Origin of the sequence: Enterovibrio coralii, assembly GCF_001559595.1 — a bacterium.
Classification (GTDB): Bacteria; Pseudomonadota; Gammaproteobacteria; order Enterobacterales; family Vibrionaceae; genus Enterovibrio; species Enterovibrio coralii.
Window position 1 is genome coordinate 1 of sequence record NZ_LNTY01000056.1, and the last position, 57,671, is coordinate 57,671.

49 protein-coding genes, 1 other RNA gene and 10 pseudogenes (1 of these 60 running past the window's edge) are annotated in these 57,671 nt (G+C 50.1%); 41 read left to right on the plus strand and 19 right to left on the minus strand.

The window, feature by feature from the left end:
* Positions 1–260 precede the first annotated feature (260 nt).
* The 7 genes from ATN88_RS21270 (at position 261) to gcvH (ending at position 8,128) form a co-directional block, all read left to right on the plus strand.
* Positions 261–1,532, plus strand: a complete 1,272-nt coding sequence (locus ATN88_RS21270) for an NRAMP family divalent metal transporter (RefSeq protein WP_067419599.1) — start codon at positions 261–263, stop codon at positions 1,530–1,532.
* A gap of 265 nt (positions 1,533–1,797) precedes the next feature.
* Positions 1,798–2,826 carry an erythrose-4-phosphate dehydrogenase gene (gene epd, locus ATN88_RS21275; protein WP_067419600.1) on the plus strand — a complete coding sequence of 343 codons (1,029 nt, stop codon included), beginning with the start codon at positions 1,798–1,800 and terminating at the stop codon, positions 2,824–2,826.
* A 69-nt stretch (positions 2,827–2,895) separates the two neighbouring features.
* Entirely contained in the window at positions 2,896–4,059 is a 1,164-nt protein-coding gene (locus ATN88_RS21280; protein WP_067419601.1) for a phosphoglycerate kinase, read from the plus strand.
* Positions 4,060–4,280: 221 nt separating this feature from the next.
* Positions 4,281–5,357 (plus strand): class II fructose-bisphosphate aldolase, encoded by a 1,077-nt coding sequence (gene fbaA / locus ATN88_RS21285; RefSeq protein WP_067419602.1) that lies wholly within the window; start codon positions 4,281–4,283, stop codon positions 5,355–5,357.
* A gap of 177 nt (positions 5,358–5,534) precedes the next feature.
* A complete protein-coding gene (gene mscS, locus ATN88_RS21290; RefSeq protein ID WP_067419603.1) occupies positions 5,535–6,428 on the plus strand; it encodes a small-conductance mechanosensitive channel MscS in 894 nt (297 codons plus the stop codon).
* Between the two features lie 239 nt (positions 6,429–6,667).
* Positions 6,668–7,501, plus strand: a complete 834-nt coding sequence (mscS, locus tag ATN88_RS21295; protein ID WP_067419604.1) for a small-conductance mechanosensitive channel MscS — start codon at positions 6,668–6,670, stop codon at positions 7,499–7,501.
* Positions 7,502–7,735: 234 nt separating this feature from the next.
* Complete coding sequence (gcvH, locus tag ATN88_RS21300) at positions 7,736–8,128, plus strand: glycine cleavage system protein GcvH (RefSeq protein ID WP_067419605.1); 393 nt, start codon at positions 7,736–7,738, stop codon at positions 8,126–8,128.
* Positions 8,129–8,221: 93 nt separating this feature from the next.
* Here the strand turns inward: gcvH and ATN88_RS21305 are convergent, their stop codons facing one another.
* From ATN88_RS21305 to ygfZ, 4 genes are all read right to left on the minus strand, one after another.
* Positions 8,222–8,422, minus strand: a complete 201-nt coding sequence (locus ATN88_RS21305) for a DUF1107 domain-containing protein (protein WP_067419606.1) — start codon at positions 8,420–8,422, stop codon at positions 8,222–8,224.
* A gap of 196 nt (positions 8,423–8,618) precedes the next feature.
* Positions 8,619–9,554: a LysR family transcriptional regulator gene (locus tag ATN88_RS21310; RefSeq protein ID WP_067419607.1), complete on the minus strand. Its 936-nt coding sequence runs from the start codon at positions 9,552–9,554 to the stop codon at positions 8,619–8,621.
* A 3-nt stretch (positions 9,555–9,557) separates the two neighbouring features.
* Positions 9,558–10,043 (minus strand): aminoacyl-tRNA deacylase, encoded by a 486-nt coding sequence (locus tag ATN88_RS21315; RefSeq protein ID WP_067419650.1) that lies wholly within the window; start codon positions 10,041–10,043, stop codon positions 9,558–9,560.
* Between the two features lie 8 nt (positions 10,044–10,051).
* Positions 10,052–11,029 (minus strand): tRNA-modifying protein YgfZ, encoded by a 978-nt coding sequence (gene ygfZ, locus ATN88_RS21320; RefSeq protein ID WP_067419608.1) that lies wholly within the window; start codon positions 11,027–11,029, stop codon positions 10,052–10,054.
* Between the two features lie 204 nt (positions 11,030–11,233).
* Here ygfZ and ATN88_RS21325 point away from each other — a divergent pair, with 204 nt between their 5' ends.
* The 3 genes from ATN88_RS21325 to ATN88_RS21330 all read left to right on the plus strand — a co-directional run bounded on the left by ATN88_RS21325 (position 11,234) and on the right by ATN88_RS21330 (position 13,777).
* The gene (locus ATN88_RS21325) at positions 11,234–11,494 is read left to right on the plus strand and encodes an FAD assembly factor SdhE (RefSeq protein ID WP_067419609.1); all 261 of its coding nucleotides are present in this window, start codon (positions 11,234–11,236) and stop codon (positions 11,492–11,494) included.
* A gap of 52 nt (positions 11,495–11,546) precedes the next feature.
* Positions 11,547–11,873 (plus strand): protein YgfX, encoded by a 327-nt coding sequence (locus ATN88_RS25685; RefSeq protein WP_232313463.1) that lies wholly within the window; start codon positions 11,547–11,549, stop codon positions 11,871–11,873.
* 101 nt (positions 11,874–11,974) lie between these two features.
* On the plus strand, positions 11,975–13,777 hold the full coding sequence (locus ATN88_RS21330) for a methyl-accepting chemotaxis protein (protein ID WP_067419610.1): 1,803 nt from the start codon (positions 11,975–11,977) through the stop codon (positions 13,775–13,777).
* A gap of 67 nt (positions 13,778–13,844) precedes the next feature.
* On the opposite strand, the gene nadB is transcribed toward ATN88_RS21330, so the two are convergent.
* Positions 13,845–15,461, minus strand: coding sequence for an L-aspartate oxidase (nadB, locus tag ATN88_RS21335; protein ID WP_067419611.1), 1,617 nt, complete (start codon positions 15,459–15,461; stop codon positions 13,845–13,847).
* Positions 15,462–15,873: 412 nt separating this feature from the next.
* Between nadB and rpoE the strand changes: the two are divergent.
* The 11 genes and pseudogenes from rpoE (at position 15,874) to acpS (ending at position 24,949) form a co-directional block, all read left to right on the plus strand.
* A pseudogene (gene rpoE, locus ATN88_RS21345) lies at positions 15,874–16,450 on the plus strand (RNA polymerase sigma factor RpoE).
* Between the two features lie 30 nt (positions 16,451–16,480).
* Complete coding sequence (locus tag ATN88_RS21350; RefSeq protein ID WP_067419613.1) at positions 16,481–17,107, plus strand: RseA family anti-sigma factor; 627 nt, start codon at positions 16,481–16,483, stop codon at positions 17,105–17,107.
* Positions 17,107–18,114, plus strand: coding sequence for a sigma-E factor regulatory protein RseB (gene rseB, locus ATN88_RS21355; RefSeq protein WP_067419614.1), 1,008 nt, complete (start codon positions 17,107–17,109; stop codon positions 18,112–18,114). Before ATN88_RS21350 ends, rseB begins: the two co-directional genes overlap by 1 nt.
* Positions 18,111–18,605 (plus strand): SoxR reducing system RseC family protein, encoded by a 495-nt coding sequence (locus ATN88_RS21360; protein WP_067419615.1) that lies wholly within the window; start codon positions 18,111–18,113, stop codon positions 18,603–18,605. The genes rseB and ATN88_RS21360 overlap by 4 nt, the downstream gene beginning before the upstream one ends.
* A gap of 76 nt (positions 18,606–18,681) precedes the next feature.
* Positions 18,682–20,477, plus strand: a pseudogene (gene lepA / locus ATN88_RS21365) (translation elongation factor 4).
* A gap of 115 nt (positions 20,478–20,592) precedes the next feature.
* Positions 20,593–21,491: pseudogene (lepB, locus tag ATN88_RS21370) on the plus strand (signal peptidase I).
* Positions 21,492–21,502: 11 nt separating this feature from the next.
* Positions 21,503–22,177 (plus strand): ribonuclease III, encoded by a 675-nt coding sequence (gene rnc / locus ATN88_RS21375; protein WP_067419616.1) that lies wholly within the window; start codon positions 21,503–21,505, stop codon positions 22,175–22,177.
* Positions 22,174–23,088, plus strand: coding sequence for a GTPase Era (gene era, locus ATN88_RS21380; RefSeq protein ID WP_067419617.1), 915 nt, complete (start codon positions 22,174–22,176; stop codon positions 23,086–23,088). Before rnc ends, era begins: the two co-directional genes overlap by 4 nt.
* Before the next feature lie 32 nt (positions 23,089–23,120).
* A pseudogene (gene recO, locus ATN88_RS21385) lies at positions 23,121–23,832 on the plus strand (DNA repair protein RecO).
* Positions 23,829–24,560, plus strand: coding sequence for a pyridoxine 5'-phosphate synthase (gene pdxJ, locus ATN88_RS21390; protein ID WP_067419618.1), 732 nt, complete (start codon positions 23,829–23,831; stop codon positions 24,558–24,560). The pseudogene recO and the gene pdxJ overlap by 4 nt, the downstream one beginning before the upstream one ends.
* On the plus strand, positions 24,560–24,949 hold the full coding sequence (gene acpS / locus ATN88_RS21395; RefSeq protein WP_067419619.1) for a holo-ACP synthase: 390 nt from the start codon (positions 24,560–24,562) through the stop codon (positions 24,947–24,949). The genes pdxJ and acpS overlap by 1 nt, the downstream gene beginning before the upstream one ends.
* Positions 24,950–24,993: 44 nt before the next feature.
* Here the strand turns inward: acpS and ATN88_RS21400 are convergent, their stop codons facing one another.
* The 8 genes and pseudogenes from ATN88_RS21400 to barA all read right to left on the minus strand — a co-directional run bounded on the left by ATN88_RS21400 (position 24,994) and on the right by barA (position 34,723).
* Positions 24,994–26,226 (minus strand): beta-ketoacyl-ACP synthase, encoded by a 1,233-nt coding sequence (locus ATN88_RS21400; protein ID WP_067419620.1) that lies wholly within the window; start codon positions 26,224–26,226, stop codon positions 24,994–24,996.
* Positions 26,223–26,948: a 3-ketoacyl-ACP reductase FabG2 gene (locus ATN88_RS21405; protein ID WP_067419621.1), complete on the minus strand. Its 726-nt coding sequence runs from the start codon at positions 26,946–26,948 to the stop codon at positions 26,223–26,225. The genes ATN88_RS21400 and ATN88_RS21405 overlap by 4 nt, the downstream gene beginning before the upstream one ends.
* Positions 26,945–27,421 carry an ApeP family dehydratase gene (locus ATN88_RS21410; RefSeq protein WP_067419622.1) on the minus strand — a complete coding sequence of 159 codons (477 nt, stop codon included), beginning with the start codon at positions 27,419–27,421 and terminating at the stop codon, positions 26,945–26,947. The genes ATN88_RS21405 and ATN88_RS21410 overlap by 4 nt, the downstream gene beginning before the upstream one ends.
* On the minus strand, positions 27,414–27,869 hold the full coding sequence (locus ATN88_RS21415; RefSeq protein ID WP_067419623.1) for an acyl-CoA thioesterase: 456 nt from the start codon (positions 27,867–27,869) through the stop codon (positions 27,414–27,416). The genes ATN88_RS21410 and ATN88_RS21415 overlap by 8 nt, the downstream gene beginning before the upstream one ends.
* Positions 27,866–29,410: pseudogene (locus ATN88_RS21420) on the minus strand (HAL/PAL/TAL family ammonia-lyase). Before ATN88_RS21420 ends, ATN88_RS21415 begins: the two are co-directional and overlap by 4 nt.
* A gap of 71 nt (positions 29,411–29,481) precedes the next feature.
* The gene (locus ATN88_RS21425) at positions 29,482–31,182 is read right to left on the minus strand and encodes an ApeI family dehydratase (protein WP_067419624.1); all 1,701 of its coding nucleotides are present in this window, start codon (positions 31,180–31,182) and stop codon (positions 29,482–29,484) included.
* Between the two features lie 223 nt (positions 31,183–31,405).
* Positions 31,406–31,660, minus strand: a complete 255-nt coding sequence (locus ATN88_RS21430) for an acyl carrier protein (RefSeq protein WP_067419625.1) — start codon at positions 31,658–31,660, stop codon at positions 31,406–31,408.
* Between the two features lie 326 nt (positions 31,661–31,986).
* Positions 31,987–34,723, minus strand: a pseudogene (barA, locus tag ATN88_RS21435) (two-component sensor histidine kinase BarA).
* A 191-nt stretch (positions 34,724–34,914) separates the two neighbouring features.
* On the opposite strand from barA, the gene rlmD reads away from it, so the two are divergent.
* From rlmD to ATN88_RS21470, 7 genes and pseudogenes are all read left to right on the plus strand, one after another.
* Positions 34,915–36,231, plus strand: a complete 1,317-nt coding sequence (gene rlmD / locus ATN88_RS21440; protein WP_067419651.1) for a 23S rRNA (uracil(1939)-C(5))-methyltransferase RlmD — start codon at positions 34,915–34,917, stop codon at positions 36,229–36,231.
* 60 nt (positions 36,232–36,291) lie between these two features.
* Positions 36,292–38,502, plus strand: coding sequence for a GTP diphosphokinase (relA, locus tag ATN88_RS21445; RefSeq protein ID WP_067419626.1), 2,211 nt, complete (start codon positions 36,292–36,294; stop codon positions 38,500–38,502).
* Positions 38,503–38,565: 63 nt separating this feature from the next.
* Positions 38,566–39,384: a nucleoside triphosphate pyrophosphohydrolase gene (gene mazG / locus ATN88_RS21450; protein ID WP_067419627.1), complete on the plus strand. Its 819-nt coding sequence runs from the start codon at positions 38,566–38,568 to the stop codon at positions 39,382–39,384.
* A gap of 139 nt (positions 39,385–39,523) precedes the next feature.
* Complete coding sequence (locus tag ATN88_RS21455; RefSeq protein WP_067419628.1) at positions 39,524–41,158, plus strand: CTP synthase; 1,635 nt, start codon at positions 39,524–39,526, stop codon at positions 41,156–41,158.
* Between the two features lie 79 nt (positions 41,159–41,237).
* Positions 41,238–42,538, plus strand: a pseudogene (gene eno / locus ATN88_RS21460) (phosphopyruvate hydratase).
* Between the two features lie 184 nt (positions 42,539–42,722).
* Positions 42,723–43,043, plus strand: a complete 321-nt coding sequence (locus ATN88_RS21465) for a hypothetical protein (protein ID WP_067419629.1) — start codon at positions 42,723–42,725, stop codon at positions 43,041–43,043.
* Between the two features lie 22 nt (positions 43,044–43,065).
* Complete coding sequence (locus tag ATN88_RS21470) at positions 43,066–43,479, plus strand: hypothetical protein (protein ID WP_157490785.1); 414 nt, start codon at positions 43,066–43,068, stop codon at positions 43,477–43,479.
* Here the strand turns inward: ATN88_RS21470 and ATN88_RS25925 are convergent.
* The 4 genes and pseudogenes from ATN88_RS25925 to ATN88_RS21485 form a co-directional block, all read right to left on the minus strand.
* Entirely contained in the window at positions 43,459–43,755 is a 297-nt protein-coding gene (locus ATN88_RS25925) for a hypothetical protein (protein ID WP_157490786.1), read from the minus strand. The two genes, ATN88_RS21470 and ATN88_RS25925, sit on opposite strands and share 21 nt — an antisense overlap.
* A 27-nt stretch (positions 43,756–43,782) precedes the next feature.
* Entirely contained in the window at positions 43,783–44,994 is a 1,212-nt protein-coding gene (locus tag ATN88_RS21475; protein WP_067419631.1) for an FAD-dependent 2-octaprenylphenol hydroxylase, read from the minus strand.
* Positions 44,994–46,198 (minus strand): annotated as a pseudogene (gene ubiH, locus ATN88_RS21480) (2-octaprenyl-6-methoxyphenyl hydroxylase). The gene ATN88_RS21475 and the pseudogene ubiH overlap by 1 nt, the downstream one beginning before the upstream one ends.
* A 32-nt stretch (positions 46,199–46,230) precedes the next feature.
* Positions 46,231–46,803: a YecA/YgfB family protein gene (locus tag ATN88_RS21485; RefSeq protein WP_067419632.1), complete on the minus strand. Its 573-nt coding sequence runs from the start codon at positions 46,801–46,803 to the stop codon at positions 46,231–46,233.
* A 280-nt stretch (positions 46,804–47,083) separates the two neighbouring features.
* Between ATN88_RS21485 and zapA the strand changes: the two genes are divergently transcribed.
* From zapA to serA, 5 genes are all read left to right on the plus strand, one after another.
* The gene (gene zapA / locus ATN88_RS21490; RefSeq protein WP_067419633.1) at positions 47,084–47,395 is read left to right on the plus strand and encodes a cell division protein ZapA; all 312 of its coding nucleotides are present in this window, start codon (positions 47,084–47,086) and stop codon (positions 47,393–47,395) included.
* Positions 47,396–47,409: 14 nt separating this feature from the next.
* A non-coding RNA gene (gene ssrS, locus ATN88_RS21495) (6S RNA) lies at positions 47,410–47,592 on the plus strand.
* Positions 47,593–47,629: 37 nt separating this feature from the next.
* A complete protein-coding gene (locus ATN88_RS21500; RefSeq protein WP_067419634.1) occupies positions 47,630–48,235 on the plus strand; it encodes a 5-formyltetrahydrofolate cyclo-ligase in 606 nt (201 codons plus the stop codon).
* 113 nt (positions 48,236–48,348) lie between these two features.
* Positions 48,349–49,002 (plus strand): ribose-5-phosphate isomerase RpiA, encoded by a 654-nt coding sequence (rpiA, locus tag ATN88_RS21505; protein WP_067419635.1) that lies wholly within the window; start codon positions 48,349–48,351, stop codon positions 49,000–49,002.
* A 241-nt stretch (positions 49,003–49,243) separates the two neighbouring features.
* Positions 49,244–50,473 carry a phosphoglycerate dehydrogenase gene (serA, locus tag ATN88_RS21510; RefSeq protein ID WP_067419636.1) on the plus strand — a complete coding sequence of 410 codons (1,230 nt, stop codon included), beginning with the start codon at positions 49,244–49,246 and terminating at the stop codon, positions 50,471–50,473.
* Positions 50,474–50,585: 112 nt separating this feature from the next.
* Here serA and ATN88_RS21515 read toward each other — a convergent pair whose 3' ends face one another.
* Together ATN88_RS21515 and ATN88_RS21520 are read right to left on the minus strand one after the other, a co-directional pair.
* Entirely contained in the window at positions 50,586–51,284 is a 699-nt protein-coding gene (locus ATN88_RS21515) for an oxidative stress defense protein (RefSeq protein WP_067419637.1), read from the minus strand.
* Positions 51,285–51,360: 76 nt separating this feature from the next.
* Positions 51,361–52,254 (minus strand): LysR family transcriptional regulator ArgP, encoded by an 894-nt coding sequence (locus ATN88_RS21520; RefSeq protein WP_067419638.1) that lies wholly within the window; start codon positions 52,252–52,254, stop codon positions 51,361–51,363.
* A gap of 108 nt (positions 52,255–52,362) precedes the next feature.
* On the opposite strand from ATN88_RS21520, the gene ATN88_RS21525 reads away from it, so the two are divergent.
* The 8 genes and pseudogenes from ATN88_RS21525 to ATN88_RS21560 all read left to right on the plus strand — a co-directional run.
* Positions 52,363–52,992 carry a LysE/ArgO family amino acid transporter gene (locus tag ATN88_RS21525; RefSeq protein ID WP_067419639.1) on the plus strand — a complete coding sequence of 210 codons (630 nt, stop codon included), beginning with the start codon at positions 52,363–52,365 and terminating at the stop codon, positions 52,990–52,992.
* A 37-nt stretch (positions 52,993–53,029) separates the two neighbouring features.
* A complete protein-coding gene (locus ATN88_RS21530; RefSeq protein WP_067419640.1) occupies positions 53,030–53,521 on the plus strand; it encodes a YbaK/EbsC family protein in 492 nt (163 codons plus the stop codon).
* A gap of 197 nt (positions 53,522–53,718) precedes the next feature.
* Entirely contained in the window at positions 53,719–53,991 is a 273-nt protein-coding gene (gene ftsB, locus ATN88_RS21535; RefSeq protein WP_067419641.1) for a cell division protein FtsB, read from the plus strand.
* A 31-nt stretch (positions 53,992–54,022) separates the two neighbouring features.
* Positions 54,023–54,756, plus strand: a pseudogene (ispD, locus tag ATN88_RS21540) (2-C-methyl-D-erythritol 4-phosphate cytidylyltransferase).
* Positions 54,757–54,776: 20 nt separating this feature from the next.
* Complete coding sequence (gene ispF / locus ATN88_RS21545) at positions 54,777–55,259, plus strand: 2-C-methyl-D-erythritol 2,4-cyclodiphosphate synthase (RefSeq protein ID WP_269748226.1); 483 nt, start codon at positions 54,777–54,779, stop codon at positions 55,257–55,259.
* Complete coding sequence (truD, locus tag ATN88_RS21550; protein ID WP_067419643.1) at positions 55,252–56,310, plus strand: tRNA pseudouridine(13) synthase TruD; 1,059 nt, start codon at positions 55,252–55,254, stop codon at positions 56,308–56,310. Before ispF ends, truD begins: the two co-directional genes overlap by 8 nt.
* Positions 56,291–57,039: pseudogene (gene surE / locus ATN88_RS21555) on the plus strand (5'/3'-nucleotidase SurE). The gene truD and the pseudogene surE overlap by 20 nt, the downstream one beginning before the upstream one ends.
* 12 nt (positions 57,040–57,051) lie before the next feature.
* A protein-coding gene (locus ATN88_RS21560; protein WP_067419644.1) for a protein-L-isoaspartate(D-aspartate) O-methyltransferase crosses the window boundary here: on the plus strand, positions 57,052–57,671 show its 5' portion. The gene runs 1 nt beyond the window's last position; 620 of the gene's 621 nt are visible here — the first part of the coding sequence; it begins with the start codon at positions 57,052–57,054; the stop codon is cut by the window's right edge — 2 of its three bases fall inside, at positions 57,670–57,671.

A 57,671-nucleotide genomic window follows, 5' to 3' on the forward strand; every position in this document is an offset into this window, starting at 1 on the left:
GGCTGACCAACTGTTCAAGATGTTCGGCTTCACCACTGAAAACGTGGTTGAGACTGCGAAAGAACTGCTAGCGTAATTCGCTCGTTTCTTCACCAGAAACCCGCAGAAGTCCTCTGCGGGTTTTTTTATATCCAGACCTGTAACTTTATGTTGACGCTGAACTTTTTTGTGATATTTAGTATGTGTCTTGACAATGATAAATCACTTAAAAGAGACACATAAGAAGCCCAAACACAACATAACGATTACAAGGATAGAAAATGGAAAATACCCTTTCCAATGCACAAGGCGGTGCGCAAAGCTTTCGCCAATTAGTCCGGTCAATGGGGCCGGGAATCATGATGGCAGCGGCAGCAGTAGGGGGCTCTCACCTTGTGGCATCCACACAAGCAGGTGCTATCTACGGCTGGCAGCTGGCAGGGCTCATCCTGCTGGTTAACGTGTTTAAATATCCCTTCTTTAAAGCCGGCATTCAGTACACATTAGGGACAGGCGAAAGCCTAGTAGAAGGCTATGCCAAGCTCGGTCGTCCTTACCTTTGGGTGTTTGCCCTGCTGTGTCTCTTCTCAGCCGTAGTTAACATTGCAGCTTTGCTGTTGTTCAGTGCTAGCCTACTTGGTTACTTCATTCCTTTCACGCTATCGCCAGTCGTGCTATCTGCTGTCGTTATCGTGGTGTGCTTGGGGATTTTGTTTGCCGGACACTACAAGGCATTAGATGTCCTATCGAAAGTGATCATGGCCGTGCTGACGGTGGCAACGGTCGCTGCTGTTGTGATTGCTTTTGCAAGCCCAGCTCCGGTGAAAGAAATTGCCATTTCTCCATCGCCTTGGACGCTCGCGGCGATCGGCTTTTTGGTTGTGACGATGGGTTGGATGCCTGCGCCGATTGAAGTGTCGAGCATTACGTCCATGTGGTTGAAAAGCCAAAAGCGTCAGCAAGAAGTCACTCCACGTTCTGCGCTGTTTGACTTCAACGTGGGTTACATAGGTACTGCAATTTTGGCGATTGTCTTTCTAGCGTTGGGGGCGTTGGTCCTTCATGGTACGGGCGTTGAGTTTGCCCAATCAGGTGTTGGTTTCTCCCATCAGCTAGTTAGCCTGTATGCGTCAACCATCGGTGAATGGTCACGCTACCTTATTGCCGTGATTGCCTTCTTCTGTATTTTCGGCAGTACGATCACTGTGATTGATGGCTACTCTCGCGTGGTGGCGGAATCTCAGCGTTTGTTGTTAAAACAAGAAACCCAACATCCTCGTGTGCTGCAACTGTGGATTTTTGCTGTTTCCGTTGCGGCAATGGCAATCATCATATTCTGGGGTAAAGCACTTATCCCTATGTTGGACTTCGCCATGGTAATGGCATTTGTCACCACACCAGTGTTTGCTTTGCTGAACTACGTATTGGTAACCAAAGCCGATCTACCAAAAGAGCTGTCGCTCTCTACGCCAATGAAGTGGCTTTCTATTTTGGGGTTGATTTACCTTTTCGGCTTTTTGGCTCTTTTCATCTGGTGGAAGTGGTTGATGTAAGACGAGTTAGCTGACGAAAAGGCACCAAGCAGTTAACCTGCTGATCAGTAGGAAGAACTGTGAAATTGAGAATAGCGAGCCTAGCTCGCTATTTTATATTTTCTCTTTGAAATGATTTGAGAATTTTTAAAAGGAAAATCAGAGGCTTTGTCTGCGGTTATTCAGTATGACGTATGAGAGACCAGTCACATTGTGCGTGCGAAATTCACGTGCTTGAGATAGACTGTGCCCGCATATCATTAACAACTCAAGAACGTCAGGGAACATGGCACTACGCGTTGCAATTAATGGATTTGGCCGAATCGGTCGCAGTGTACTGCGAGCACTGTACGAAAGTGGTAAACGAGATCAAATCGAAGTCGTTGCGGTAAACGAGCTTGCTGAGCCCGATGCAATGGCGCACCTTCTGCAATACGATTCCAGCCATGGCCGTTTCTTCAAAAAAGTCACTAACAGTCAGGAGTACCTGTTTGTTGGCGACGACAATATCCGCATTCTTCACCTAAGTGATCTGAATCTGCTGCCTTGGCGGGATTTAGACATTGATATCGTGCTCGACTGTACCGGTGTGTTTGGTACCCGCGAACACGGCCTCGCGCATATTGATGCTGGCGCGAAGAAAGTCTTGTTCTCCCATCCGGGTGGCAACGACTTGGATAACACCATTATCTTTGGTGTGAATGAAGACTCCCTGAAACCCTCTGACCGCATCGTTTCTAACGGCTCATGCACCACCAACTGTATTGTTCCTGTCATCAAGGTACTGGATGAGCAGTTTGGCATTGAGTCAGGCACCATCACCACCATCCACTCTTCAATGAATGATCAGCAAGTGATTGATGCTTATCACCCGGACCTTCGTCGTACGCGTGCAGCAAGCCAATCTATCATTCCTGTCGATACCAAGTTGCACTTGGGAATTGGAAGAATCTTTCCGAAATTTTCTGACAAATTTGAAGCTATTTCGGTTAGAGTGCCAACGATTAACGTCACAGCAATGGATTTGAGTGTCACAGTTAACACAAAAGTGAAAGTTAATGACGTAAATCAATCACTCGAGGAAGCTGCTCGGTGTACATTAAGCGGCATTGTCGACTATACCGAGGCACCACTTGTCTCGATAGATTTCAACCATGACCCTCACAGTGCCATCGTTGATGGTTCTCAAACTCGGGTTAGTAATCATAACTTAATCAAGATGTTGGTATGGTGTGATAACGAGTGGGGTTTTGCCAACCGTATGTTAGATACGGCATTGGCCATGGCAACTGTTACTGGTGGCTCGAAGGCTTGAGCCACGGCTTTCTGCAGTAAAGAAAGCGCAGCAAATTTTTAATTTTTGCAACTTAGAGAGAGGACGAAAATGTCTGTAATCAAAATGACCGATCTGGATCTGGCTGGCAAACGCGTATTTATCCGTGCCGATCTGAACGTACCAGTAAAAGACGGTAAAGTGACTTCTGACGCGCGTATTCTAGCGTCTCTGCCAACTATCAAACACTGCCTGGAAGCAGGTGCGAAAGTAATGGTGACTTCTCACCTGGGCCGTCCTACTGAAGGCGAATACGCGGAAGAATTCTCTCTGCAACCTGTTGTTAACTACCTGAACGACGCACTGGATTGTGACGTTAAACTGGCAAAAGACTACGTTGACGGCCTTGAGCTGAACGCGGGTGAGCTGGTTGTTCTGGAAAACGTTCGCTTCAACAAAGGCGAGAAGAAAAACGAAGACGAGCTGTCTAAGAAATACGCTGCACTGTGTGACGTATTCGTAATGGACGCGTTCGGTACTGCTCACCGTGCACAAGCATCTACTTACGGTGTAGGTGTATTCGCGCCAATCGCATGTGCGGGTCCTCTGCTGGCGGCTGAGCTTGAAGCACTGGGCAAAGCAATGGACAACCCAGAGCGTCCATTGGTTGCTATCGTTGGTGGTTCTAAAGTTTCTACCAAACTGACTGTTCTTGAGTCTCTGTCTAAAATCGCTGACCAACTGGTTGTTGGCGGTGGTATCGCAAACACCTTCATCGCAGCAGAAGGCCACAACGTGGGTAAATCTCTGTACGAAGCAGACCTGATCGAAACTGCTCAGAAGCTGATGAAAGAGTGTTCTATCCCAGTTGCTACTGACGTTGCATGTGCGAAAGCATTCGACGAGAACGCAGAAGCTGAAATCAAGCACGTTTCTGAAGTTCAAGACGACGACATGATCTTCGACCTGGGTCCAGAATCTACTGCTGCACTGGCTGAAATCATCGGCAACGCGAAGACCATTCTGTGGAACGGCCCAGTTGGCGTATTCGAATTCAAAAACTTCGAAGCGGGTACTGCTGGTATCTCTAAAGCAATCGCTGAATCTGCAGGTTTCTCTGTAGCGGGCGGTGGTGACACCCTGGCTGCAATCGACAAGTTCGGTATCAAAGCTGACGTGTCTTACATTTCTACTGGCGGCGGTGCTTTCCTTGAGTTTGTTGAAGGTAAAGTTCTGCCAGCGGTTGAAATGCTGGAAACTCGCGCGAAAGCGTAATGAGAGACGGGGGTTATTGCCCCCGTTTTTTATGCGTCTAACTCCATGTTTTTATGGCTAAGATGCATTTCCAAAGACAAAAATTAATGTGTTTGGAATCACGTTTGGGTACAATGCGCAGCGCTGATCGCAAACGTTTGCCGATTTAGCTGAGTTGGCCAGGATAGAGCCAGCTCGGTACTAATTTCTTCAAAGACAACAGAGTAAATAGGACTATTGTTATGTCTAAGATTTTTGATTTTGTAAAGCCTGGCGTTATCTCTGGTGACGACGTACAGAAAGTGTTTGAAATTGCTAAAGAGAACAAGTTCGCTCTTCCAGCGGTAAACGTAGTAAACACTGACTCAATCAACGGTGTTCTGGAAGCTGCAGCGAAAGTTAAAGCACCAGTAGTTATTCAGTTCTCTAACGGTGGCGCAGGCTTCTTCGTTGGTAAAGGCGTTAAGCTGGAAGGTCAAGGTGCACAAATCCTTGGCGCAGTTGCAGGTGCTAAATACGTTCACGCTGTTGCTGAATCTTACGGTGTTCCAGTTATCCTGCACACTGACCACGCTGCTAAGAAACTGCTGCCATGGATCGACGGTCTGCTGGCTGCTGGTGAAGCGCACTTCGCAGAAACTGGCAAACCACTGTTCTCTTCTCACATGATCGACCTGTCAGAAGAATCTCTGGAAGAAAACATCGAAATCTGTGCTGAGTACCTGGCTCGCATGGAAAAGATGGGCATGACTCTGGAAATCGAACTGGGTTGTACTGGTGGTGAAGAAGACGGCGTAGACAACTCTCACATGGACGCGTCTGAGCTGTACACTTCTCCAGAAGACGTTGCATACGCATACGAGAAACTGAGCGCAATCAGCCCACGTTTCACTATCGCAGCTTCTTTCGGTAACGTACACGGTGTTTACCAAGCGGGTAACGTTGTACTGACTCCAACTATCCTGCGTGACTCTCAAGCTTACTGTGCAGAGAAATTCGGTATCGCTCCTAACGCACTGAACTTCGTATTCCACGGTGGTTCTGGTTCTTCTGAAGCAGAAATCCAAGAGTCTATCGGCTACGGTGTTATCAAAATGAACATCGATACTGATACTCAGTGGGCAACGTGGGACGGTATCCGTACTTACGAAGCTGAAAACCGTGACTTCCTGCAAGGTCAAATCGGTAACCCAACTGGCGAATCTGCGCCTAACAAGAAGTACTACGATCCACGCGTATGGCTGCGTGCTGGTCAAGCTTCTATGGTTACTCGCCTTGAGAAAGCATTTGCTGACCTGAACGCGATCGACGTACTGTAATTTAAGTTTTACTGAAAAATTTAATTACAAAAGAATTCAAAACCCGCTAAATTTAGCGGGTTTTTTTATGGCTGAATTTTCCGCCATATTGAGAAGTTCCTAAACCTTGATTTTCCTTAGCCGCATGCGACTGAGGCGGACAGCTATTGGTTTAGTTTTTTAAAGTGAGAGAAAATAATGACTGAGCAAAATGCAGTGAATGCTGTTGAGCAAACAGCGAACGAAGCGATGCATTGGCTGGCTTCAAACCAAGAACTGATGATTCAGTACGCTGTGAACATCTTAACAGCCCTTCTGATCCTTGTGATTGGTAACTGGATCGTGAAAAAAGTTGCTGGCTCAGTAGGTGCAGTACTGAAGAAGCGTAACCTAGACCAGACTGTTGTCGATTTCATCGAGAACATGGCGCGTTACGTGATGTTTGCAATCGTACTGATTGCAGCACTGGGTCGCCTGGGTGTTGAAACGGCTTCTATCGTCGCGGTAATCGGTGCGGCAGGTCTGGCGATTGGTCTGGCCCTGCAAGGTTCACTGTCAAACTTCGCCGCAGGCGTGCTGATTGTGACTTTCCGTCCATTCAAATCGGGTGACTATGTAGAAGTGGGCGGCGTTGCAGGCTCTGTCGCTTCAATCCAGATCTTCTCTACCGTTCTGACCACACCAGACAACAAAATGGTTGTCGTACCAAACGGCACCGTGATTTCTAGCCCAATCACCAACTACTCGCGCCATGAAACCCGTCGTATCGATTTCATCATTGGTGTGTCTTACAAGGCCGATCTTCAGAAGACCAAAGACGTGCTGACGCGTGTTGTGAAAGCGGATGCTCGCGTGCTGAAAGACCCAGAGCCAACCGTTGGCGTTCATGCGCTGATGGATTCGTCTGTTAACTTCGTGGTGCGTCCATGGGTGAAAACAGAAGACTACTGGGGTGCGTACTTTGATCTGATGCAAGCAATCAAAGAAGAGCTGGATAAAGAAGGTATTGAAATTCCATTCCCACAAATGGATGTACATTACCGCGCAATCGCGCAAGAACAAGTGAACCACGAACCTAAACAGGTTGCGTAACGGTCACAGTTTTGATGAAACCCTGCCAAATGGCAGGGTTTTTTTATGCGTGCTTTCAGGCATTAAAGAAGGATGGAACCGCTTTCTTGTTCTACATTTGAGACACTGGATTTCGATGCATAAACTGTAAACTCTGCTCTGGTTTAATATCCGAGTAGAAGAGTCAGGTACTTGAGATGCTCTGCAGTCGGATCTCGGATAGGTCAATGTAAAGCCATTACAACATCAAGGAAATCGCAATGGAAAATGCAACAAATGAAGCCATGAACTGGTTCAATGGAAATCAGGATCTCCTGCTTCAGTATGCAGTGAATATCATCGCTGCCATTCTCATCCTCATTATTGGTAACTGGGTCGTCAAAGCGATTGCGAATGGCATTGCTGGCATGATGCGCAAAAAGCAGCTTGATGACGCTGTTGTTAGCTTTGTGCATACCTTCGTTCGTTACCTGCTGTTCGTCATTGTTATCATTGCAGCCTTGGGTCGTCTCGGTGTTCAAACCGCCTCCGTCGTTGCAGTGATTGGTGCGGCTGGCTTGGCCGTCGGTTTGGCTCTGCAAGGTTCGCTGTCTAACTTTGCTGCGGGCGTGCTGATTGTCACTTTCCGTCCGTTCAAATCAGGTGATTACGTGGAAGCGGGCGGTGTATCAGGCTCAGTGGATTCGATCCAAATCTTCTCTACGGTACTGACCACGCCTGATAACAAAATGGTCGTCGTGCCAAATGGCGCAATCATTTCAAACCCAATTACTAACTATTCCAAGCACGATACGCGTCGTATCGATTACGTAATTGGCGTGTCTTACAGCGCAGACTTGCATAAGACTAAAGAAGTGCTGGCACGTGTGCTGTCGGAGGAGTCGCGCTTGCTGTCAACGCCAGAGCCAACCATTGGTGTGGTAGAGCTGGCTGACTCATCAGTGAACTTGGTGGTCCGCCCTTGGGTACGCACATCTGATTACTGGGGTGTGTATTTCGACTTGCTACAAGCAATCAAAGAAGAGCTGGATAAAGAAGGCATTGAGATCCCGTTCCCACAAATGGATGTGCATATGCAAAAAAGCGAAGGTTAATCTCGCTTGCTAGCAAAACGCCAGTTTCGTGATTCGAGCTGGCGTTTTTTGTTGCCAATTTTTCGGTAAATAAAGGTGTTAGCGCAAAGGCTTGATCGAGTTAAAACTATTGATTTTCGGACGCGGATTTTTCTTGCGTAGTGCTTAAGGCTTTCCTAATTTGCCTATCTAGAAATGTGAGCTATTAATAATCACTGACCGTCTGCAGCATGTTTTTTAGAAGGAACCTGACTTATGAGCAACATCCCATCTGAGCTGAAGTTTACATCCTCCCATGAGTGGGTAAGACCGGAAGGTAATGGTGTTTACACCATTGGGATTTCAGACCATGCACAAGCCATGCTTGGCGACATGGTGTTTGTGGACTTGCCAGAGGTGGGTGACACAGTAGATGCAGGTGACGACTGCGCGGTTGCAGAATCAGTAAAAGCTGCGTCAGATATCTACACGCCACTAACAGGCGAAATCGTGGCGATTAATGAAGATCTGGAAGGCTCTCCTGAGTTTGTTAACTCTGACCCTTATGGTGATGGCTGGCTGTTCCAAATTCGTATCAGCGATGATTCTGAGCTGGATGAACTGCTGGATTCTGAGGCATACCAAGACACCTTGGACGAAGAAGAGTAAACCGAAAGCAGTAACAATGCTGAATATAAAAAAACACCGCGTCTTCACGCGGTGTTTTTGATCAAGCGAAGTGTTCTAAGTTGCTTACGCAAATCAAAGCTCTTTCAAGCGACGGATCTCAGCATTGATTTCCTTTACCGTTTGGTAATGCTGAATATCCGCGTTGGATTGAGCCTGCACCAATCCCTGATGAAATTCGAAATCTCCTCTGCCGTGAATGTAAAGACGACCCGTAAATAAGCGGTATACGTGCTTTGCAATCATGGTTGGGACATATCGATTAAACATCCGCATTTGTCATTCCTTTATCATTTTTTATATAGCCAACTTCCCTAATCTCAGACAGAAAATCTGTGATTCTGGCGGGCGGCATTATAACGACGAGGGTATGACTACAATGTGACACGCAAGACAGTTAACCTAAATTTCACCTATGCAAGTCGATGAATAAGGCGGTTGTCACATTCCAGATAATTCGTGGGCTAGTGGGCTATCTAGCACGTAAATCTTGCACTTGTTGAATGACGGTTTGGTGAATGGTTTGGCGAATCCAAGTGTTTTTCGCGCTTGCGGCGTTTTTCTTGTGCCAAATCTGGCGGATCACAAAGCTGCTGACATCGACCGGTGTCGGGCTAATCTCAAGGGTGTCTTTGAACATGTCGAGCTTTGCCATGAGCTCGGCCACTGTGCAGACGAGGTTACGACCTGACAGAAGGTGCCTGACTGTTAAAAAGCGCTGCGAACCCATGACCACTTGGCGGTCACAGTTGAGGGCTTTCAAGGTGGCATCGACGGGGCTGCTGAGCTGCCCGTCTACTGTGACTAAAGCATGCGGGGTAGTGGTGTAGTCGTCCAGCGTAAGCGGTGTCGTGAGTCCTGTTGACGTGGGGTCAAACAAACACACGTGTTGCTCGGTGTAGAGATCTTCCATCTGAAACAGCGGGTCTTCTGTTTCAACAGCACCCAGCACCACATCCACATGGTCAGCTTTTAGTGCTTCTTTATAACTTGCTCGGTCGACAGGGCGACAACTGAGCTGGCAATTGGGAGCCTGTTCGCGAAAGACATCAAAGAGCACTGGTGCAAACACCAATTCTGCGTAATCGGTCAATCCAATACGAACCGGTCCATGGTATTGCTGCGGGTCAAATTGCACTGGCGTCAACACATCAAGCGCAATGGTTTCGAGAAGCTGATTAATGATGGGCTCTAGCTCGAAGGCGCGAGAAGTGGGCAACATTTCATTGCCCTGACGATGAAACAGTGGGTCATCCAACAAGGTGCGAAGGCGAGACAGATTGTGACTCATCGCTGACTGGCCGATGGACAGCTTTTCTGCGGCTCGGGTAACGCTGCGTGTTTCCATCAGCGCGGAAAATGCCACAAGCAGGTTTAAATCGACACTGCGCCAGTTGACCCGTTTCATTGCTCAGTCCTCTTTCGCTTCTCGGCGAATATCTGCAACCGTCGGCGAGCACAGCGCAACAAGGTCGCTGAATTTCAGTTCCACGCCCGCCATCGGCGAACCGCTGCTGATGTTCACAAACTCGTATTGCTCGAGCGACGGGTCGATGATAATCGGCATAAAACCCATGACTGAAAGCGGAGTCACCATGCCCGGCGAGTAGCCTGTGATGCTTTGAACATGGCCGCTGTCTGCGCAGGTCATGCGGCGACAGCCCAAAATATCGCGTACTTTGCGCGGATCGACCGACGCAGTGCCCGGCAGACACGCCAAGGCCAAGACGCCGCCCATGTCGCGAAGCAGCATGGATTTGACCATTTGATCGGGATTGACGCCACGTTGCTCTGCGGCATCCAACACAGAGGTTGCCGCACGTTGGTGCGGCAAAATGCGGTGAGGGATGTTGGCGTCTCTCAGGATAGAAAGAATCGGTGTATCGATCTCACTCATCTTGAGACTCACGCTTCTTCCAAGCTGTAAGGCAATGCCACTTTGTGCCACAACACCTCAGTCTCTGGCAGACGGAATTGACTGTCATCATCAAGGTTATTTGGCAGCACGACCAACGCCAGTGCCTTACCATCATCAAAACGGTAGCCGCTCAAAACCGTACCGCCAGTACGCCAGTTTTCGCCCACACTACGGTCGAACACATCGCCGGCTTTTGGTGTTTCAGTCGCTTCGCCTTCCAGCAAATACGCCGCACGCTTGTTGATGCCACGATACTTTGCACGCGCGACAGTTTCTTGGCCGGTGTAACAGCCTTTCTTGAAGCTGATGCCATCAAGTGCTTGCAGGTTCAACGATTGTGGAATGAATTCGTTGGTGTTCACCAGTTCAACAGCAGGAATCGCGGCGCGAAGCTCGTGCAAATCCCAAAGGCTGCTGTCGCTCAATACACAACGATCACCCAGTTCAGAAATGAGGGTGTCCGCTTCTTCTGCGTTAATCGCCAGCAACCAACGGTTGTCTTCGATTTGAACAGCAGTACCAGTTTGTGTCGCGCGGACTTTGCCTTCACCGATAAAGCGAGATTGCACGGCGTTATCTGCTTTCTCGCCAGCCACGCCAATCAGCACTTGCTCGCTCAGTTCAAACGCGATTTTAGAAAATACCGCGTACTTTTTGATTTCAGCCAGCTGCTTTTCAGCAATAGATGCAGGCTGTACATAGGCAATGCCATCATTGTGATGGAAAAGGCGCATCGCAGACCAAACCTTACCTTTGGCATCGCAGTGTGCAGCCAGCGTCGATTGGGTTTTATCCAGCGAAACCAAGTCACAGGTTAACTGGCCTTGTAGGTAGCTGATAGTGTCTGCACCTACCGCTGTGATAAGCGCAAGGTTATCCAGCGCGATCACCGACAGTGCTGGCAGAGCACTGTCCGAAGAAAGTGGGAGTCGGGAGAAGTCGTGCGTTGAATACCAGTTAGTCATGGTGTCTCTCGCTTAAAAGTCAGTGGCTATACCCAGAGTTACTTGGGTATGTATGTTAATGCGTAGGCGTCACAAAGTCAGCAATATGCCTTTGATATGGGGTCAGATCACAGGCTTACAAGATTCAAGGAAGCAGCGATAGCAAGGCCGCCAACCCACTGATACTATTTGAGCCAGTTTTTATGACGTTTTTCAGAGGTAATCATGCTAGGCGCAGAAGATAAAGCGCGAATCAAGTGGGCCTGCCGTCGCGGCATGCTGGAACTTGACGTCATTATTATGCCGTTTTTTGAAGAGTGTTTTGACACCCTGACCGAGTCGGAAAAGCAGGATTTTGTGGCACTGCTTGAGTGTGATGACCCGGATCTTTTCACATGGATGATGGGACATAGCCGCAGCGAGAAACCTGAGTTGGCGGCGATGACGGATAAAATTGTCGCACACAACCGCAGCAAACTACGTTAATACCCGCTTTTCTCCTTCCACATTTCTGTTACGAAGTGTGGTATTTGGCTACATGTCGGTGGCAATCATTTTGCTCTCCACTGGCATGTTGCCTTTAGACATCAAAGCCTTTCTTATTGCCCTGCTCGCCAAAGAGTGGCGTCATACTCTCTCGTACCTTTCTTACCGTACCAGTGATTTTTCACTTCATATCGACGGTCAATGTCATTGGCAGGGGACGGATTATCACATCCGTAATGTGCTGTTTCATTCACCAATAGGGTTTGTGTTAGATGTCGAGCATGCTGGAAGACGCACGCGCTTGCCGCTTATCTACGATGCCTTCTCAAAGAGCGATTTTCGGCATATCAGTAGAATATGTTTAGAGCTGAAAGAGTGACCTTGCTCACGCGCTATAAATTTACTGTATACCATTCCTAAAAAATATAAATCTGCGACCGATAACAGGACAATCCCCTCAATGTATTATGGGAAGTCGCCATGAATATCCGCACCAAACTCTATCTATTAACTGCCTTTTCGGCAGTTTCATTGATCCTATTTTCCCTGATCGGCTGGCAAGCGTCTGAGCGCATGATTGATCTCAAGACAAAGCTAACTCTGGTCAGCGACCTTGAAGTAAGGCTTCTTAACTTACGCCGAAACGAAAAAGACTTTCTGGCGCGTCTTGATGCCAAATACGTTGATAAGTTCGAAGAGAACAGAACCAACTTTAAATCAGAGCTCGACCTTTTACGCCAACACGCTGAAGCTCTCGATTTGACGCTGCCACAGTTGGGAGCTGTTGCTCAGGCAATGGATGCTTACAAAGCCGGTTTCCTGACGCTTGCTGATGGTTATCGTGAATTGGGGCTCAACCGCGAGTCAGGCATTCGTGGCCAGATCACCGACGTGAATGAAGGGTTGCTCAATCAGTCAGTTGACCAAAACGCAGCGTACTTGGTGTCGCTTGCTCGTTTGTTCGTTGCTGATACTACAGAGAACCGTTACACCGAATACCTTGATACTTGGAACCGTATTGCCGACCGTAGCTCTGCGGAACTGACCAAGCAAAAAGCTTTGGTGGAGCAGTACTATGTGCTGATCAAAAAAGTCGGTTTGGATCATAAGTCAGGCCTTTTGGGGAACATTCGCAAGCAATCACACCAAGTGGAAGCGGACTTTGACGCGATGCGTGTACAGCTAACTCAAGAGCTTGAGAAGGCGTCGGGTACGGTTGTTGTTGTCGTGGCCGTGTTGCTGACCATTGTCTCTGCGCTGTTAATTGTCCTGAGTATTTGGCTGAACCGCTTTATCCAGCGTCGTATCAATACACTGACCAAAACCATGGAGCAGGTGGCAGAAGATCGCGATCTGACCCTTCGTGCCGATGCTTCCGGCAACGATGAAATTTCAACGGTAGCCGTCGATTTCAATACTGTCCTTGAGCATTGCCAAGTGCTGATTGCAGGCGTGAAGTCCTCAAGTTCTGCGCTAAACAACACAGCACTGGAAGTGAGCGAGCGTTGTCATCAAGCCGAGGTGGCGTTGGATAAGCAACATGCAGAAGCAGACATGGCGGCAACGGCAGTGAACGAGATGGAAGCCACCATCCGTGAGATTGCATCGAACACCGAGCGTGCAGCGGAAAATGCGTCACACAGTTTGGATCGCGCAAGTAAAGGTCATGCAACCGTACAAAGCACGCGTGCGGCTATCGCAACACTGTCTGAAGGTTTGGGTGACGCGAACCGAGACATTCAATCTCTGGTGTCCCTGTCAGAGCAAATCGGTACCGTGGTTCACGTGATCAAAGACATCTCTGAACAAACCAACCTTCTGGCATTGAACGCCGCGATCGAAGCTGCACGTGCTGGCGAACAAGGCCGAGGTTTTGCCGTGGTGGCAGATGAAGTCCGTTCGTTGGCGACACGCACCCACAAGTCGACCGATGAAATTGCTACCATGATTGCGTCACTGCAACAGCAGACTAACTTAGTCGTGGATCGCATCAATGCGTGTCAGCAAGACAGCGAAGAGTCGGTAACCCATGTTGAAGACGCGGCGAACGAGCTTGATAACATCATGCACGACATGCAGCAAATCATGGACATGAGCACCCAAATCGCCGCGGCGATTGAAGAGCAAAGCATGGTGGCGAAAGAGGTGAACTTGAATGTTCACTCGATTCAGGAAATTACCGCCGAGAACACGTCATCCACCAGTGAAAATGCAAAAGCAGCGGCACGCGTGGCAGAGCAAAGCAAAGAGTTGGAATTTGCGATTTCTACCTTTAAAGCGTAACAACGCACTGAATGACTGAAAAAAAGCCCTCATTAACGAGGGCTTTTTCTTGTCTGCGTGATGGCAATCAGCAAGGGAAATCCGGCACCAAGATCGTTGGGCCGCTTTCTTCCATTTTATCTGGGTAGTCGATGGTGTAGTGCAGGCCACGGCTTTCTTTTCTGGCCATGGCACAGCGAACCATCAATTCCGCGACTTGCAGTAGATTACGCATTTCCAACAGGTTGTTAGATACGCGGAAGTTGCTGTAGTACTCGTGGGTTTCTTGCTTCAACAGCTCGATACGGCGAAGGGCGCGCTCCAAGCGTTTGGTCGAACGCACAATGCCCACGTAGTCCCACATAAACAGACGCAATTCGTGCCAGTTATGTTGAAGGACAACTTCTTCATCCGAGCAGCTCACCTGGCTTTCATCCCAATGCGGCAATGATGGTGGAACTTCGGCTTTCGCGGCGTTATCGCCAATGTGCTGCGCAGCTGCCCAAGCATAGACCACACACTCCAACAAAGAGTTGGAGGCCATACGGTTGGCACCATGCAGGCCGGTGTAGCTGACTTCACCGATGGCATAGAGACCTTCCAAGTCGGTTTGACCGTTTTTGTCCACGACCACACCACCACAGGTGTAGTGCGCGGCAGGAACGATTGGGATAGCCTGCTTGGTGATGTCAAAACCATAGGTCATGAGCTTTTCATGAATGGTCGGGAAGTGCTTAATGACGAACTCTGGGTCTTTGTGGCTGATGTCGAGATACATGCAGTCTGCGCCCAAGCGCTTCATCTCATAGTCGATGGCGCGAGCGACGACATCACGCGGTGCCAGTTCTGCGCGCTCATCAAAGTCAGACATAAAGCGGGTGCCGTCAGGGCGACGCAGGTAAGCCCCTTCGCCACGCAATGCTTCGGTCAACAGGAAGTTACGGGCTTCAGGGTGGAACAGGCACGTCGGGTGAAACTGGTTGAATTCAAGATTGGCGACTCGACAGCCTGCACGCCATGCCATGGCGATACCATCACCCGATGACACATCAGGGTTTGAAGTGTACTGATACACCTTGGATGCACCGCCCGTTGCCAGCACGACAAATTTCGCGCGGATGGTTTCTACGGCTTCGCGGTCACGGTTCCACACATATGCACCCAGCACTCGGTTGGCACCTGTGATGCCGATTTTCTTACGGGTGATGATGTCCAGCGCATTGTGGCGTTCCAGCACACGAATGTTTGGATGCTGCATGACGTTGTCTTGCAGTGACGTTTGCACCGCCATGCCTGTGGCATCGGCTGCATGCAGAATACGACGATGGCTATGTCCACCTTCACGGGTCAGGTGGAACTTTGGTTCGTCCTCGTTGCTGTCTTCATCAAGGTCGAACGGCACGCCGCCATCGATCAGCCACTGAACGCATTCCTTGGCGTTCTCAGCTATGAAAGACACCACATCTTCGTCACACAGGCCATCACCAGCAATCTGGGTATCTTCAACGTGGGACTCAATCGAGTCATTTTCGTCGAAAACAGCCGCAATGCCGCCTTGCGCATAATAGGTTGCCCCTTCATTGCGCGGGCCTTTGCTCAAGACCATGACTTTCTGCGTGGAAGCCAGATGCAGCGCGAGCGACAAGCCAGATGCACCACTACCGATGACCAAAACATCACAGATGTGTTCTTTGTGAGTACTCATTGATTCGCATTCCTTTCTCTCAAAGCGGGCATGCATCGATGTGCACACCTCTTTGAAACAACGAGATATAGTTATCACGCCAGTGTACACCAATCGTTTGAGAGGGAGAATGGTGCAAAGATGCGCAGGGATGAAAAGGACGGAGGATGAAGTGTTATCCAACAATCTGATAGACTTTGCGAGAGAGATCAGAACATCAGACGATTCTCAGCAAATTTGGGAACTTTCATTTATTTTGTCACTCATACCATCGTGCTCAATCTTAACGGCTAGCGACTCAACGATGAGTTGGCAGACAGTGGCGAAGAGCGAAAAGAAATACCAAATGCTGACATTGCGTTGACGAAATACCTTCAGACTCGGTCAAGCAATAGACACATTTTGGTATCAATAATAAGGAGTAAACGCTCGAATGAGCGAGCAGTTAACTGATCAAGCCTGATAGAGCGCGTACAAAGTGGCGACAAACAAGCATTCAATCTGTTGGTCATCAAATATCAGAATAAGGTTTGTAGCCTGATTTCTCGGTATGTGAGCAACAGTGGTGACGTACCTGATGTGGCGCAAGAAGCTTCATCAAGGCGTACCGCGCTCTACCCGGCTTTCGAGGCGAGAGTGCCTTCTATACTTGGTTGTATCGCATTGCAGTGAATACAGCGAAAAACTATTTAGTGGCTCAGGGGCGACGACCGCCTTCTAGTGATATTGATGCCGACGAGGCGGAAAACTATGAGAATGGCAGTGCGCTGAAAGAAATTTCGAACCCTGAGAACCTTATGTTGTCAGAACAGTTGAAAGAGGTAGTGTTCAGTACCATCGAAGCACTGCCTGATGATTTGAAAACGGCGATTACGCTGCGAGAAATTGATGGCTTGAGCTATGAAGAGATCGCAGAAGTAATGGACTGCCCGGTGGGAACAGTGCGCTCGCGCATTTTCCGAGCCAGGGAAGCGGTAGATAAGCGTGTTCGTCCATTGATTAATCAGTAACAGAGTTAGCTGTTAATAACGGTGAAATAAATGGCTGGAAAAGAGAATCTTTCTGCGTTTTTCGACGGTGACATGACAGATTCGGCGTCTTTCGACGAGGTCCAACTGGATCTGGAAACGCAGCAAACATGGAAAAGTTATGCTGCAACCCGAGATGTAATGCGCGGTGATGCGCCTAAAGAACTAAGCTGGGATATCGCTTCAAGCGTTGCTTTAGCACTGGAAGATGAGCCTGCTCATGGTGCGGCACCGCAACAAGATGTTGTTCCAATGAGAGAGGCGCAACCAACGCCTGCGGCAGCGAGAAAATCGATGCCGATGTGGCTACAACAATTAACGCAAGTGGGTATGGCTGCGGCTGTTTCCCTCGCGGTGATTGTTGGCGTTCAACAGTACAATGGCGGCTTAGAGTCGGATCCAACGTTGGCGGAGACTCAACCTCCTGTTCTTCAAACTATTCCGCTGTCTGGATCTGCGCAGCCTGTTAGCTTGAATCGCGAGACCCTTCAAGCGAGCCCATCAGAGGCGCAATTGATGGAGCAACGTCGTCGTGTGAATGCCATGTTCCAAGACTACGAGTTGCAGCTTCGCCTCAATGCTGATGAAATAGCAGATGAAAGCAATCCGCTAAACACTGAAGTGAGCGTACAAGATTGATGAAACCCTTTCTGATCGGTGCAATTGCGCTGGTCAGCCTGGTTGCCAATGCCTCGACGGAAGATAGCCCCGCCGAGGCATTGCTGCATAATATGCACCAGGCTACCGAGCAGTTAGATTATGAACTGTCCTACATACTGGTTCGCAAAAACAGCATAGAACCCCTTCGTTTTCGACACGCGGTTGTCGATGGAAAATCCTTTGGTCAAATTGCCTATCTCAGTGGTCCGCCGCGCGAAGTGATTCGTCGTGGGGATGAGATCAGTTACTTTGAACCCGGCATTGATCCATTCACGATTCAAAGCAATCAAATGGTCGCACCGCTGCCCGCGGTAATGCAGACCAATATTGACCACCTCGCAACCATGTACGATTTCGTGCCACTAGGGCGTGCCCGTGAAGCCGGTGTGGCGTGTGATGTGGTAAGAGTCTCCCCGAAAGACGGCGAGCGCTATTCCTACGTGCTGTGGATTGACCAAGATACCAAGCTGCTGGTGCGAGCAGATTTGCTGGGGCGTGATGGCGACCCGATTGAGCAATACCGTGCTTTGTCGGTGGTTGTCTCTCCGCAAGTGGGTGACATGATGCGTCAATTGGCGACAGTAGAGTTGCCACCTGTCGTGCATCTGCCGAATAAGCCGAACACTGGGCTAAACTGGCAAGTGACCGATTTACCAGCGGGCTTCGAGCCGATTTATCGCAACCGACACCGTCTTCTGATCACCGAGCGTCCGGTAGAAAGCCAGATGTTCAGTGATGGTCTGTTCAGTTTTTCGGTCTACTTGTCAGAAGCTGACAAGTTCTCTGTGCCAGAGCAGGTAGTACGTAAAGGGCGTAGAACGCTACATAGCCATCTTGTTGGCAATGCCGAGGTGACTGTGGTGGGCGACATTCCGCCAGCAACCGCGAAGAAAGTGGCGGAGTCTGTCCGCTTTGTGTCACAACCTAAAGCTCCGGCGGTTGCCGAGCCAACAACGCCTGCTGAGTCGGGTGTAGAAACACAATGATCAAAGCACTTGCAGAAGTGACGGGCAATGGCGAAGGTTTCGTTTTTGTCCGTTGCCAACAAAAGACCAGTTGCGGCAGCTGCGCATCCAAAAGCAGTTGTGGCACTGGCATCGTAAACAATGCGCTGCCGGGCAAAGTGCTCGATATTCGCGTGCCCTCTGACAAACCGCTCGCGGTAGGCTCTATCATTGAGATCGGTTTGGAAGAACAAACGGTATTGAAGTCTGCGGCTGTGGTGTACGTGCTGCCGCTGGTTTTCGCCATGATCGGGGCTTTTTTCGGCCAGTTTCTCGCAAATTTACTGGCAGCCGGAGAAGGGGTGATTATCCTTTCTTCATTGGCCTTCGGTGGCGTGGGGTTGCTTGTAGCCCGCTCGGTTTCTCGCAAGATGGAACGCGATGCAGGTATGACGCCGACACTATTGCGAGTTTTAGGCACTTCGTTGACTGACATAGCGGTGATAAATGCCGCAACTGAGGATAGCGACTAGCCATTAATTTCGGTAGAATCCCGCCACTTGATCTATAGATCTTCAAATTTTCACTAACGAGTTAGTCACACCATTTATGAAGCACATTCGTAACTTTTCGATTATTGCCCACATTGACCACGGTAAATCGACCCTATCAGACCGCTTGATTCAGGTTTGTGGTGGTCTTACAGACCGTGAAATGGCAGCACAGGTTCTGGACTCAATGGATCTGGAGCGCGAACGTGGTATCACCATCAAAGCACAGAGTGTGACGCTGAATTATGCAGCGCAAGATGGGGAAACCTATCAGCTGAACTTCATCGACACCCCAGGACACGTTGACTTCTCTTACGAAGTATCGCGTTCTCTGGCGGCGTGTGAGGGTGCTTTGCTGGTGGTGGACGCGGGTCAGGGCGTAGAAGCTCAGACACTGGCGAACTGCTACACCGCGATTGAAATGGACCTGGAAGTGGTGCCAATTCTGAACAAAATCGACCTGCCAGCAGCCGATCCTGACCGCGTAGCGGAAGAGATTGAGGACATCGTTGGTATCGATGCAACAGAAGCAACCCGCTGTTCAGCGAAAACTGGTCTGGGCGTAGATCTGGTTCTGGAAGATATTGTTAAAAACATTCCGGCACCAGAAGGTGACCCAGATGCGCCGCTACAAGCACTGATCATCGACTCATGGTTCGATAACTATCTGGGCGTTGTGTCTCTGGTTCGCATCAAAAACGGCGAGCTGAAAAAAGGCGAAAAGATCAAAGTGATGAGCACTGGCCAAGTTTGGGGTGTTGATCGCTTAGGTATCTTCACACCAAAACAAACTGACACCCAAGTGCTGCGCACCGGTGAGGTGGGCTGGGTTGTTTGTGGTATTAAAGACATCTTGGGCGCACCAGTAGGTGATACCCTGACACTGGCGAAACACGGCGCGGAAACTGCATTGCCAGGCTTTAAGAAAGTGAAGCCGCAGGTTTACGCGGGTCTGTTCCCTGTATCATCTGACGACTACGAAAACTTCCGCGATGCGCTGGGCAAACTGAGCTTGAACGATGCGTCTCTGTTCTATGAACCAGAGAACTCAGCAGCACTGGGCTTTGGCTTCCGTTGTGGTTTCCTTGGCATGCTGCACATGGAAATCATCCAAGAGCGTTTGGAGCGTGAATACGATCTAGACCTGATCACCACGGCACCAACCGTAGTGTACGAAGTGAAGAAAACCAATGGTGACACCTTGTATGTTGATAGCCCGGCGAAACTGCCAGCGGTTAACGACATCGACATCATGGGTGAGCCAATTGCGCGCTGTAACATTCTGGTGCCTGCGGAATACCTGGGTAACGTTATTACTCTGTGTGTTGAGAAGCGTGGCGTGCAGGTGGACATGGTTTACCACGGTAACCAAGTTGCACTGACGTACGACATTCCAATGGCAGAAGTGTACTGGACTTCTTCGACCGTCTGAAGTCGACCTCTCGTGGTTACGCGTCGCTGGATTACAATTTCCAACGTTACGAAGCGTCAAACATGGTACGTGTAGACGTACTGCTGAATGGCGACAACGTGGATGCACTTGCAATCATCACGCACAAAGACCAAGCACAATCACGCGGCCGTGATCTGGTTGAGAAGATGAAAGAATTCATCCCTCGTCAACAGTTCGATATCGCGATTCAGGCGGCTATCGGTAACCACATAATTGCCCGTTCTACGGTTAAACAGCTGCGTAAAAACGTAACCGCGAAGTGTTACGGCGGTGACGTAAGCCGTAAGAAGAAACTGCTGCAGAAGCAGAAAGAAGGTAAGAAACGTATGAAGCAGATCGGTAACGTAGAACTGCCTCAAGAAGCGTTCTTGGCGATTCTGCACGTAGGCAAAGACAAGTAACCTGAGTTTCGCATAACGCTGAATCGAGGTTTCAAAAAAGCAATAAATACCTAACTTCTCTTATGAGAAGTCAGGTTTAGAAATAAAAACGGATTTGGAAGGTTAGGGGAACACAATGGCTAATACTTTTTCGCTGATTTTGGTGCTGGTCACCCTGTTTACGGGGATCATTTGGGCACTGGATAAATTTGTATGGGCACCGCGTCGTCAGCAAAAAGCGGCAGACGTGCTCCAAATAGAAAGCGGAGAAGTGAGTGAAGAGCAAGTGGCGCAAGTCGCTCCTCAGCAAGTTGGATTGAAACATCTGCTTCTGTGTTCCCTGTTATCGGCCTGGTATTGGTTCTGCGCTCGTTTATCTATGAGCCGTTCCAAATCCCGTCTGGTTCCATGATGCCGACCTTGCTGGTAGGCGACTTCATCTTGGTAGAGAAGTTTGCTTACGGCTTGAAAGACCCTGTGTTCCGCCATCAGTTGATTGAAACCGGTGAGCCGGAGCGTGGTGACGTGGTGGTGTTTAAGTACCCGCCACAACCTAGCGTTGACTTTATCAAGCGTGTTATCGGTTTGCCGGGCGACACCGTGCGTTATACCGAAGACAAGCGTATCTGTATTGAGAAGAAAGGCGAATCTACCTGCGAATTCGTGCCGGTAGATAACGTTCATCAGAGCAGGTTTACACAACGTGGTGTTAACCTGATCCAAGCTGAAGAAATGCTCGGGAAAGAGCCGCACGAAATTTTGGTGAATCCATACATTCCAAATCAAACCGGTCAGTACTATCCAACGCCGGGTTTGGGTGAGTGGGTGGTTCCTGAAGGTGAATACTTCGTGATGGGTGACAACCGTGACAACAGTAAGGACAGTCGCTTCTGGGGATTCGTGCCTGAAGAAAATCTGGTGGGTAAAGCAGTCGGTATCTGGATCAGTTTCGAATTTGACGAACAAGGCGACAGCTTCTTGCCGTCTTGGGTACCTGTCGGCGTGCGGTTCAACCGCATCGGCGGCATTGATTAACTTGGAACGACATGACAACACCAACAAATAAATTGCAGCGTCGTATCGGCTATGAATTTAGCGATGCGGCGCTTCTTAGTCTCGCCCTGACACACCGTAGCGCCAGTGGAAACCACAATGAGCGCTTGGAGTTTCTGGGTGATTCTATTTTGAGTTTCGTTATTGCTGACGATCTCTACCATCGTTTCCCGAACGTTGATGAAGGTGACATGAGCCGTATGCGTGCAACGCTGGTTCGTGGTAACACGCTGGCCGAACTGGGCCGCGAGTTTGATCTTGGTGACGTATTGCAATTGGGCCCGGGTGAGCTGAAAAGTGGTGGTTTCCGCCGTGATTCAATTCTGGCCGATGCGGTAGAAGCCATTATCGGTGCTATCTATCTCGACAGCGATCTGGAAACGGTACGTGGAATTGTACTGGGTTGGTATAAAGAGCGTCTGGAAACCATTCAACCAGGTGCGAACCAAAAAGACCCAAAAACACGCCTTCAGGAATTCCTGCAAGGGCGTCGCAAACCACTGCCTGCCTATAATGTGATTAAAGTGCAGGGTGAAGCACACAACCAACAGTTCACGGTTGAGTGCGAAATCGCAGGTCTGGATCGACCTGTAGTAGGTAAAGGCAGCAGTCGACGCAAGGCTGAGCAAGCGGCTGCAGAACTGGCATTAGAAAAGCTGGATTCATGACAGATACGCACGAAATTCGCCACTGTGGCTTTATCGCCATTGTTGGTCGCCCGAATGTAGGCAAATCGACACTTCTGAACCGCTTGGTGGGTCAAAAGCTGTCTATCACATCACGTAAGCCGCAAACCACGCGTCACCGCATCATGGGTGTTGATACCCGTGACGGTTTCCAGGCGGTATACGTAGATACGCCGGGACTTCACATCGAAGAGAAGCGTACCATCAACCGACTGATGAACCGTGCAGCGTCAAGCTCACTGACCGACGTTGAGTTGGTATTGTTCCTTGTCGATGGCACGGTGTGGACTGCAGATGACGAAATGGTATTAAACAAGCTCAAGAAATCAGGGCTGCCAGTCGTTTTGCTGATCAACAAAGTGGATAACGTCAAAGAGAAAGCGGAGCTTTTCCCTCACCTTCAAGCGTTGAGCGAAAAGATGGACTTCGTAGATGTTGTGCCTGTTTCTGCAAAGAGCGGTAAGAACATCGATGTGGTTGAAAAGCTGGTTCGCGAACACTTGCCTGAAGGCCAGTGGTACTTCCCAGAAGAGTATGTGACCGACCGTTCTCAACGCTTTATGGCGTCTGAAATCATCCGTGAAAAGCTGATGCGTTTCACCGGTGACGAGCTGCCATACTCAGTGACCGTAGAAATCGAACGCTTTGACTACAACCCAGAAACCGACGGTTTTGAAATCAACGGTCTTATCTTAGTTGAGCGTAGCGGCCAGAAGAAAATGGTGATTGGCAAAGGTGGCGATAAAATCAAAACCATCGGCCGTGAAGCCCGTCTGGACATGCAAGAGCTGTTCGACCGCAAGGTTTACCTTGAGCTTTGGGTAAAAGTGAAATCGGGTTGGGCTGATGACGAGCGCGCGCTGCGCAGTCTTGGCTACATCGACGATCTATAAGCCATCACTTTATAGAAAACACCAGGAGCAATATGGAAGGCTTGCAGCGCTGCTTTGTCCTGCACTCACGACCTTACAGTGAGACCAGCCTTATTCTGGATGTTTTTAGCGAAAACCACGGGCGCGTCAGCATCATGGCGAAAGGTGCCCGTGGTAAGCGTTCTCCTTTGAAAGGGGCATTGCAGCCTTTACGCCTCTATTGATGAAATGGTCCGGTCGCGGCGAGATGCGCACATTGCGTCAAGCTGAAGCATGGGACTTGCCATTCCGCTCTCCGGTAACGCACTTTTTTCTGGTTTCTACCTCAACGAAATCTTAAGTCGCGTGGTCGAGCAGGAAACTGGCTACCATCAACTCTTTTATGACTATGTCACCGCGCTAACGGAACTCGCCCAGCACAGCAACCCTGAGCCGGCGTTGCGTCGCTTCGAGCTCGCGCTGCTGGACTCGCTCGGCTACGGGGTCGACTTTCTGCACTGTGCCGGTAGCGGTGAACCTGTCGATGAAGCCATGACGTATATTTTTCGTGAACAACAAGGCTTTGTCGCGTCATTGATGAAAAGTCACAACCTCGCGTTTACTGGCAGTGACTTGCTGGCTTTGGCCTCCCGCCAGTTTACAACCAGCGACCAGTTAAAAGCGGCGAAACGCTTTACACGGCTGGCACTCAAGCCTTATCTTGGGTCGAAACCTCTCAAAAGCAGAGAGTTATTTTTGTTAAGAACAAGGAAATCAACGCAATGAATACCATTTACCTGGGCGTGAATATTGACCATGTGGCGACTGTTCGTAATGCGCGTGGCACCAAGTACCCTGATCCAGTCCATGCGGCGGAAATTGCGGAGCGTGCTGGTGCTGATGGTATTACTGTCCATTTGCGTGAAGACCGCCGTCATATCAAAGACCGTGACGTTTACATCCTGCGTGACACACTGCAAACACGCATGAACCTAGAAATGGCCGTGACGGAAGAAATGGTAAACATCGCTCTGGATGTAAAACCTGCTTACGTTTGTCTGGTACCAGAGAAGCGTGAAGAACTGACCACTGAAGGCGGTCTGGACGTTGCGGGTCAGCTTGAGAAAATCAAAGCTGCAACGGAAACGCTGAACGCTGCGGGTATCAAGGTTTCTCTGTTCATTGACGCGGATCGCGATCAAATCGATGCAGCGAAAGCGTGTGGCGCACCATTTATCGAACTGCACACCGGTGCTTACGCTGAAGCGGAAACCGATGAAGATATGCAAGCTGAGCTGAAGAAAATCGCAGCGGCGGCAAGCTACGCGCACGATTTGGGTATCAAAGTAAACGCGGGCCACGGCCTGACGTACCACAACGTTACCCCAATCGCGAAAATCCCAGAGATTTATGAGCTGAACATCGGTCACGCGATCATTGGTCGTGCTGTATTCGACGGTTTGCCAAAAGCGGTTGCTGACATGAAAGCCATCATGCAGGAAGCACGTCGTTAATGGCCGTTGTCGGTTTAGGAACTGACATTGCTGAGATCGGGCGATTTGATACTATCATCGCCCGAAAAACGGGGGATGCGTTTGCTGAGCGTGTCCTTACGTCATCAGAGCTTGAAAAGTACCAGCAAACCAAACAGAAAGCGCGCTATCTGGCCAAACGCTTTGCGGTCAAAGAGGCGGCCTCTAAAGCGTTAGGGACGGGGATTGCTTGTGGTGTGACCTTTCATGATTTCGAAGTTACCAATGATGAAAGAGGCAAACCATTGTTAACCTTGTCGGGTGTCGCCAAGCAAATGGCAGACAGCTTAGGCGTAAACAATGTTTTGCTGACCATCGCTGATGAAAAACGCTATGCCGTCGCCACCGTATTGCTAGAGCGTGCGGTGTAATCAAGAATAAAAAGAAAACGCCCGCGATTTGCGGGCGATTTTGTTTAGCCAGTAAAGCGTTTGAAGATGATGGAGGTGTTCACGCCGCCAAAGGCGAAGTTATTGCTCATGATGTATTCGCAATCAATCTTGCGCTCTTCACCACGAATATAGTCGAGCTCACCACACGCTGGGTCGACGTTGTCGAGGTTCAGTGTCGGACTGAACCAACCGTGGTTCATCATTTCAATCGCAAGCCACGCTTCAATCGCTCCACACGCCCCTAAGGTGTGGCCGAAGTAACTCTTAAGCGAGCTGATCGGCATACGTGAACCGAACACATTCGCGGTCGCTTGGGTTTCAGCAATATCCCCTTTGCTGGTGGCGGTGCCGTGTGCTGACACATAGCCAATTTGCTCCGCACTCAGGCCTGCGTTTCTCAACGCATTCTCCATACAGATTTGCATGGTTTCCATTTTCGGGTCGGTGATATGGGCTGCGTCGCAGTTGCTAGCAAAGCCAACAATTTCGGCGTAAATCGTTGCACCGCGCGCTTTAGCGTGTTCATAGTCTTCGAGCACCAAAGAGCCTGCGCCTTCACCGATAACGATGCCATCACGATTCACGTCAAACGGACGCGGCGTTGCTTCTGGCGTCTCGTTTTTCTGGCTGGTGGCATACAAGGTGTCAAAGACTGCTGGCTGGGTAGGACAAAGTTCGTCGGCACCACCTGCTACCATTGCGGTTTGATAGCCGTGTTTGATGGCTTCATAAGAATACCCAATCGCCTGACTGCCTGATGTACAGGCACTGCTGGTTGGGATCACGCGACCGCGCAGGCCAAAGAACAAACCGACATTGACCGCGGTAGTGGCGGGCATCATCTGTACGTAGGTATTGGCGGTGATCGCTTCCGTGGTTTTCTGCTCCATCATGATAGAAAACGCACGTGAAGGACCATTACTGCCGGTGGAGGATCCAAACGCCACACCGGTTTGACCGTTGTTCAGTACGTCCATACCCATGAGGCCAGATTGGATGAGTGCCAGCTCCGTCGCCACGGTGGAGTATTTCGCCACTAAGCCCATGCTGCGCACTTGCTTGCGGCCGTAGTGTTTAGGAAGGATAAACTCTTCAAGGGGCGCAGTGAGTCGCGTATTCAAGCCATTGTATTGCTCTAATGACGCCGTGTATTTCACGGCATTCTTGTGCTCGCGCAGGCGAGAGGAGACGGCATCCCAGTGGTTACCAAAGGCGGTGACACCCGCCATGCCAGTAACGACAACGCGTCTGTTCATCGGAAACCTCCATTTATCGATATTACTTGTCGGGTGATATAACTCGCGGCATCAGACATCAGGAAGCTCACCAGATTGGCGACCTCCTCTGGGGTGCCCATGCGGTTGAGGGCGATGTCTGGCAGGGCTTTGGCGAGGATTCGTTCGTCGATCATGCCGGTATCAATCAGGCCCGGTGCCACGCAGTTGACGGTGATGTTGCGTTTACCAAGCTCCATCGCCAGTGCCTTGGTGGCACCGATGATCCCAGCTTTGGCGGCGCTGTAATTGGTTTGTCCTGAGTTGCCGATCAGGCCAGATACGGAAGACATAGTGATAATCCGTCCGCCGCTTCTGAGTCTGATCATCGGCATCACACAGGGGTGAATTACGTTGTAGAAGCTGTCGAGGTTGGTATGAACCACGCCATCCCATTCTTCTTCAGTCATGGCGGGAAAGGCGGTGTCGGCGGTCACACCCGCGTTGTTGACGATGCCGTAATACGCGCCGAATGCGTCAATATCACTTTCAATGACATCGCGGCATTCTTCGCGGTTTCGAATATCAAAACGGATGATCCTGCCGCTGCCGCCTAATGCGTCTATTTCATTTAGGGTTTCTCGTGCACCCGCTTCGTCATTGCCGTAGTGAACGACAATTTCAAAACCGGCTTTCGCCAATGTCACGGCAATCGCGCGGCCTATGCCTTTACTGGCACCCGTGACCATAACAGAGCGCGTCATGCGATTTCTCCTTGGGTCATGTTTTCTAATTCTTCGGTGGAGGGTTCGTACGTACTGAGTTGGCACGTGGCGACCTGAAGTCCTTCAAGCTCGATGTGACAAGCAAACACCGACATGCCGCCGTCATTCATGACTTCTTCAACCTTAATGTCGAGCGTGCTGCCCAACGGGAAATAAGGACGGTCAGAGGTGTATTTACGCGTACCAACTAAAAAGCCAATCGCAGGTGTTTTACCAATCAGATAGTCTTGATAGCCCGCCCACGTCGCAATGGTTTGGGCCATCAGCTCAATACCAATCCACGCGGGAATACCATTCAGGGAGACATCAAAGAAAGGGTGTTGTTTGGTCAGTTTTGCCCGGCAGTGTGCTGAGGTTTTATCGGCGTTTACCAGTTCATCAACCAACAACATCGGCGGACGATGAGGAACCAGCTCCGTGATGGGAGGGAAGGTTTCTAAGACGTCAGTCATGAAAAATCTCTCCCAACTCTTTGGATACCGCCGCGTAGGCCAGCAACTTTTCTTTGAGTACAGGCGGTGCTGCAAATTGCATTTCCTGCCCTTCAATGGTGACAGGCACTTGCACTGTATGCGCTTTGCAAAGGCGTTCGTTGGACGCTGCATCGACGATCAGGTAGTTGACCTTCAGCCTGTTCTCCCATTCCGCCAATGTGGCAATCACCTTAATGGGCTTGTTGTACTCAATGGCGCGAATGTAGCGAACCTTGGCGTCGATTACCGGCCACAGATAGCCAGAGGCTTCCATGGCGCGGTAACCGTAATCTATCTTTTCCATCAGCAACCGGCGCGCTTCTTCGAAATAGCGAAAATAGTTGCCGTGATACACGACCCCCATGGGGTCGGCATCTTGAAAGGCAGTTACGAGTTTCGCTTCAGCTCGCAAGCAAATGGCACTCATTCATACAGCTCCCAGTGACGCTCTTGAATGAAGGACACAAAGCGGCGCAGGTCTTGCTCTAAAGGACGGTCTTCATTGACGAAATCAAACTGACCGCCAACGCTCGACACCATCTCGCGCACCGGCTGGCTGAGATCGCTCATCGACAGGTCACCTGAACGACAACGTAATTGAAGGGCTTGGAATGACGCAAGAAGGCTTGCCGACGCGACTTGTTCCGTCAATTCCAGCACACGCAAACAGTCGCGTGCGGCGATGGTGCCCATGCTGACTTTGTCTTGGTTATGACATTCTGTTGAGCGCGAGAACACGCTGGCTGGCATGGTGTGTTTCAACGCTTCCGCAGTCCATGCAGAGATACCGATTTGTACTGCTTTAAAACCGTGGTTGATTGGCTTGCGGCCACCTTCGGCACCGGTGAGGTTAAATGGTAGGCCATTGTTAAACTTGTAGTCCATCAACTGCGCCATTTGACGGTCAAGCAGGTCGGCAAGGTTTGCTACTGCCGTTTTCAGACTGTCCATTGCCATGGCAATATGGCCGCCGTAGAAATGGCCACCGTGCAGTACGCGCTCGTTATCACCATCAATGATCGGGTTGTCGTTGGCACTGTTTAGCTCGTTTTCAATCATCTGACGTAGCATGGCAGGCTATCTTCTAGCACACCTATCACATGAGGCGCACAGCGCAGTGAGTAGCGGTCTTGCAGACGGTCACTGTTTCTCGGTGGACGGTTTACTTTCAAATCGTCACGAAGACGTGCGGCAACTTGCTGCTGACCTGGATGAGGCTTCACCGCAAACAGGGCTTCATCAAAGTGAAAGTCATTGCCTTGCATGGCCAGTGACACCATGGCTGTGATGCGAGTGGTTACTTGGGACAGATACTCTGCACGTTTGTAAGCCAAACAAGCCAGTGCTGTCATCACTGATGTGCCGTTCATCAGTGCCAAGCCTTCTTTCGGCTTGAGCTTGATAGGGGCGATACCAAGTTCGCGATAAACCTCATGGGTTGGACGAACTTCACCTTTGTAAAGCACTTCACGCTCACCAATCAGAGCAGCGGCAAGGTAAGACAATGGGGTTAAGTCACCGCTCGCACCTACTGAACCTTCTTGTGGAATGCGCGGAGCGATACCCTTGTTGATCAAGGTGACAATCTGATTGAGCAGTTCCATGCTAACGCCCGACATACCTTGAGTCAGTGAGTTCAAGCGCGTCGCCAAGACGGCTCTTGCTTGCGTCGGGTTTAAATCCTCACCAAGCCACAGCCGTGAAAACGCGTCAGATGAAGGGGAAGCTCTTCAACCAATGACGGCGGAATGGCAACGGTACACGAGTCGCCATATCCCGTGGTCACGCCGTAAATGGCACCATCTTCTTTGAGGAGACGCTCTAAAAACGCCACGCTTCGATTGATCTTGTCAGTAAAGGCATCAGAGCCGTTGATCGCAGCTTTGCTGCGTTTGCGATGGCCTCCACTGATTCAATGGTCAATGGGCCTTCACCAAATAACACGGTTTGATCGGTTGATTGTTTCATTGTCTTTCCCTGCTAACTGAATGTGCGACCGAAGTGGGTCACGCCTGCCTTATCTGGCAGCGGTTATTGTTTTAAATGAACTTCACCATTCCTCGCGTATGTGCCCCTTGTGCAGACTCATACTTGAAAGAAAGCTTTTGCGTGTCGGTATGCCAATCCATCGACAGGGTTAACTGCATTCCAGGCCATACCGGTGCCTCGAACTTCAATTTATCGATGGAAGAAAACTGCCCTGAGATAGGAAATATGTCTTTAGCAAAACGGATGGCGTCGTCGATTTGAGATACGCCGGGGTAAATCGGAAAACCCGGAAAGTGGCCTTTAAACTCAGCAAGTGTCTTCTCGACAACAAGGTGTAATGTCGCCCTGTCTTGAGAGATATCCGTCTGAACAACCCTTGGCATATGCAGCGGTGCTGACGTTTCGGTGAACAAACCCTCTATGATCTGACGCTGTCGCTTTCCTTGGCTGTTTTGTGGAATTTCGCCAACCCATTCAAAGCGGCGGGGAATAGCCACATTGTCGAGCCATTGGGTGAGGAACTTGCGAATGTTGAGTCGCAAGGCGTGTTCGTTGTTGCTTTGAAGCTTTGCAAGCCCTTCACTGTTGAGCACCAAGGCAGCCGCAATAAATTGGCGACCGTCGTTGTCTAATGCTGCGCATGCGGCATCGCTGACCCAAGGGTGTTGCAGGAGCCTTGTCTCGACATCGCTCAGCGAGACGCGCTTTTCTTCGATTTTGACAATCCGATCGGCGCGGCCTTTAAGCAAAAAGCGGCCATCTGCATCTAAGTCACAAAGGTCTGCGGTTTCGTACACCGAGTTTGGGTCGATGTATGGCGAGCGAATACACAGGCAGCCGTCTTGGTTGGTTGAAGGCTCAATACCAGCAAAGACTTGCCACGGTGTTGTCTCGGTAGCTTGTTGACGATGGGCGATGCCACCCGTTTCCGTGCTGCCAAACACTTCGTAAGGCAGTACTCCGAGCAATTCAAGACTAAGCTTTGCCGCCGCAAAAGGCAGTGGGCCACCGGAGGAAAACACAGCTTGGCACTGAAATGCGGGATCGACAGGATTGAGGCGTTTAAGCTGAGCGGGACTACTAATCAGGGTTAAAGGTACATCAAGACTACTGGTTGAGTGCTGGATGTAATCGATGTTGTCTCGCGAGAAAGGACGGAAGGCGAACAGAGGCCACAACACGCGAAACAAGAGCCCGTAGATATGCTGGTGAGAGACGGTGCTGACAATGGCACTGCTTCCCAGCGTCTCCCCCCATGTATTCTCCAATGTTTCCAGCTCAACGTAGAGTTGATGCAGCGTTTTAACGATGGCTTTTGGGGTACCGCTAGACCCAGAGGTGTAGAGAATAAGCTGAGTTTTTGCGTCGTCTATCTCTGGCAGAACGTCGCCTTCAAGAAGGCTGTTGACTAGCGGAAGTGTGAGGTTTGGCTTGCCTTCGACATGAATGCCCGCGGTGTCGGTGACGATACCATCGAACATATCAGACAATTCATTTAATGCAGCAGGACGCAGATTACCCGGTACCACGAGGGTTTTCCCTGCATGAGCCAGTGCTAAAAATGCCACGGCCATGTGGTAGCTGTCATCTAAACACAGTGCCCAGCGTTCATGGTTGTCGCGACACAGAACGTGATAGGCGGCGGTAACATCGCGACGAAACTCTGGCCACATCAGCGCGTTTTCAGCATCGGCAACAACGTGATGGTCTGTGCTTACCGCCAATAGTTGGGAGAAAGAGGGTAAACCCATAAAACGTACAAACCTCAATAAATGACAGCACACCGAATGGCGCGAGCTCAAGCCACGGTGACAAACTTCATCTGGTCACGGATATCAAATCGCAAATGCACAAGAGGCTTGGCGATTTGTCGCCAAGTCAGGTTATGCGGTTGAGTGTGGGCTCAGTGACGCGTGATGTATGGCAGCGCAGCATCACCCTCAACAGCGAGAGGATGATGCTGTGCGACAGCGATCAGGCCGCTTCTAGCAGTGCGTTGATGGCATCCACGACATCCTGAACGGTTCTGACGCTTTTGAAGGTTTCCGGCGGGATTTTCTGACCGATTTCTTTTTGCAGGTGTACGACAAGGTCTACAGCGTCAATGCTGTCTAAAACAAGATCTTCGTAAAGGTTGGCATTAGGTGCGACATCCTCAGCAGCAACATCAAACATCTCCACGAGTGCCGCTTTTACTAGTTCGAAATTTTTTGTAGTTACATCAGCCATGATACTTATCTCTAACGTTGTTGTATTTTTCCACTTTCAGTAGTGGTTTGTTTTTCTTTCCAAAGTGTTGAGAGATATATCAGACTGGTTTTCTGAGCACTAAATCAGAAAGGCGGGATTACGTGATGTATCGTGAACTTTTTGTCGTGCTTGCATTTCTAGACAATTTTTTTCGACTTGTCTCGAAGAGTATGCCCTGAAATTTATACACGTAAAATCGCAAGGATGCCTGTCTTTTCAGGTGTGATTAAACAAAATGATTTTGGGTGTATACAAAAACTGGCACTTTTCAGTGCCAGCGTTTTCTCAGTGAGGAGGATAAAAGATCAGGAGAAATAGTGAGGGGCTTGCTCTCGGACGTTTTGCATCTCGTCGAGCAGTTCCAGTAGCTCGGGCTCTACATCAGCGACCGCTGCTCCACTTTTCATTTGCGTCTCCAGCTCATGGCAAATCTGCTTGAGTTTAGGAACGCCGCTGTAGGCGCAACTGCCGTGCAGCTTATGGATAACGGGCCACAGGTCGATGTCTTGATGTTCCAATGCCAGTGAGACTTTCTCTTCCACTTCGTCAAAAGAACGGATCAGCATTTGCAACATGTCTCTGGCGAGATCTTCTTTTCCAGCCGCCTGTTTCATGGCGAGTGACCAATCAACGCTGAGTGTCAGCGATGCCGGTGAAGGAATATTCATCACCGGTGAAGAAGGCAGTGGCGCATCGTTATCTGACGACGTCCAATGATGAAGAACTTGCTCGAGAATGTGCTCTTCGATGGGCTTGGTCAGATAGTCATCCATGCCTTCACGAAGCAGACGTTCGCGCTCGCCGCTCATCGCGTGTGCTGTGACGGCAACGATTGGCGTGTTTTGATTGAGAGGGCCTTTTCTGATTTCGTTGCAAGCGGTCACCCCGTCCATTTCTGGCATCTGAATATCCATCAAAATCAGATCGAATTTTTGCTCATAGGCATTGGTGACAGCTTCTTTACCGCTTGATGCCACCACCACGTTGGCGACACGCTCAGAAAGCAGTGCTCGATAAGTTTCAAGTTAGCTGGGTTGTCATCCACTGCCATCACAGTGATCGGGAAGGTCGATTCCGCTGCGGGTGTAGGTAGCTCCAAAACATCGACAACCGGGGTTTCTTCCTGCAACTGTTCAACCAGTTTTCTTAGCGGCAAGGGTTTGGCGAGGCACGCGTGAATACCCGCATCAATCAGCTTTTCCGATAGAGCCAATTCTGTGGTAGGCAAACCAAAAATAACTTTGCCTGAGTGCGCTTCGGCATGCGCGGCCAAGGCAAACACAGCGTCGGTTTCTGGAGAATCGCAGGCATCCAGACACAACAAGATGGCGTCAAAGCTCGCCGAGGTCTCAGGGAATTGCGGATAGCTTTGTACCATCAATCCGACGTTCGACAGCCTTTCACTCAATGACTGACGCGTTTCCTGATGCGGTTCCACCAAAAGCAAGCTTTTACCCGCCAAGGCTTCTTGGTCGATAGGCTGAATAAGCGGCAGATCTGTTTTAAGCAGCGTCAGGGTAAACCAGAAGGTTGAGCCTTGGTGCAGTCGGCTGGTAAAGCCAATGTCGCCCCCCATCTGCTGAACCAGTTTCTGGGTAATGACCAGCCCCAGCCCCGTCCCGCCGTAGCGGCGACTGATGCTGGCATCGGCTTGGCGGAACGCTTGGAAAAGCTGAGCCTGTTGACGCTCGGAAATACCGATACCTGTGTCGCGCACGGTAAATTGCAGTTCGAGTCTTTCGTCGCGTTGCTGTTTAAGCTCCACGCCGACACTGATGTGGCCACGCTCGGTAAACTTCGCGGCGTTACCAATCAAGTTAGTAAGTACTTGCTGGATGCGAAGCGGGTCGCCAATGACGCCAGTCGGAATGCGAGGGTCGATGCGAAGGTTTAGCTCCAAGCCTTTCTCTGTGCCATTGGCGCCAGTAAGCGCATGACTTCATCGAGCGAGTCTTCAAAATCAAACGGGATGTTTTCTAGCAGCAGTTTACCGGCTTCCAGTTTCGAGAAATCGAGGATGTCATTAATGATGGTCAGCAGGTTGTTTGCTGATTTCTCAATGGTCTGCAAATAGTCTTGTTGGCTTGAGCTCAGTTGCGTTTTCAGCATCTGACGGGTAAAGCCAATCACACCGTTAAGTGGCGTACGCAGCTCATGCGACATATTGGCCAAGAATTCGGATTTCACACGCGCGGCTTCTTGTGCGTTCTTTTTCGCGATGTCGAGTTCGACGTTTTGGATCTCAAGCTGTTCTAGAGTTTCGCGAAGATCCGACGTGGCTTGGTCGATGCTTTGCTGCATCTCCAAGTGATACTCAGAAAGTGAAATCGCCATGGCGTTGATACCATTTTTCAAGGTATCAAGCTCACCCAGCAGTTTGCCTTCAATCCGCACGTCCAAGTGACCGCGCCGGATGCGGTCAATCATGCTGATCATCTGCTTGATAGGGATTTCGACATCTTGCAGCAGTCGATAGGCGAAAAAGCCAGAGAGGATAAGACCAAACAGCAAGACCACAGCCGCAGAGGTGATCTCTTGATACTGTTTGAGCTTCACCGTGGAAAGGTCCATCTCCATGGTGATGTAACCAATCGGTTTTTCGTCCACCGCATCAATATTAAAGCCACTGATGGCCCGAATAGGGGCGCGTAAGAGTAGGGTGTCGGCGGAGCGCGTGACCTCTAGGTTTTCGGGGAGCGGTTGCCCGCGAGGGACAGCCAAGGAGTCCAAATTTCGATGATAGTTGGACGTGACAAACAGTTCATTCTGGCTGGAAAACACCGCAATGCTTCGCACATATTGGCTGTGCTGGCGGTGAGTATGACCAATCAAACGCCGGACACTCTCTCTGCCTTCATTGGTTAGGCCTATTTCGCTGGCGATGGCCAACGGCTCAATAATGGCTTGGCCTGTCACGCTAAGTTGCTGTTCAAGCTCGAAATAACGGTTCTTTATGAAATAGGCACTCAACAAGATACCGATGATCAAGGTCGGTGCGAGTGTCAGGGTGATTACTCTGGCGCGAAGTCCGTATTTGGTCATGCTGTTTGTTCTGTGGGAGAATTGGCGTCAAATTCGCGACGTACCTTGATGACATTCTAATCTCTGGTACGGCACTACACCAAAGCTGTCGGCGATAATTCAGCAGGTTATCACAACTGTTCGACGGTCAATAAGAATCAATGCGAGGCGCGCAAGCTAATGACGCGCCTTGCCGTAGCTGGAACAACAACATGGCGCGTTTTTTTAAGCCACAGAAGAAAAAGAGCTTGGACACCAAGCACAAAGCGTTGAGTGTGACGCGACTGGACCATCAAGGTGATGGTGTTGCGTTTGACGGCAAAAAGCCTGTGTTTGTCGCTGGTGCCTTGCCGGGCGAAGAGATTTTGGCGCAGCTCACCGAAGACAAACGCCAGTACGCGCGCGCCAAATTGATCAAAGTGGTGAAGCCAAGCTCTGAGCGTGTTCCAGCGTTCTGTTCTCTTTACCGCCAGTGTGGTGGCTGTAACTTGCAGCATATGAACCATGAAGCACAAGTGGCGGCGAAGCAGGAAATTCTGAGCCAATTGATGAAAAAGTTCGCCTCGGCAGAGCTGAATCAAGATGCGCCAGTGGTGTCTGACGCAACGGGCTACCGCCGTCGTGCTCGCCTTAGCGTAAAAGTGGCTAAAGACGGCGAGTTGGAAATGGGTTTCCGCCAACGCAACTCCAACGACATCGTGACAGTGAAATCCTGTCCAGTCTTGGACGCATCGCTCAATGCGTTGTTACCTGACCTTTACGCGATGCTGGATGGTCTGCGTGGTCGTCGCATCATTGGTCACGTTGAACTGGTGACGTCTGGGGCAGGTCGCGTGCTGTTGGTGCGTGCGATTAAAACGTTGCATGCAGAAGACGTTGAAACAATTACGGCGTTTGCGGAACAAAACGACGTTGTTCTGTATCTACAACAGGGCGACGATGCTGCCGCGCGATTAGCGGGCGAGCAGCCGTTCTATGAGTTGGATGATCTTTCCTTGGCCTTTGAGCCACAGGATTTCATTCAGGTGAACACCGACATCAATGCCAAGATGATTGCTCAGTCGCTTGCGTGGCTCGATGTGCAACCAGAAGACGCGGTATTGGATCTCTTTTGTGGTCTGGGCAACTTCAGTTTGCCATTGGCGCAGAAGGCCAAGTCCGTGGTGGGTATTGAAGGCGTCGAAAACATGGTGGAGCGCGCAAGCCAAAACGCATCTCGCAATGCGTTGACCAACGCGCGCTTCTACCACGCAAACCTAGAGCTAGATGCTGAAGAAACCGTCTGGGGTGATCAAAAATACAATAAAATTTTGCTCGATCCAGCACGTGCAGGTGCTTTAGGGGTTATGCCATATGTGGCACAATCACGTGCTGAGCGAATTGTTTACGTGTCATGTAATCCGGCCACCTTGGCACGAGATAGCCAAGTGCTGCTCGATAACGGTTACATCTTGGCTAGGTTAGGCATGTTAGACATGTTCCCTCACACTGGGCACTTGGAGTCGATGGCACTGTTTGTCAGAGCGTAAGAGTCCACCCCGTCTTCATTAGGAAGGCGGGTTTAAGGATAAGAAATACAGGAAAGTGAAATGGTCGCAATTCGTGGCGCGCACCTAAATGACAATAAAGAATTTGTACTTGAACGCTGGGTCGAAGGCCTAGCGCAAGACGCTGCTGTCTCTCAAGCTTTGATTAAAGCTTACGAACATTGCCAATCGCTGGGTGATACGGAAACGCTCGTGCAGCCATTGTGGTCCGGCCGAGAGATGATAGAAATCCTTGTCACATTGAGCATGGATAAGGAAACCCTCCTCGCCGCGCTGCTATTCCCCGTTGTTGAGGATGAACTCCTCGACAGCGAAATGCTGAAAGAACGTTATGGCAACACCATCGCCAAGCTGGTGGAAGGTGTTCAGGAAATGGCGGCGATTCGCCACCTGAATGCCAATAACGAAGAGGCGACATCTGCGCAAGTGGATAACGTTCGCCGCATGCTACTTTCGATGGTGGATGATTTCCGTTGTGTGGTTATCAAACTGGCGGAGCGCATCACCTACCTGCGTGAAGTGAAAAACGACGCTGATGACGTTCGTCAGGCGGTCGCAAAAGAATGTGCCAACATCTATGCGCCGCTCGCTAACCGCTTAGGTATCGGTCAGTTGAAATGGGAAATCGAAGACTACGCGTTCCGTTATCAACATTCGGTCACCTATAAGCAAATTGCTAAGCAGTTGGCTGAACGACGTATCGACCGTGAACAATACATCGATACCTTCGTGACCGATCTGCAGCAGTCGATGGGTTCATCGAACATCAATGCGCAAGTCTACGGTCGCCCGAAACACATCTACAGCATCTGGCGCAAGATGCAGAAAAAGAACCTCGAATTTGATGAGCTGTTTGACGTGCGTGCCGTGCGTATCATCGCTGATCAGCTTCAGGACTGTTATGCCGCGCTGGGTGTGGTTCACACCAAATATCGCCATTTGCCAAAAGAGTTCGATGACTACGTTGCGAACCCGAAACCTAACGGTTATCAGTCGATCCACACTGTGGTGCTGGGGCCAGAGGGCAAAACGGTAGAAATCCAAATCCGTACCAAGCAGATGCACGACGATGCAGAGCTGGGTGTGGCGGCACACTGGAAATACAAAGAAGGCGGCTCAGCGGGTCGCAGTGGCTACGACGAGAAAATCACCTGGTTGCGTAAGCTGCTTGCGTGGCAAGAAGAGATGTCTGACTCCGGCGAGATGCTGGACGAGCTGCGAAGCCAAGTCTTTGATGACCGTGTGTACGCCTTTACACCAAAAGGTGACGTGGTTGACTTGCCAATCGGCGCAACGCCACTGGATTTTGCGTACCACATTCACTCTGAAGTAGGCCACCGTTGTATCGGTGCCAAAGTGGAAGGGCGCATCGTGCCGTTCACCTATCACCTCAACATGGGTGATCAGGTTGAAATCATTACCCAGAAAGAGCCGAACCCTTCTCGCGACTGGTTGAACCCAAGTCTTGGCTTTGTGAATTCAGGCCGAGCACGTGCGAAAATCAATGCATGGTTCCGCAAGCAATCGCGTGAAAAGAACGTGATTGCGGGTAAAGAAATCCTCGATACTGAGCTAGCGAAGATTGGTGCGGTGAGCAAAGACGCTACCCTCGCCATGAAGCGTTTCAACATGCACAGCTTGGACGAGATCTATGCCGGTGTTGGCAGTGGTGACTTGCGTATTAACCAAGTCGTCAACTACATCAACTCTCAAGTTAACAAGCCAACCAAGGAAGAAGAGGACCAGCAACTGCGCGAGAAGCTAGAGCATGCTGAGGTTTCTTCATCACCGAAAAAACCGCGTCGTGATGCAGTCGTGGTAGAAGGCGTTGATAACCTGATGACACACCTTGCGCGCTGTTGTCAGCCAATTCCGGGCGATGCGATTGAAGGTTATGTTACTCAGGGCCGCGGTATCTCAGTTCACCGCGCGGACTGTGAGCAGCTTGCTGAGCTTCGCCATCACGCGCCGGAGCGTCTTATCGATACCGTGTGGGGCGGCGGCTTTGTGGGTAACTACCAAATCACCGTTCGTGTATTGGCCTCTGAGCGTAGCGGCCTGATTAAAGATCTCACTACCGTCTTCACCAACGAAAAGGTGAAGGTGTCAGGCATGGCCAGTCGCGTGGATTACAAGCAGCAAATGTCGATCCTCGACTTCGATTTGGAGCTGAGCGACATCGACGTGCTGAGCAAGGTGATCACCCGACTCGAACAAGTCAAAGACGTGCATGAAGCCAAGCGGCTTCACTGATAGTCCTCGTTAAGCAAAAAAGGGAAAGCATAGGCTTTCCCTTTTCTCTATTGGAATTTTCACATGACAAAATTGTCGCGAATGCAAGAATTGCTGGAAATTATGACCACCCTCAGAGACCCGAAAGACGGCTGTCCTTGGGATAAAAAGCAGACCTTTGATTCCATAATTCCTTACACCATCGAAGAAACTTTTGAAGTGGCGGATGCCATTGAACGCCAAGACTGGGCTGATGTGCGCGATGAGCTGGGCGATCTTCTGTTTCAGATTGTGTTCTATAGTCAACTCGGGAAAGAGCAGGGAGCGTTCGACTTCGATGATGTGGTGAGTGCCATTTGTGACAAACTGACTCGCCGTCATCCCCATGTTTTTGGCGAAAAGGATGCAGATGGGAACCCAATTGAGAAACCTGACTGGGAAGGCATAAAAGCGAAGGAGAGGGCTGCGAAGGCGACGTCTGAAGCACCGCTGAGTGTCTTGGATGATGTGCCAAATACCTTGCCTGCACTTGGCCGCGCGGCGAAGCTGCAAAAACGCTGTGCCCGAGTTGGGTTTGATTGGGATTCTGTCGGTCCGGTTGCTGAGAAAGTGCAGGAAGAGCTGCACGAAGTCATGGAAGAAGCGTTGATGGTTGATATCGACCAAACACGCGTTGATGAGGAAATCGGTGACTTGCTGTTTGCTGTCGTGAATTTGGCAAGACATGTTGGGACGAATCCAGAGACCGCCCTTCGTAAAGCAAATTTAAAATTTGAAAGCCGTTTTCGCAAAGTTGAAACGAAACTACGCGAAAATGGTAAAAACTTGCCGGAAAGTCAGCTAGATGAGCTGGAAATGCTCTGGCAGGAAGTAAAGCGTGACGAAGGCAACAAATCGTCGTAACTCGCTCCATTGATTTACGACAAAAAAAAACGTTAGGTCGTGTGATAGTTTTCACGTTGTGGGAAATATAAGGCTCTGGTAACATGTCGTCCCGTCCAGATTTCCAATATTTCCCCTAAATCCAACTCTCAGGTTTAGCATGACAACGAATTACATTTTTGTTACGGGCGGGGTGGTTTCCTCCCTAGGTAAGGGTATTGCTGCAGCATCACTGGCGGCAATTCTAGAAGCACGTGGTCTTAAAGTGACCATGATGAAGCTTGACCCTTACATCAACGTGGATCCGGGCACGATGAGCCCAACCCAGCACGGTGAAGTATTCGTTACGGAAGACGGCGCAGAAACCGACCTAGACTTGGGTCACTACGAGCGTTTCATCCGCACCAAGATGACCAAACGCAACAACTTTACGTCTGGTCGTGTATACGCGGACGTACTGCGCAAAGAGCGTCGCGGTGACTACCTGGGCGCAACGATTCAGGTTATCCCACACATCACCAACTCTATTAAAGAACGTGTTTTGGCGGGCGGCGAAGGTCACGACGTGACTATCGTTGAGATCGGCGGCACCGTTGGTGATATCGAATCACTGCCGTTCTTGGAAGCTATTCGCCAAATGGCGGTTGAGCTTGGCCGTGAACGTGCAATGTTCATGCACCTGACTCTGGTTCCTTACCTGGCTGCGGCGGGTGAAGTGAAAACCAAACCTACTCAACACTCTGTTAAAGAACTGCTGTCTATCGGTATTCAGCCAGACATTCTGGTTTGCCGTAGCGATCGCGCAATTCCTGCGAATGAGCGTTCTAAGATTGCACTGTTCTGTAACGTACCAGAGAAAGCGGTTATCTCTATGAAGGACGTAGATTCAATCTACAAGATCCCTTCTCTGATCCGTTCTCAAGGTCTTGACGATCTGATCTGCCAACGTTTTGGTATCACAGCTCCTGAAGCAGATCTGTCTGAGTGGGAACAAGTAATTTTTGAAGAAGCGAACCCTACTGGTGAAGTAACCATCGGTATGGTTGGTAAGTACATCGAACTGCCAGACGCATACAAGTCTGTCAACGAAGCACTGAAACACGCTGGCCTGAAAAACCGTCTGTCTGTGAACATCCGTTATGTTGATTCACAAGACGTGGAAACGAAAGGCGACGAAGCACTGCAAGGTCTGGATGCGATTCTGGTACCTGGTGGCTTCGGTGATCGTGGCGTTGAAGGCAAGATTCTGGCAGCGAAATTCGCACGTGAAAACAAGGTTCCGTACCTTGGCATCTGTCTGGGCATGCAAGTGGCGCTGATTGAATACGCGCGTAACGTTGCAGGCATGGAAGGTGCGAACTCTACCGAGTTCAACAAGGAAAGCAAATTCCCTGTTGTTGGCCTGATCACCGAGTGGGTAGACGGCGAAGGTAAAGTTGAAGAGCGTACTGAGAAATCAGATCTGGGCGGCACCATGCGTCTTGGCGCGCAACTGTGTCACCTGGCAGAAGGTACAAAGGCACGTGAGCTGTACGGTAACGCGACAATCCATGAGCGTCATCGTCACCGTTACGAAGTGAACAACGTGTTGCGTCCGCAGCTTGAGAAAGCGGGTCTGGTAGTGTCTGGCCTGTCTGCGGATAAGAAGCTGGTTGAGATTATCGAAAACCCTGAGCACCCATGGTTCGTGGCGTGCCAGTTCCACCCTGAGTTCACCTCTACTCCACGTGATGGCCATCCGTTGTTTGAAGGCTTTGTGGCAGCAGCAGGTAAGAACCAGCGTGGTGAGCTGTAACTGAACAATGAAGCGGTTGCGAAGGTTTTGCAGCCGCTTTTTAGCATTTCTAAGCTATTGACATATGAGAGGAAACACAATGTCTAAGATCGTTAAAGTTCTGGGCCGTGAAATCATTGACTCACGCGGTAACCCAACTGTAGAAGCAGAAGTTCACCTGGAAGGTGGTTTCGTTGGTATGGCAGCTGCTCCATCTGGTGCATCTACCGGTTCTCGCGAAGCACTGGAACTGCGTGACGGTGACAAAGCACGTTTCCTGGGCAAAGGCGTTCTGAAAGCAATCGAAGCTGTTAACGGCGAAATTGCAAACGCTCTGGAAGGCAAAGACGCAGCTAACCAAGCTGAAATCGACCAGATCATGATCGACCTGGACGGTACTGACAACAAGTCTAAGTTCGGTGCAAACGCAATCCTGGCTGTTTCTCTGGCGAACGCAAAAGCAGCAGCTGCTGCTAAAGGCATGCCTCTGTACGAGCACATCGCTGAGCTGAACGGTACTCCAGGCGTATTCTCTATGCCTCTGCCAATGATGAACATCATCAACGGTGGTGAGCACGCAGACAACAACGTAGACATTCAAGAGTTCATGATTCAGCCAGTTGGCGCTGCAACTCTGAAAGAAGCAGTACGCATGGGTGCGGAAGTATTCCACAACCTGGCTAAAGTACTGAAGTCTAAAGGCTACAACACTGCAGTTGGTGACGAAGGTGGTTTCGCGCCTAACCTGAAATCTAACGCAGAAGCTCTGGAAGTAATCGCGGAAGCAGTTGCAGCAGCTGGCTACGAGTTGGGTAAAGACGTTACTCTGGCGATGGACTGTGCAGCATCTGAGTTCTACGACGCAGAGAAGAAAGAATACAACCTGAAAGGCGAAGGTCGTATCTTCACTTCTAACGCATTCTCTGACTTCCTGGAAGAACTGACTCAGCAATTCCCAATCGTTTCTATCGAAGACGGTCTGGACGAGTCTGATTGGGATGGTTTCAAATACCAAACTGAGAAACTGGGCAGCAAAATCCAGATCGTTGGCGACGACCTGTTCGTAACTAACACTAAGATCCTGGCAGAAGGTATCGAGAAAGGCATCGCTAACTCTATCCTGATCAAGTTCAACCAGATCGGTTCTCTGACTGAAACTCTGGCTGCTATCAAGATGGCTAAAGATGCAGCTACACTGCAGTTATCTCTCACCGTTCAGGTGAAACTGAAGACGCAACTATCGCTGACCTAGCGGTAGGTACTGCTGCAGGCCAAATCAAGACTGGTTCTATGAGCCGTTCTGACCGTGTTGCTAAGTACAACCAGCTGATCCGTATCGAAGAAGCTCTGGGCGAAAAAGCACCTTTCAACGGTCTGAAAGAAGTTAAAGGCCAAGCGTAATCGCTTACCTGAAACAGCTTTAGATTGATAAACGGCTCCCTCGGGAGCCGTTTTTTTATGTAATTACTATAGTGCTTTATTTCTTTACTTTTCCTCGCAGTACAAATTTTGGTGCCTTTAATTTGTTGCCCGTTCAGGTATTCAATAATGTGAAAGCAACTTTTACAAATGTTGGAGATTAAAGTTGAGTTGCTCAATTGAAGTGGAATTTAGTATTGATGGACAAAAAGCATTAAAGGAAATATCTAAGAAAAAGGATATGGCTGAACTATTGGCACCAATCCTTGGTGTGTCCGTTTTTATTGATATATTCGCAAGAAATGGACCTGGTTCAGTTGTTTATAAAGTTGGTACCACAGATTTTCAGTTGCTTACAAGTGCAATGAAAGCAACAAACCCCATTCTAATTCGTCAGATTGAAGATATTGCAGGAAGGATGATGATTCTGCCTGGACTAAGTAGGGGCGAAGAAGATTTCTGGAGGTGTATGTATCGTGCGATGTAGCCTAATTTTTCTATTTCTATACATGTCGCCAATTCAAGCAAATGCAGATGACACAGTGCTCTATGACAAATATGTAGATGCAGTAAAGCAGTGTATTGAAGTGGAGAATGCAAAAGAAGATGTCAGTTCCAAGAATCTCGATAAATTTAACACCTTGGATATTAGAGAGTATTTGCTACTCATCAAAAATATTCGAATTCAGAATTGCTCGGGACTTGAAGAGGTTAGAGCACTATCACATGATTTAAATAAAGGTGATATGGAATTATCGATTCTAAAGAATAAGTATCTTTCAATTTATATTGCAGGAAGAGTTGACTCTTTTTCCAATGAAGATCTCAAGGTCATGAAAGAAATTGATCTTTTGATTGCAGATAAGAGCCTGGAAGGTGACTTAGTTACTCTTTTTGATGAACTAGAACAAAATCAACGCTAAAAAAAGAGGAACGAAAAATGCCAACCATCTCAGTACTGTTGTTATCAGATAGGAGTTTAATACTTCTATTTCTGGAAAAAGAGAAGAGACAACAGAGGCAGAGGGTAGTGCAATGTAAAGCATCCCTGTTTTTGAGGTAATAGGGATGTTTTTCAACCAAATAACTAGCACTACATATCCAGCGAATAGCAAATAAATACAAACACTCTCAGATGAGAGCCTTCTCCAGAAGAAAGCAGCAAGGATAAACGGAACGCTCAATAAAACGATGTCCAATGTATTCTCCTTGCTGTCGGCTGTTAGTTATTTCTTCGCAAGCGCGGGTAAGTCACCCGTTAAGCCCAACGCACGCTTGATAAATTGGGTCTTGATCCCAGGCAGCGTTGCTGCGGCCATCAGGCCAATACCGCGGATCAGTTTCTTGGCTGGGTTTTCACCCGAGAACAAATCGCGGAAGCCTTGCATGGCGGCAATCATTTGCGCCGCTTCCGCCTTACGCCAGCGTTCGAAGCTACGTAGATTGGCTTTCTCGCCGATGTCTTTGCCTTCGTCATGCAGGCGACTAAGTTCTTGCGCCAAACTTGCGGCATCCAATAGGCCGAGGTTTACACCTTGACCTGCCAGCGGGTGAATCGTGTGGGCGGCATCGCCAATCAAAGCGACACGGTCGACCACAAAATCTCTCGCGTAGCGCATCTTAAGCGGAAACGCAGCGCGGTCACCTTCAACATGGCAAAGCCCCAGGCGCACATCAAATGCGCCAGTCAGTGCCTTGTTGAAATCTGTCTCTGACATGCAGCAGCGAGCATCAGCTTGCTCGGGTGGCTGCGACCATACGATAGAACAAAGGTGCGGGTCCGACAGCGGCAGGAATGCAAGTGGACCTTCTGGCGTAAAAATCTGGCGCGCAACGCAATCATGCGGCTCGTCAGTGCGAACATTGGCAACCAACGCGCTGTGGCCGTAATCCCAATGCGTCAATGGAATAGAAAGCTGATTGCGAACCCAAGAGTTGGCACCGTCCGCACCGACAACCAGTTTGGCGGTGATGGCATTGCCAGAATCTAGCGTCAGCCACGCTTCTGATTCACCAAACATCATTGAGGCGACGCGATCTGGGCAAAACAGGGTGACATTGTGTTGTTGTTTGACGCGATCGAGCAGCGACAATTGAATTACGCGGTTTTCGACAATGTAGCCTAAATCAGGCTGGCCGAGGTCCATGGCTTCAAACTCAATGGATGCGAAGCTGTCTTGCTCCCACACCGCCATTTTCTGATACGGACTCGCGCGACGCGACACAATACCATTCCACGCGCCGATGTTTTTCAAAATACGTTCACTGGCACGGCTTAATGCGGAAACGCGCACATCCGGCAGTGTATTTAACTCGGTATCAGGCTCCTTGCCTTCAATCACGGCGATACGAAGGTCTGTGTCGGCTAAAGCCGCCGCCAACGTCAGTCCTACTATGCCACCGCCAACAATAGCGATGTCTACGTTTGTCATTTTCATTATCGTTCTACCAAGCCCATTGCACGTTGTAGCAAGGGGGCTTTCAATTCACTGCAGACTGACATCGCAGCCAAGCCGAGGTTTCTGCCCAGAATGAGAGGGGCAGAGGTGTTTGAAAAGCCATGAACCAATCCAGAAGTCATGGCGACCGTCGCATCGCGGTCTGGCTCTCTGCGTTCAATATATTGTTGAAGCAACGCCATGCCACCAACGTCTTCACCTTTTTGATGGGCGTTGGCAACTTCTTCGGCCAAGGTCGCGACATCACGAAGCCAAGGTTGAAGCCTTGGCCAGCAATCGGGTGCAAGGTCTGCGCAGCATTGCCAACCACGGCAAAGCGGTGCGAAATCAACTGGGTTGCTTGGCGAAGGATTAACGGATAACTGTTACGTTCACCAACGTGAAGCAGTTTACCCAAACGCCAGCCGAAGGCGCGCTGAAGCGCATCGTTAAATGCGTTATCAGACAAAGCGAGTAATGCAGGTGCTTCTTCTGGCTTAACACACCAAACTAGCGAGCTGCGGCCTTCTGACATTGGCAGAAGAGCAAGCGGGCCAGTTTCAGTAAAACGTTCGAACGCTTTGCCTTGATGTGGCATTGCCGTGGTCACATTAGCAATCAGTGCCACTTGTTCGAAGTTGTGCTCATGGCGGGCAATACCGACCATTTGGCAACACGACGAGGTGGCACCATCGGCAGCCACAACCAGTTTGGTTTTGATTTTAGTGTCGTCGTTGAGTGTTAAGGTGACATCATCAACGGCGCGCTGGATGTCAGTAACAAATGCTGGACAGAACAGGGTGATGGCTTTCGAATCAGAGAGAGCGGCATGAAACACACGCCCGGCATCGGCAAGCTCAATCACGCTGCCCAATGACTCTACGCCTTCTTCTTTGGCGTGCATTTCAGTCAGACCGAAATGGCCTCTGTCGGACACATGAATATGGTCAATGGGTGTGGCGAAAGGAGAGAGTGCTTTCCATAGCCCAAGCGATGCTAACAACTGGCAGCTGCCATAGGAAAGGGCGATGCTTCGCGCATCATAGCCAGGGTGCGAGTTGTCTGGAATAGCAGCTTCGATAACGGCGACAGACAACGCTCCTTGTGTCAGACGTTCAATGGCCAGTGCCAAAGTGGCACCGGCCATGGCTCCGCCAGCAATGACAACGTCAAATTCCTGTGTTGAAGGCGCGGTTGCGTCCATTCTTCTATCTCTCTGACGGTAATCCCGACGTATTAATGCAGCGTCGGTTTGGTTTCTTCTTTTGACGGCTTGATGCCAAGTTCTGCATGCAGGGTCATGGCACACACACGCACGTGTTCAATGACTTGTTCCAGCAGCAGTGCTTGCTCTTCCATGTCATCGTCTTCATCGATGCCAAGCTGCGCAATCTCAGCCAAATCAGCCAGCACTTCTTTTGTGTCTTCAGACAGTTTGCCTGCGGTCACACCGACAAGTCCGATACCCGCGATAAACGCGCTTACCCAGTCAGAAACCGCGTCTCCACGATCCAGCAGGGCTTCGTTCTCATCAGGGAGTAGCAAGTCAAAGTCCATTTGGCCGTCGATTAGCTCACTGCTTGCTTGCGCCAGCGCAGCGGCAGCCAGACTTAGCGACTGATGAGGCCAGCCTTGTCCGTCATTGGTGTAGTCATAAAGCATTGGCATCCAGTTGCCTGATTCAGGGTCCAAACCGCCACACAACATGCCAGCCAGCAGGCCGTGCATTTCTGCTGGGGTAACAGCAAGGCTGTCTGATTTCAGAGTGGTAGCGATATTGCTGTATTCAGGTAAAGTTACTTGGGTCACTGGGGCCACCTTGAGTACCAATAAATTCAAAGGCTATGCTATCACTTAGCAGCAACCCACTGAACAGGTCTCGATAAAAAGTCGCTTCTGGGTAAATGAAATTACCGAGACCTTCGAAAAATCGCTCTGATTTTCATCACATTGACGACTTTTCGTCTGGTTAGTTCGTCGAGAGGCAATCCGCTTTAGGATAGACTTGCAGTTTAATCTGCCATTTTTTATATTGCGCTCGTTACGTCAGGGTGCGACAGCGCGCTTTGAAGGGAGCTCTGGAACAATTATGACCACGCAAGCTGTTGAAATTCGAATCCTTGGAAAGATCATGCGCGTTAACTGTCCGGCAGGGCAGGAGCGGTCTTTGCAAGATGCTGCGGACGACTTCGATAAGCGGTTGCATGAATTGTCTGCTCGCACTAAAGTAACGAATACAGAGCAACTGCTCACTATCGCGGCACTGAATGTCTGTTATGAATTACAGACTGAAAAACAAAAAATCGCCGACGATAGAAATGAAATGGAGCAGCGCATTACGCTGTTGCAGAAAACGATTGAAGAGGCGTTGTTAAAACACAGCGCGTCGAAGGAAGCGTAAGTTTCCAAACCAGTTTGACCCTGGAGTGTGCGTCAGCGGATCCGCGTCCCTGAGCCGATAAGCACATCTAAGGGTGAGTTGTTATAGGCTATTGAGCAAGCTCGGCTCGTACCGAGAAGCCTACGGTCTATTCTTCCCATCCGCCTTGAACCGCAGGGTTCAAGGGCAAAAGATCCCAACGGCACTCCGGGGCCTTCCCCATACATTCTCAATGCGACACGGCAAGGAAAGCCGATGCAAGTGAATACCTCTGAGCAGCGCGCCTCGCTGCGAAAACAGATTCGACAACGTCGTCGAGCCTTATCCGAACAAGACCAAGCCCTCGCGGCCTCTCAATTACTTGAGCACTTTACCTCGTCAGATGCCATCATCAAGGCATCACGCATCGCGCTTTACTTGTCCGTTGATGGCGAGCTTGATACTGCGCCGCTGATTGCCCGCTGCTGGGCGCAAGGCAAAGACGTTTATCTTCCTGTGATCCATCCTTTCAGCAAAGGTCATTTGTTGTTTCTTCACTACCATCCGAAGACCCAATTGGTGCCTAATCAATATGGCATTTTGGAGCCCAAACTCGATGTTCGGGATGTGTTGCCCGCCGCCAAGCTTGATGTGATTTGTACACCGCTGGTGGCGTTTGATGCTGCAGGCCAGCGTTTAGGGATGGGCGGTGGATATTACGATCGAACCTTGGCACCGTGGTACGAGACAGGAGCGGGCGCGAAGCCGATTGGTTTAGCCCATGATTGTCAGCAACTTGATGCCTTACCTGTGGAAGTGTGGGATGTGCCATTGCCTGAGATCATGACGCCTTCTCGTCACTGGACTTGGTCGATCAAATAAGATCTGCGCCGATCTGTCAGAACGCGATCTGAGTTGTCAAAAACCTGCCCGTGGCAGTCTCAGATCTGTATAATCGGCCTCGCGAATTACCCCCTAAATTGCAGGAGATCATCATGACTCAGGATGAAATGAAAAAAGCGGCTGGCTGGGCTGCGTTGGAATACGTAACCAAAGGCAGCATCGTTGGTGTTGGTACCGGCTCGACTGTTAATCACTTCATCGACGCGCTTGAAACCATGAAAGATCAGATCAAAGGTGCGGTGTCGAGCTCTGTAGCTTCGACCGAGCGTCTGGAAAAGATCGGCATTCCCGTTTTCGATGCAAACGAAGTCGCTAGCTTAGATATCTACGTTGATGGTGCTGATGAAATCAACCCAAGCAACGACATGATCAAAGGCGGCGGTGCAGCACTGACACGCGAAAAGATCGTGGCAGCGATTGCGAAGCAGTTCATCTGTATTATCGATGACACCAAGAAAGTCGACGTACTGGGCCAATTCCCACTACCAGTGGAAGTGATCCCAATGGCACGTTCTTACGTGGCACGTGAGCTGGTTAAGCTGGGTGGCGATCCTTGCTACCGTGAAGGTTGTATCACGGACAACGGCAACGTGATCCTGGATGTGCACAATCTGCAAATCACTAATGCAAAAGAACTCGAAGACACCATTAACGGTATCGCGGGTGTTGTGACAGTGGGTCTGTTTGCAAACCGTGGCGCAGATGTGGTTCTGGAAGGTACACCAAATGGTGTGGTGAAAAGTTAATTAATCCTTCGCAGACAAACCCTTAGCTTTTCCGTTTTTTTGAAACAAAAGCCAAACGTTTGCGTCGAATTAACTCAATAAGTTAGCGGTGTCCTGTGGGCACCGTTTTTTTTCGCGTTATTCGCGTAATACTGCTCCCTTTTCATACAACTTTTTGTTACCTTAATCACTAATTGATGCCATTTGGATGGCTAAAACCGGATTTTCGATTTTTAGGTTTGTTTTTAAGGATGAGAAGCGCATGGCTAAAGTGTCTCTAGAAAAAGACAAGATCAAGATCCTTCTGTTAGAAGGTCTTCACCCTACCGCGTTAGAAGTGCTGCAAGGCGCAGGCTACAGCAACATCGAATATCACAAAGGCTCCCTCGCAGGTGAAGAGCTGGAAAAAGCGATCGCAGATGCGCATTTCGTTGGTATTCGCTCCCGCACACAATTGACCGAAGAAGTCTTTGCCAAAGCACAAAAGCTGGTGGCAGTAGGCTGTTTCTGTATCGGTACTAACCAAGTTGACCTGACGGCAGCCGCCAAGCGTGGTATCCCTGTCTTCAACGCACCTTTCTCAAACACACGAAGTGTTGCTGAGCTGGTGCTGGGCGAAATTCTGTTGCTGCTTCGCGGCATCCCAGCAAAAAATGCTATGGCACACCGTGGTGAGTGGATGAAGTCGGCAGATCAGTCTTTCGAAGCGCGCGGAAAAAACCTGGGTATCATCGGTTACGGTCACATTGGTACTCAGCTGGGTATTCTGGCGGAAAACCTGGGTATGCGCGTGTTCTACTACGACATCGAGAACAAGCTGTCTCTGGGTAATGCAACACAGGTAGCATCACTGTCTGAGCTACTGAACAAGAGCGATGTGATTTCTCTGCACGTACCAGAAACCGATTCGACCCAGAACATGATGGGCAGCGAAGAGTTTGCACGTATGAAGCCGGGCGCGGTGTTCATCAATGCGGCGCGCGGCACTGTGGTAGATATTGATGCGCTGTGTGGCGCGCTGGAAAGCGGTCACATTGGTGGTGCGGCTGTGGACGTGTTCCCAACGGAACCAAAGACCAACAGCGACCCGTTCACTTCACCGCTGCAAGCGTTTGACAACGTTATCCTGACACCGCACATCGGTGGCTCAACGCAAGAAGCGCAGGAAAACATTGGTATTGAAGTGGCTGGTAAGATGGTGAAGTACTCAGACAATGGTTCAACCTTGTCTTCTGTGAACTTCCCAGAGGTTTCTCTGCCAGAGCATTCAGGCACATCGCGCTTGCTACACATTCACCAGAACAAGCCGGGTATCCTGACCAAGATCAACACCATCTTTGCAGAGGAAGGCATCAACATCGCAGGTCAGTACCTGCAAACTAACGCCGAATACGGTTACGTAGTTATCGATGTTGAAACAGAGCACTCTGAAAAAGCACTGGTAAAATTGAAAGCGATCGATGGCACCCTGCGTGCACGTATCCTTCACTGATTAAACAAGACCAGATAGATACTTTGTTCCCCCCAAATATCTGTCGATGTAACGCAAAGAGGCTACCAGTCGGTAGCCTCTTTTTTTTGCGTCGTCGATCTATCCCGTCTGCTTATTCACTCAGTTCAAAAACCACTTCAACGCGATCGCGAATGGTGATTTCTGAGTCCATGTAGCTTGCGTCTACATTGCGCGCTTCAGCGGACATACGCAGCATCACAGGTCGGGTTGGCGACTCGTCCATATAACGAATCTCCCACACACCAGCGAGTTCTTCACCAAAGCCTTTCGCCAGAGAGCTGGCTTTTTCTTTTGCATCGGCAATCGCTGCCATACGCGCCTGTTCTTTCAGGGCCTTTTCTTTGCTCGATGAGAAGCTGATGTTATTGACGCGATTAATGCCATCAGACAGGGCACCGTCCAAAATCGTGTTCAGTTGGGTAAGGTCACGCACAGTGACGGTAACGTTGCGGCTCGCTTGATAGCCGGTCAGTTTAGGTTCCCCATTTTTGGGGTAGCTGTATTGAGGTTGCAGAGACAGATTCGCACTATCAACATCGGCCTTTTTCAACCCCATCTCTTCAAGGCGAGAGAGCAACGCAGCGACAGCATCGTCTGACGCCTGTTTAGCCGCTTTGGCGGAAGTACGTTTCAAGCTCACGGCAATGTTAACGGTCGCGGTATCCGGCGTAGCAACCACTTCACCCACCCCGACGGTTTCCAAATGCGGAAACTCAGGTGTCGCAGCGGACGCGAGAGGAGCCAAAGCCAATGTTGCTGTAAATAGCGAAGCGATAAGGTGTTTTTTCATGGATTTTTTTCCCATGTTGTTTGTATCTGGCCTGTTTGACCACAAACTGCAGAAGTTTATCCCTAGAATCAGAAATTTATCCAAGAACCTCGTTGGCATAGCGTAAACACGCGTCTGTCATGTCCGCCAATACGCCGCTTTGGTTGGCAAAATGGTGCCAATACAAATGACGCTCTACACCGTCGCCGGGACACAAATCAATTAAAGAACCTTCGGCAAGCTCTTGCTCAATTTGAAGTTCGGGAATGAGGCAATAGGCCACACCCAACTTTGCCATTTTCACAAATGCGTCGGATGATCTCACCATGTGGCTTCGCCAGCCCACCGTCGGAAGGTTAAATCGTTCAGACACAAACTGGGTGTGCATGTCATCAAATCGGTCAAACACCACCGCAGGCGCGCGACTGACGGAATCACTGTTTAGTCCGTTCGGAAAGTAGCGCGCTTTAAAGTCGGGCGTCGACACGCAGCGATAATGCATGGTGCCTAAGGGGGTAGCGATACAGCCATGAAGGGGCGTGGGTTCACTGCTAACTGCTACCACGGCTTCGCCAGAGCGCAAGCGGTTCAGACTTCGGCTTTCATCATCCACGATAAGGTTAATTTCCAGCGTCTGGGCATTCATCAGAGGTGTCAGCGCGGGCAACAACCAGGTGGCTAGGCTGTCCGCATTAGTGGCGATGGGAACCGTCACAATGCGCGAGAACCCTTCGGGTGCCAGTTCAGGGATCAGCTCTTGTTCTAGCAGTTGAACGCGTCGGTACAGCCCTAGCAGTTTTTTACCAATGGCAGTCGGTTGTGGCGGCATTTCCCTGACGAGCACAGGCTGAGCGACCAGCTTTTCTAACTGTTTTACCCGCTGAGACACCGCGGACTGGGTGATGAACAGCGCGTCAGCCGCGCGGTCAAAGCCACCATTGGCAATTACGGCATCCAGTGCTTCTAACCACCGATAGTCCAATCCTTTCATGACTACTCCAAATAAGTAAAACTGATACAAGATTAAAATTATTAGTTTTACTTGTATCTGTCACCTCATTACCTTGAAAGCGTGATTTCAAGGGGAGAGGAAAGGGCAGTGAGCAGCACAATTATTTTGCAAGGGTTTGGACTGGGACTGAGTATGATCATCCCCATCGGTGCGCAAAATGCCTTTGTACTCAACCAAGGTATTCGGCGTCAGCACCATGTGGCAACCGCGACCATTTGTTTCCTGTGCGACATGGGATTGATCCTGCTGGGCATATTTGGTGGCGGTGCCATGTTGGCGAGTAACGAAACACTCCTAAGCGTGGTGACGTTGGGTGGCGTTGCGTTTTTGTTGACCTATGCGTATCAATCGCTGCGTCGTGTCTTCAAAGAGGAAAGTGAAGACATTAACGTTGGTAAAGCCAATGCACAAAAAGGCTTGATGGCTGTTGTGCTCGGCGCGTTGGCAGTGACGGTCCTGAACCCACACGTCTATCTTGATACCGTGGTGGTGTTGGGATCTATTGGTGGGCAATTCCAATCGGCGGAGCGAACAGCATTTGCCATCGGCACCGTGCTGGCGTCGTTTGTATGGTTCTACGGCATTGCGCTAGGGGCTGCGAAGATGTCGCCTGTCTTATCTCGCCCACGTGTTCGGCAGGTGATTGATGTTCTGGTGGCGGGTATGATGATCTACGTGGCATTCTTGCTAATGCAGAAATGGATTGGGAGCTTTTGAGCTCCGTTGAGAAAAAGAAATAAAGGAATAGAGCAGGATGACGCAGTCATTAGAAGGGATTCTGGCGCGTAACATCGCATTGATGACGCAATGTGATGTGGCTTACCAATCATGGCAGCATGAGCCGATATTAGATTTCGCGACAGATGAGCGCATCGGGAATGAGCTTGGCTGGACAGCAACACCGACAAAGAGCCTGTTTTTGTCGTTTAAAAATGGTGAATATGCGCTGTTATTAACGCATCGAGATGCGCGATTGGATAGCAAAAAGGTCAAAGCCCTGATGGGGAAACGCCCATCCATTGCATCTGATGAAGAAATGATCGCCCAGCTTGGCTGTGTGCCCGGTGCCGTGTGTCCGTTTGGGATGCCCGTCGCGATTCCCTTGATTGTCGATGATGTGTTGTTCTCGTTTGAGGAGTTGATGTACACACCCGGTCCGCCGGAATACACCTTTGCGTTTGGTGTGCCGTCATTGTCTGCGTTGCTTGATGCTTTACCCAATCCTGTTTACCGATTGAATGCTTAATTAACGCGCCGAGAGGGCGCGTTTTTTCTTTCTTGGTATTTATTGAAGCGGCCCAAGCTGTCAAATTGTCCCCGATTCCTCCTCCAATTTATTGATATTCTCGTGATTGCCATTGTCATCGCTGGTGTGACAAGGATGAATGTGGGAATATTACTATCCTTATAAATGTCTGAATTGAACAATGGAGGAGTGTGACGATGCGAATGCTGACAGTATTACTGTTCGTGTTGTTCGGCTGGCTCCAATACCATCTTTGGTGGGGTAAAAACGGGGTGTCCGATTACCTCGACGTGAAAGCGGTGACAGAAACGGCTGCTTTGGCTAACGAAAAACTCCATCAACGCAATCAACAGATGTTCGCAGAAATTGCAGATCTTAAGCGCGGGCAAGAAGCCATCGAAGAGCGTGCTCGCAATGAATTGGGCATGATAAAGCCGGGAGAAACCTTCTTCCGCATTGTCAGTGAATAAGCCCACTCGCCAGATAAAAACGAAGAGAATCATGAAGACCCCGGCAAGTGATGAAAAGGTAAGCTCGCCACGCACTGCTGTGTCTGACGTTGTCGCGATTGTACCTGCGGCAGGTGTTGGCAAACGCATGCAGGCCGACTGCCCGAAGCAGTACCTCACGATTGGCACCAAAACCATCCTAGAGCACACAGTTCACTACTTGCTGGCGCACAGCAAAGTCTCAAAAGTGGTGATTGCGATTGGTGCTGAAGATGCCTATTTCCAAACGACATCGTTGGCCGCAGATAATCGCGTCATTGTGACAACCGGTGGTTCAGAGCGCGCAGATTCTGTATTAGCGGGTCTTAACGCGACCGATGCAGAATGGGTCATGGTGCATGATGCTGCACGTCCTTGTGTGCGTCACGAGGATATCGACGCTTGATTGAGGCTGCAACCTCCCACTCCCATGGTGCTATTTTGGCTGCGCCAGTTCGCGACACCATGAAGCGCGCAACGTCTGATGGCAACATCGACCACACCGTGTGTCGAGAGGCACTCTGGCATGCGCTGACCCCGCAAATGTTTCATCGTGAACAATTGCTGAGTGCATTGACCACGGCACTGGAAAAGTCATTGGCGGTGACAGACGAAGCGTCTGCCATTGAGCTTGCAGGCGGCGCACCTAAGCTGGTGGCCGGTCATGCTGACAATATCAAAGTAACGCAGCCAGAAGATTTAGCACTGGCTGCATTTTTTCTGTCGCAACGCGCAGAAAACGAGTGACAGAGAGAGGACAGACTATGATTCGTATTGGACACGGTTTTGATGTGCACAAATTTGGTGGTGAAGGCCCGGTCATTATTGGCGGCGTGAGCGTCCCTTACGAGCAAGGTCTGATTGCACACTCTGATGGCGACGTTGCCCTGCACGCCGTTTGTGATGCGCTGCTTGGCGCGATCGCGGCAGGTGACATTGGTCGTCATTTTCCAGATACCGATGCTGAGTGGGAAGGTGCAGACAGCCGCTTCCTGCTCCGCGATGTGTACGCAAAAGTAAAAGCAAAAGGCTATGTGATAGGTAACCTGGACGTAACCATCATGGCACAGGCACCGAAAATGGCCCCGCACATTGATGCAATGTGTGCGGCGATTGCCGAGGATCTTGAAACGGATATCAGCAACATTAACGTTAAAGCCACCACGACTGAGCGACTGGGTTTCACTGGCCGCAAAGAAGGTATCGCCTGTGAGGCGGTGGTGATCATCCGTAAGGACTCCCATGACTGATGTAATGAATTCGTTGGCTTACCTGCACGGTAAGCCGACAGCGACCGGTAAGCTGAAAGCAAAACCTGAACACTTTTTTGTTAGTGAAACGCTGGACTTCACGCCAGCAGGCCACGGCGAACACTTTTTGGTGCGTATCCGCAAAATCGGTGAGAACACCAAATATGTTGCCAATGAGCTGGCAAAAGCGTGTGGCGTGAAATCACGTGACGTGAGCTGGGCGGGTTTGAAAGACAGACACGCGGTGACGGAACAATGGTTCAGTGTTCACCTGCCAGGTCAACCAGACCCAGACCTTTCTGATTTTGTCGCGTCACACGAAGGTGTCGATGCCATTTTGGAAACAGCGCGCCACGACAAAAAAATGCGTCCGGGCGATCTGATTGGTAACCGCTTTAAACTGGTTATCACAGATTTTGAGGGCGACGACGCAATTGAAGCCCGTTTGGCCGACATTCGCGAAAAAGGTGTACCAAACTATTTCGGAAGTCAGCGTTTTGGTCGCAATGGTAATAATGTGACGTCTGCGCGTGACTGGGGACAGGATAAATTCCGTGTGCGCGACAAGAGTAAGCGAAGCTTTTACCTGTCAGCCGCGCGTTCGTTCCTGTTCAATCAGGTGCTGTCTTCTCGCATCGAGAAAGGTCTTTGCCACAGTGTGATGTTGGGTGATTTGCTGATCAATGCCAATGAAGAAACGCTGTTGGTCGAAGATATCGATGCTGCAATGCAAAAACTGGCGACGGGTGAGTGGCAGATTTCTGGCCCAATGACAGGTGACAACGCATTGCCAACTCAGCAAGACGCACAAGCCTTTGAGCAAGCGATTGTGGATACCGAACCACACCTGTTGGCGGTCATTCGCAGTAACCGCATGCGTCATGAGCGTCGTCCGTTACTTCTGTTCCCAGAAAACATGGTATGGGAGCGTGACGGTGACACGCTGACAATCGACTTCTCGTTGCCTGCAGGTTGTTTTGCAACGGCAGTGATGCGTGAAGTGATGGAAGAAACCAACGATGGAGAGTTCGATGCACGTTTTGATCAGTAATGATGACGGCGTATTCGCAGAAGGCATCAATGTACTGGCAGAAGTGCTGTCGGAAATCGCAACAGTCACTGTGGTCGCACCGGACAGAAACCGCTCTGGTGCGTCTAATTCACTGACGCTGGAAAATCCGCTGCGTCTTCGTGAAGTGGGTGAGCGTCGCTACGCCGTGCAAGGTACACCGACGGACAGTGTGCATATGGCACTGAACGCGGTGATCAAAGAGCCGGTTGATTACGTGATCACGGGAATCAACATGGTGCAAACTTGGGTGACGACGTGCTTTACTCAGGCACGGTCGCGGCGGCAACGGAAGGCTTCTTCATGGGCGTCCCTGCGATAGCCGTCTCCCTTTGTGGCTCCTCGCATTTCCATACCGCGGCACAAGTGGTAAAAAAAGTGGTAGAGGGTGCCAAAGTGCGCCCCTTACCTGTTGATCGTATCCTGAACATTAACGTGCCTGATTGCGCCTATGACGAGCTCAAAGGCTGGCAAGTGACGCGTTTGGGTGCGAGACATCGCGCCGAAGACATGATTCACGATGTCGATCCGAGAGGGCACAGCATCTACTGGATTGGTCCTCCGGGCGCGAAACAAGACGCAGGCCCTGGAACCGACTTTTACGCGATAGAGACTCAATGTGTCTCATTGACGCCGTTGCAAGTCGATCTCACAGCGCATGATACGCTGGCCGCGCTGGCACAATGGGTTACTTCTGAAACAGAACAATAAAAGGTGATATTGGTGAATTACACGCATTCACTTATTCAACAGCTCCATTCTCTAGGAATTAATGACCAACGTGTTTTAGATGCGATTGGTCGGCTTCCTCGTCATCTTTTTGTTTCAGAGGCGATGGCTCATCAGGCTTACGACAATAACGCGCTGCCAATTGGATTTGGTCAAACCATCTCCCAGCCGTATATCGTGGCAAAAATGACGGAACTCCTTAATCTTCAACACGGTAGTAAAGTCTTGGAGATTGGCACAGGATCGGGTTTTCAAACTTGCGTTCTTGCGCAACTTGTTGATCATGTTTATTCCGTGGAGCGAATTAAGCAGTTGCAAATGACCGCAAAGCGACGTTTTAAGCAGCTTGAGCTCTATAATATCTCGACAAAACATGGTGATGGCTGGCAAGGATGGGCAAGCAAAGGCCCGTTTGATGCCATCATTGTCACTGCTGCTGCAGCAAGCATGCCTCAGGTGCTTTGCGAACAGCTTGCAGAGGGCGGAAGCCTGATTATTCCTGTCGGCGAAGCGGATCAGGTACTGTATAAAGTCACCCGTAATGGTGAGCATTTTGAGACTACAGCAATTGAAGCGGTAAGATTCGTTCCGCTGGTTGCTGGCGATTTGGCATA

Excerpts from the sequence above, each read along its gene's own strand:
- ATN88_RS21270 (WP_067419599.1), top strand. The coding sequence starts at position 261 with ATGGAAAATACCCTTTCCAATGCACAAGGCGGTGCGCAAAGCTTTCGC.
- epd (WP_067419600.1), top strand. The coding sequence starts at position 1,798 with ATGGCACTACGCGTTGCAATTAATGGATTTGGCCGAATCGGTCGCAGT.
- ATN88_RS21280 (WP_067419601.1), top strand. The coding sequence starts at position 2,896 with ATGTCTGTAATCAAAATGACCGATCTGGATCTGGCTGGCAAACGCGTA.
- fbaA (WP_067419602.1), top strand. The coding sequence starts at position 4,281 with ATGTCTAAGATTTTTGATTTTGTAAAGCCTGGCGTTATCTCTGGTGAC.
- mscS (WP_067419603.1), top strand. The coding sequence starts at position 5,535 with ATGACTGAGCAAAATGCAGTGAATGCTGTTGAGCAAACAGCGAACGAA.
- mscS (WP_067419604.1), top strand. The coding sequence starts at position 6,668 with ATGGAAAATGCAACAAATGAAGCCATGAACTGGTTCAATGGAAATCAG.
- gcvH (WP_067419605.1), top strand. The coding sequence starts at position 7,736 with ATGAGCAACATCCCATCTGAGCTGAAGTTTACATCCTCCCATGAGTGG.
- ATN88_RS21305 (WP_067419606.1), bottom strand. The coding sequence starts at position 8,422 with ATGCGGATGTTTAATCGATATGTCCCAACCATGATTGCAAAGCACGTA.
- ATN88_RS21310 (WP_067419607.1), bottom strand. The coding sequence starts at position 9,554 with ATGAAACGGGTCAACTGGCGCAGTGTCGATTTAAACCTGCTTGTGGCA.
- ATN88_RS21315 (WP_067419650.1), bottom strand. The coding sequence starts at position 10,043 with ATGAGTGAGATCGATACACCGATTCTTTCTATCCTGAGAGACGCCAAC.
- ygfZ (WP_067419608.1), bottom strand. The coding sequence starts at position 11,029 with ATGACTAACTGGTATTCAACGCACGACTTCTCCCGACTCCCACTTTCT.
- ATN88_RS21325 (WP_067419609.1), top strand. The coding sequence starts at position 11,234 with ATGCTAGGCGCAGAAGATAAAGCGCGAATCAAGTGGGCCTGCCGTCGC.
- ATN88_RS25685 (WP_232313463.1), top strand. The coding sequence starts at position 11,547 with ATGTCGGTGGCAATCATTTTGCTCTCCACTGGCATGTTGCCTTTAGAC.
- ATN88_RS21330 (WP_067419610.1), top strand. The coding sequence starts at position 11,975 with ATGAATATCCGCACCAAACTCTATCTATTAACTGCCTTTTCGGCAGTT.
- nadB (WP_067419611.1), bottom strand. The coding sequence starts at position 15,461 with ATGAGTACTCACAAAGAACACATCTGTGATGTTTTGGTCATCGGTAGT.
- ATN88_RS21350 (WP_067419613.1), top strand. The coding sequence starts at position 16,481 with ATGGCTGGAAAAGAGAATCTTTCTGCGTTTTTCGACGGTGACATGACA.
- rseB (WP_067419614.1), top strand. The coding sequence starts at position 17,107 with ATGAAACCCTTTCTGATCGGTGCAATTGCGCTGGTCAGCCTGGTTGCC.
- ATN88_RS21360 (WP_067419615.1), top strand. The coding sequence starts at position 18,111 with ATGATCAAAGCACTTGCAGAAGTGACGGGCAATGGCGAAGGTTTCGTT.
- rnc (WP_067419616.1), top strand. The coding sequence starts at position 21,503 with ATGACAACACCAACAAATAAATTGCAGCGTCGTATCGGCTATGAATTT.
- era (WP_067419617.1), top strand. The coding sequence starts at position 22,174 with ATGACAGATACGCACGAAATTCGCCACTGTGGCTTTATCGCCATTGTT.
- pdxJ (WP_067419618.1), top strand. The coding sequence starts at position 23,829 with ATGAATACCATTTACCTGGGCGTGAATATTGACCATGTGGCGACTGTT.
- acpS (WP_067419619.1), top strand. The coding sequence starts at position 24,560 with ATGGCCGTTGTCGGTTTAGGAACTGACATTGCTGAGATCGGGCGATTT.
- ATN88_RS21400 (WP_067419620.1), bottom strand. The coding sequence starts at position 26,226 with ATGAACAGACGCGTTGTCGTTACTGGCATGGCGGGTGTCACCGCCTTT.
- ATN88_RS21405 (WP_067419621.1), bottom strand. The coding sequence starts at position 26,948 with ATGACGCGCTCTGTTATGGTCACGGGTGCCAGTAAAGGCATAGGCCGC.
- ATN88_RS21410 (WP_067419622.1), bottom strand. The coding sequence starts at position 27,421 with ATGACTGACGTCTTAGAAACCTTCCCTCCCATCACGGAGCTGGTTCCT.
- ATN88_RS21415 (WP_067419623.1), bottom strand. The coding sequence starts at position 27,869 with ATGAGTGCCATTTGCTTGCGAGCTGAAGCGAAACTCGTAACTGCCTTT.
- ATN88_RS21425 (WP_067419624.1), bottom strand. The coding sequence starts at position 31,182 with ATGGGTTTACCCTCTTTCTCCCAACTATTGGCGGTAAGCACAGACCAT.
- ATN88_RS21430 (WP_067419625.1), bottom strand. The coding sequence starts at position 31,660 with ATGGCTGATGTAACTACAAAAAATTTCGAACTAGTAAAAGCGGCACTC.
- rlmD (WP_067419651.1), top strand. The coding sequence starts at position 34,915 with ATGGCGCGTTTTTTTAAGCCACAGAAGAAAAAGAGCTTGGACACCAAG.
- relA (WP_067419626.1), top strand. The coding sequence starts at position 36,292 with ATGGTCGCAATTCGTGGCGCGCACCTAAATGACAATAAAGAATTTGTA.
- mazG (WP_067419627.1), top strand. The coding sequence starts at position 38,566 with ATGACAAAATTGTCGCGAATGCAAGAATTGCTGGAAATTATGACCACC.
- ATN88_RS21455 (WP_067419628.1), top strand. The coding sequence starts at position 39,524 with ATGACAACGAATTACATTTTTGTTACGGGCGGGGTGGTTTCCTCCCTA.
- ATN88_RS21470 (WP_157490785.1), top strand. The coding sequence starts at position 43,066 with ATGTCGCCAATTCAAGCAAATGCAGATGACACAGTGCTCTATGACAAA.
- ATN88_RS21475 (WP_067419631.1), bottom strand. The coding sequence starts at position 44,994 with ATGAAAATGACAAACGTAGACATCGCTATTGTTGGCGGTGGCATAGTA.
- zapA (WP_067419633.1), top strand. The coding sequence starts at position 47,084 with ATGACCACGCAAGCTGTTGAAATTCGAATCCTTGGAAAGATCATGCGC.
- ATN88_RS21500 (WP_067419634.1), top strand. The coding sequence starts at position 47,630 with ATGCAAGTGAATACCTCTGAGCAGCGCGCCTCGCTGCGAAAACAGATT.
- rpiA (WP_067419635.1), top strand. The coding sequence starts at position 48,349 with ATGACTCAGGATGAAATGAAAAAAGCGGCTGGCTGGGCTGCGTTGGAA.
- serA (WP_067419636.1), top strand. The coding sequence starts at position 49,244 with ATGGCTAAAGTGTCTCTAGAAAAAGACAAGATCAAGATCCTTCTGTTA.
- ATN88_RS21515 (WP_067419637.1), bottom strand. The coding sequence starts at position 51,284 with ATGAAAAAACACCTTATCGCTTCGCTATTTACAGCAACATTGGCTTTG.
- ATN88_RS21520 (WP_067419638.1), bottom strand. The coding sequence starts at position 52,254 with ATGAAAGGATTGGACTATCGGTGGTTAGAAGCACTGGATGCCGTAATT.
- ATN88_RS21530 (WP_067419640.1), top strand. The coding sequence starts at position 53,030 with ATGACGCAGTCATTAGAAGGGATTCTGGCGCGTAACATCGCATTGATG.
- ftsB (WP_067419641.1), top strand. The coding sequence starts at position 53,719 with ATGCGAATGCTGACAGTATTACTGTTCGTGTTGTTCGGCTGGCTCCAA.
- truD (WP_067419643.1), top strand. The coding sequence starts at position 55,252 with ATGACTGATGTAATGAATTCGTTGGCTTACCTGCACGGTAAGCCGACA.